This is a genomic window from Erwinia sp. AC075, from assembly GCF_979253995.1.
Map to the genome: position 1 here is coordinate 1,998,235 of NZ_CEEDEU010000001.1, position 57,671 is coordinate 2,055,905.

Below are 57,671 nucleotides of genomic sequence, written 5' to 3' on the forward strand. Positions count from 1 at the left end.
ATCGAAATGCAGGATCTGATTGAATCACTGTGGCAGAAGCACAACTTTACCGTGCTGCTGGTCACGCATGACGTTAGCGAAGCCGTGGCGATGGCCGATCGGGTACTGCTGATAGAAGAGGGAAATATCGGACTGGATCTGCAGGTTGATTTGCCGCGCCCGAGACGTAAAGGCTCAGTGCGCCTGGCCGAGCTGGAAGCGGAAGTGCTGGATCGGGTGATGAAACGCACGCCGGTCGAAAGCGAAAAACGCTACGCACAACGTTAAAAAAAGGGGCGAAATTCGCCCCTTAGCTTTCTCTTTAGCCTGCTCAGGCGCTCAGGGCTTTACTGATTTTCTCGTAAAGGTCACCTGAAAGTTTATCCAGCCCTTTCAACTGCTCCAGCGCGTTACGCATCAACCCCTGACGACCGGCATCGTAACGCTTAAGGCGAATCAATGGCTCGATCATCCGCGCGGCAACCTGTGGGTTACGCGTGTTCAGATCGGTGAGGATTTCCGTCAGGAACTGATAGCCGCTGCCGTTTGCCGCGTGGAACGCCGATGGGTTTGCCGAGGCAAAGGCGCCAATCAACGAACGGATTCGGTTTGGATTGCTCAGGGTAAATGAGCGGTGGTTTAACAACGCACGCACGCGGTTTAACACATCCGGTGCCGGACTGGTGGCCTGCAAGGCAAACCATTTATCCATCACCAGACCATCCTGATGCCAGCGCTCGTCAAACGCCACCAGCAGCGCTTCGCGACACGGCAACTGAGCCGCCACCGAGGCCGCCATCGCCGCCAGCGAGTCGGTCATGTTATTGGCGTGGCTAAACTGTGCGTTAACCAGCTTGTCAGCCAGCTCGACGTCGCCAAAGGCCAGATACCCCAGGCAGACATTTTTCAGCGAGCGTTTGCCAATTTCGGCATGTTCAATGCGGTATTCGTCGCTTTGATTGGCGTTATAAACCGCCAGCCACTCATCTGCCAACTCGGTTGCCAGCAGGCGCACCAGCGATTCACGCACGTCAGAAATTGCCTGCGGGTCGATAGTTTCAAACAGCTCGGCAATTTCATTTTCACTCGGCAGCGTCAGGATCAACGCCATCAGCGCAGGATCGCTGTTTTCTTCCAGCAGCACCGCGCGGAAAGCATCAGCCACATGCAGCGGAAGAGAGAGCGGTTGCCCCTGCTGCTGACGTGCCACGTTTAGTTTGATGTAGGTCGCCATCAGGCTTTGAGCGGCATCCCAACGGGCAAAGTCATTGCGCGCATGGCGCATCAGGAAGGTTAACTGCGCATCGCTCCAGTTGTAGTCCAGTTTCACCGGGGCAGAGAATTCACGCAGCAGTGAAGGAACCGGCTGGAAATAGACGTTATCAAAGACGAAGCTCTGGAACTCTTCGACCACATTCAGCACGTTGTGCACCGGATGGCCGTTATGCTGCAGTGGGATCACCTTGCCTTCGCCATCATACAGTTCGATATCCAGCGGGATATGCAGCGGCAGCTTCTCTTTTTGATCGGCGGTTGCTGGCGTTCTCTGCGTGACGTGCAGCGTGTACTGTTCCAGTTCCGGGTTGTAGTCATCCCGAATTGAGAGGATCGGCGTACCCGACTGGCTGTACCAGCGGCGGAACTGCGATAAATCGACGTTGGACGCATCTTCCATCGCCTGCACAAAATCGTCGCAGGTTGCGGCGCTGCCATCGTGACGTTCGAAGTAGACCTGCATGCCTTTCTGGAAGTTTTCTTCACCCAGTAAGGTATGCATCATACGGATCACTTCTGACCCCTTCTCATACACCGTCAGCGTATAGAAGTTGTTCATTTCGATCACCTGCTCAGGGCGGATCGGATGCGCCATTGGGCTGGCATCTTCGGCAAACTGCGCACCACGCATGATGCGGACATTATCAATACGGTTAACGGCACGGGATCCGAGGTCGGAACTGAACTCCTGATCGCGGAACACGGTCAGCCCTTCTTTCAGGCTGAGCTGGAACCAGTCGCGACAAGTCACACGGTTACCGGTCCAGTTATGGAAATATTCGTGACCGATAACCGCTTCAATGCCGAGGTAATCTTTATCGGTGGCGGTTTCCGCCCTGGCCAGCACATATTTCGAGTTAAAGACGTTAAGGCCTTTATTCTCCATCGCGCCCATGTTGAAGAAGTCCACCGCGACAATCATAAAGATGTCCAGGTCGTACTCCAGACCGAAGCGCTCTTCATCCCACTTCATGCTGTTTTTCAGTGAGGTCATTGCCCAGTCAGCGCGATCGAGGTTGCCACGATCGACAAAGATTTCCAGCGCCACATCGCGCCCGGAACGGGTTCTGAAGCTGTCACGTAGCACATCGAAGTCACCGGCGACCACGGCAAACAGGTAGCAAGGTTTTGGGAACGGATCTTCCCATTTCATCCAGTGGCGGCCATCTTCCATCTGTCCGGCATCAACACGGTTGCCGTTTGACAGTAAATAAGGATAGAGGGCCTTATCTGCCACAATGGTGGTGGTAAAGCGCGCCAGCACGTCAGGACGGTCAAGATACCAGGTAATGTGGCGGAAGCCTTCCGCTTCACACTGGGTACAAAGCGCTTCACCGGATTTATACAGGCCTTCCAGCGCGGTGTTTTTATCCGGGTGGATTTCGTTGAAGATTTTCAGCGTAAAGGTTTCTGGCAGTTGCTCAAGGATCAGCGCGCCGTCTTCCAGACGGTAGTGCGTCCAGGCCTGGTCGTTAATGTCCAGAGAAACCAGCGTCAGGTCTTCACCGTCCAGACGCAGTTCTGCGCCTGCTGCCCCCAACCGTTTTACCTGGCTGATAGCGGTGACCTGGGTGGTGCTGGCATCGAGAATAAAAGTCAGGTCGATATCCGTGATGGTGTAATCCGGAGCACGATAATCATGGCGATTTTTGGCTTGTGGCAGTTGCGTCATAAGTCCTTCTCACGTCGATAATTAGTTAACCTTTTCAAGTCTATTCCTGTTAGCCCGATGTTGCCACGTTGAATCGCGATGCCACGGGGTCTTTGGCTTAAAAAGCTACATTTCATTAACAAGCGCACAGATTGCCCTCGACCTTATCCGCGGTAATGTGTTGTGATCCGCTTCACTAAACGAGTATTCAAGTTATACTCCAGCGTCTTTTCCACTTATTGAACCAGGGATAACGCTCTTCGCCAGAGGATGCTGAAACGCACCATGACTCGACATGCTACCCCGATCCTGACCACCTTGTTGGACACGGATGCCTATAAGCTGCATATGCAGCAAGCGGTGTTCCATCGTTACCGGAACGTTTCCGTGGTGGCTGAGTTTCGCTGCCGTGGTGACGATCTGCTGGGCATTTATGCAGATGAAATTGTCCGGCAGATAGCGACCATGCAGTCGCTGGCGCTGACTGACGAAGAAGCTGACTACCTTGCCGGCCTGCCCTTCTTTAAGGCGGACTATCTGGCCTGGCTGCGCGAATACCGTTATGACCCGTCGACGGTGGTGGTCCGCAATCACCAGGGCAAGCTGGATATTCGCATCAGCGGCTCATGGCTGGACGTCATCATGTGGGAAGTGCCGCTGCTGGCGTTGATCAGTGAAGTGGTTCATCGCCACCGCTCGCCGCTGGTCACCCCGGAAATGGCAGTCACCCATCTGCAAAGCAAGCTGGCCGGGTTTAAAGCGTTGACCGCTGACCTGGATATGTCCCGCTTTAAGCTGATGGATTTCGGTACGCGTCGCCGCTTCTCCCGCGATGTGCAGCTGGCTATCGTCGGTACGCTGCAGCAGGAATTTCCATGGTTGGTCGGTTCCAGCAATTATGACGTGGCGCGCCAGTTGAATATCGCACCGGTGGGCACTCAGGCCCATGAATGGTTCCAGGCGCATCAGCAGATCAGCCCGGTTCTGGCAAACAGCCAGCGTGCGGCATTGCAGGCATGGCTGGAGGAGTATCCGGACCGTTTGGGCATTGCCCTGACCGATTGTATTACCATGGATGCTTTCCTGCGCGACTTCGGTGAGAACTTTGCTACCCGTTATCAGGGCCTGCGTCACGACTCCGGCGATCCGTTTGAGTGGGGCGAAAAAGCCATTGCTCATTACGAGCACCTCGGCATCGATCCTCGCAGCAAAACGCTGGTGTTTTCTGACAACCTGGATCTGGAAAAAGCCGTGGCGCTTTACCGCCAGTTTGGCCAGCGCGTGGATGTGATTTTTGGCATTGGTACCAAGCTGACCTGCGATATTCCTCAGGTCACGCCGCTGAATATCGTCATCAAGCTGGTTGAATGTAACGGCAAACCGGTCGCTAAACTCTCGGACAGCCCAGGCAAAACGATTTGCCAGGATAAAGCCTTTGTTCGCGCCTTACGCAAAGCCTTCGATCTGCCACTGGTGAAAAAAGCCAGTTAGTGCCGCAATAAAAAGAGAAGAGCTTCAGCCTCTTCTCTTTTCCTTCCTGCAATTTCTCTGATAAATCTCCCGCAGAACAACGAATTCTTCTTGTGTCTCGCCAGTCGGCAAGTAACATAGCACTACCCCAAATCCGGGGTATTTTTTTTAATCCTGATTAATAGTGAGAGACTTTTATGAGCGTTGTGCCTGTAGCGGATGTACTGCAAGGCCGGGTCGCGGTTGACAGTGAAGTCACCGTACGTGGCTGGGTACGTACACGAAGAGATTCAAAAGCTGGTATTTCCTTCATCGCCGTATATGACGGCTCCTGCTTTAATCCCGTCCAGGCTGTCGTCAATAATTCTCTGAATAATTATCAGGACGAAGTACTGCGACTGACCACCGGTTGTTCGGTGATCATTACCGGCAAAGTGGTGGAATCACCGGGCGAAGGCCAGAGCTTTGAAATCCAGGCCACTGCAGTAGAAGTGGTCGGCTGGGTGGATGATCCTGATACCTATCCTATGGCTGCTAAACGTCACAGCATCGAATACCTGCGTGAAGTGGCTCACCTGCGCCCGCGTACTAACCTGATCGGTGCCGTGGCGCGTGTTCGTCATACGCTGGCGCAAGCGCTGCATCGTTTCTTTGATGAGCAGGGCTTCTTCTGGGTTTCTACTCCGCTGATCACCGCGTCGGATACCGAAGGGGCGGGAGAAATGTTCCGCGTTTCCACGCTGGATATGGAAAACCTGCCGCGCACGCCAGAAGGCAAAGTGAACTTTGACGAAGATTTCTTCGGCAAAGAAGCCTTCCTGACGGTATCCGGCCAGCTGAATGGCGAGACCTACGCCAGCGCCATCTCCAAAATCTATACCTTTGGCCCAACCTTCCGTGCAGAAAACTCCAATACCAGCCGCCACCTGGCTGAATTCTGGATGCTGGAGCCGGAAATCGCCTTTGCTGACCTGGAAGACAACGCCGCACTGGCCGAAGCCATGCTGAAATACGTCTTCAAAGCGGTACTGGAAGAGCGTCGTGATGATATGGAGTTCTTTGCCGAGCGCGTAGACAAAGATGCCATCGCGCGCCTTGAGCGTTTTGTAACCACAGATTTTGCTCAGGTGGAATACACCGAAGCGGTAGAAATTCTGATCGCCTGTGGTGAGAAGTTTGAAAATGCCGTCTCCTGGGGTATCGATCTCTCCTCAGAACACGAGCGTTATCTGGCAGAAAAACACTTCAAAGCACCGGTAGTGGTTAAAAACTATCCGAAAGATATCAAAGCGTTCTATATGCGCCTGAACGACGACGGTAAAACCGTGGCGGCGATGGACGTTTTGGCCCCAGGTATCGGGGAAATCATCGGCGGTTCACAGCGTGAAGAGCGTCTGGATGTACTGGATGCACGTCTGGCTGAAATGGGTCTGAATAAAGAAGATTACTGGTGGTATCGTGACCTGCGCCGCTACGGCACCGTTCCTCATTCAGGTTTCGGATTAGGTTTCGAAAGATTAATCGCCTATGTCACCGGTGTGCAAAATGTAAGAGATGTTATCGCCTTCCCAAGGACGCCGCGTAACGCTACCTTCTGATTTTCAGCATTAAATATAAGAAATTCATATATATATTCAAGGTCAGCCTCGCTGGCCTTTTTTTATTTTTGTAAATTTAGATATAGTTCACAAAGTTCCGTGATTCTTACATTTTGTAATACATATTTTCCTCTTGTTACTAGAATAGGAGATTAGTAGCATTTTCGGGCTAGATAATCCGCTCAGCGAATGGAAAGATGCGTGCAGACACAGGAAGACACCAAACTCTCTTCGGGGTTCTGTAAAGAATTGTTGACGGCAGTGGCAGGTGTCCAAATAACTCCAATGAGGGTAATAAAAAATGATGAAGCGCAACATTCTGGCACTGGTTATCCCAGCCCTGTTAGCAGCTGGTGCAGCCAATGCAGCAGAAATCTATAACAAAGACGGCAACAAGCTGGACCTCTATGGTAAAGCTGTTGGTCTGCACTACTTCTCATCAGACGACGACAGCTACGGCGGTGATGGCGATAAGTCCTATGTCCGTTTTGGTTTCAAAGGTGAAACCCAGATCAACGACATGCTGACCGGTTACGGCCAGTGGGAATACAACATCCAGGCAAACAACTCTGAAGGTTCTGACGCGCAAGACGGCAACAAAACCCGTCTGGGCTTTGCTGGTCTGAAATTCGCTGAGTACGGTTCTGTAGATTACGGTCGTAACTACGGCATCGCTTATGACGCACTGGCCTGGACAGATATGCTGCCAGAATTCGGTGGCGACTTCGGCCAGTCTGATACCATGACCAGCCGTACCGGCGGCGTGGCGACTTACCGTAACACCAATTTCTTTGGTCTGGTTGATGGCTGGGACTTCGCAGCTCAGTACCAGGGCAAAAACGAACGTGATGACCTGCAGCGCTCTAACGGCGACGGCTACGGTGTGTCGACTTCTTACACCTCACCAATCGGTGTTGGCATCGTAGGTGCTTATAGCTCTCAGGACCGTGTTGACGGCCAGAACACTGACCTGGCTCTGGGTCGTGGTGACCGTGCAGAGTTCTGGGGCACTGCTCTGAAATATGATGCAAACAACGTTTACCTGGCCGCATCTTATGCTGAAGGCCGTAACGCTACCCGTATCTCTGGTAACATCATCGACGCCAATGGTGTGTCTAACGCTGTTGCTGGCTACGCTAACAAAACTCAGGACATCGAGTTAGTTGCACAGTACCAGTTCGACTTCGGTCTGCGTCCGTCCATTGCCTACGTTCAGACTAAAGGCAAAGATATCGAAGGCGTTGGCGATGTTGACCTGGTTAAATACTTCGAAGTGGGCGCGACTTACTACTTCAATAAAAACATGTCTACCTATGTTGACTACATCATCAACCAGATTGATGACGACAACAAACTGGGCATAGGTTCAGGCGATACCGTAGCATTGGGTCTGGTTTACCAGTTCTAATAAGCTGCACTGCCGGGGTGATTCGCGTCACCACCGCGCAACGTCAAAACGGGGCTTCGGCCCCGTTTTTGTTTCCTCCGCCCCGCTTTCTCCCTCTGATTAATTACCCTCACTCTGTTCCCTGTGATTTTTAACGCAAACGGTTGGCAATTTGTGCGCTGTGGCGTAACCTGAGTCCTCACTTCGCTTTAGATTAAGCTAACGGACTTCGACTATGTTTGAACGCATTGCAGCTGCACCCGCCGACCCTATTCTTGGTTTAGCCGATCTCTTCCGTGCCGACGATCGCCCAAATACGATCAATCTGGGCATTGGTGTCTATAAAGACGAAACCGGCAAAACACCGGTACTCACCAGCGTGAAGAAAGCTGAGCAGTATCTGTTAGAGAATGAAACCACCAAAAATTACCTCAGCATCGATGGACTGGCCGACTTCGGTAAGTGCACTCAGGAACTGTTGTTTGGGAAAGACAACGCCATTGTGAGCACCAAGCGTGCCCGCACAGCGCAGACCCCAGGTGGAACCGGTGCATTGCGCGTTGCGGCTGACTTTATTGCCACTCAGACCAGCGCGAAGCGCATCTGGGTAAGCAACCCAAGCTGGCCGAACCATAAAAATGTGTTTGAATCCGCGGGTCTTGAAGTCTGCGAGTACCAGTATTACGACGCGGCCAATCACTCCCTCGACTTTGACGGCATGGTTAACGCCCTGCGTGAGGTTGCAGCCGGTGACGTGGTGCTGTTCCATGGCTGCTGCCATAACCCGACCGGTATTGATCCGACGGCTGAACAGTGGGCACAACTTTCCGAGCTGTCACTGGCCGGTGGCTGGCTGCCGCTGTTCGACTTCGCCTATCAGGGCTTTGCCCGGGGTCTGGAAGAAGATGCTGAAGGCCTGCGTATTTTTGCGGCCAGCCATCAGGAACTGATCGTCGCCAGCTCTTACTCGAAAAACTTCGGTCTGTATAACGAACGCGTTGGCGCACTGACGCTGGTTGCCAGCGAAGCATCGGTAGCGGATACCGCATTCAGCCAGGTGAAAGCCACCATCCGTGCAAACTACTCTAACCCACCGGCGCACGGTGCGGCGGTAGTGGCCACCATCCTCGGTAACGCGGCTCTGCGTGCTATCTGGGAGCAGGAACTGGCAGACATGCGTCAACGCATCCACCGTATGCGTCAGCTGTTTGTGAACACCCTGCAGGAGAAAGGCGCTAAAGGGGATTTCAGCTTTATCATCAAGCAGAATGGCATGTTCTCATTCAGCGGTTTGACGAAAGACCAGGTGGTTCGCCTGCGCGAAGAGTTCGGCGTGTATGCGGTGAATTCAGGTCGCGTTAACGTGGCGGGCATGACGCCAGATAATATGGCTCCGCTGTGTGAAGCGATTGTCGCCGTGCTGTAAACCGGCGACTGAGCATAAAAAAAGCCTGCTTAATGCAGGCTTTTTTGTGTCTTTTTTCCCCGCGCGCGTTACTGCAGGAACGGGTTCGAAATTCTTTCACGGCCCAGTGTGGACATCGGCCCATGTCCCGGTAAAAAGGTCACGTCGTCACCCAGCGGTAAAAGCTTGGTCTTAATGGATGCGATCAGGTCCGCATGGCTGCCCTGAGGAAAATCAGAACGCCCTACGCCGCCGTTAAAGATCACGTCACCGGAGACCAGCAGGCGAGAAGCACGGTCAAAGAACACGATGTGACCGGGCGTATGGCCAGGGCATAACAGGATCTCGAGGGTGATGTTGCCGAGCTGCACGGTTTCCCCCTCTTCCAGCCAGCGATCTGGCGTCAGGGGCGCGCAATAGGGGAAGCCGAACATCTGGCTCTGAGCAGGTAAACCTTCCAGCCAGAAAGCATCCGCTTTATGTGGACCAACAACCGGCACGCCATAAAAAGCCGCCAGTTCGGCAGCGGCGCCAACATGATCAAGGTGTCCGTGGGTCAGCAGAATTTGCGTTACGGTAACGCCTTTTTCGGCCACATGCGCCTGAATGGTTTCGGCATCGCCGCCGGGGTCAACCACCGCTGCCTGCAGGGTTTCCGCGCACCAGATTAGCGAGCAATTCTGGGCGAATGCCGTCACCGGGATAATTTGATAGTCCATAACACTCCGTTACCGGCGAGCCATGGCCCTACCGGAATTTCATCTTACCAGTGCCGTGCCGGCCCGGTATCAATATGCACAAAGTTACTGCTTGGGTAGTATCCTACACCACCAGCGCCCATGGAAAGCGCCGCTTTGCGAACATTGCTCAATGCAATCCCGTCAATATGTAAATCCATCGCCTGACCCAGCGTGTGGTAACTGTGCTTTGCTACGCCTTTGGTGTGGGCCCGCAGGGAATTATTGGTCGCCAGCGAACGATACCCCGATATCAACGTCACCGGTTTGCGGGTATCGAGCAACGCCTGCAAACGATAAAGCTGATCGAACAGATGCGGATCGATGTTCTTGACCTTGTTGGCCCGATAATCACGGAAGAAATGATTCAAACGTGACAACTCATCCTTGTCGTAACTTTTCCCGTTAAAAAACTCAGTTTTGAGCGTTTCACCGGTATTCAGGTTATTCAATGTTAATACACGAGGACGCGAGGTGGAGAGCGAGGCGAAAGCCTGTCGGGGAAGCAATGCACAACCTAATGCAGCGCCTCCTAATGTCAGCCACTTACGGCGATGAGAGTCAAAATTATTCATTAATCTGTATTACCCGGCTAAATGTTCTGAAATGGTGCAAAATGGTCACCGTTTGGAACCATAACCGGGGAGAATAGCTGAGTCAACCGGGGAAATGTGACAGCTTCGGCAAATATCAACACCTGTCTGGAAGCCGAGGTGACCGGCCCAGTTTGCCCTGAGCCGGAACACCTGAAGAATCAACCATTAGAGCATTAATTGACCAGCAGCAGCCATACTCTGCACGCCAGAACGCGCCGTCTTATCATAATTGTAAATATCTGTACGATATTGCGCCTTACCATCATCCGCCACCCACGCCGTCAGGTAGTAAAGATTGACCGGAATGCGATGACGAATCGGCACGTAGCGGGTGTCACCTTCTTTCAGCGTGCTTGAAATGCGCGTGTCATTCCATCCCGCATCCTGTAACAGCAGGTTGGCCAAATCAGACGCTTTATTCACACGGACACAGCCAGAACTCAGCGCCCTGATGTCTTTCTGGAACAGGTTATGGTTCGGCGTATCGTGCAGATAGATGGCGTCTGAGCTAGGCATATTGAACTTATACCTTCCCAGCGAATTCGTCGCACCCGGCGCCTGACGTATGCGGTAAGGGAACGACGCCGCTGAAACCATCCGCCAGTCGATCATCGACGGATCGATGACTTCCGCATCATTGCTCCAGCCAGAGAGCAAGGTGTAGTTATGTTTATAGAGATAAGCCGGGTCCTGCTTCACTTTCGGCACAATATCCTGACGGACCAGCGTAGTCGGCACATTCCATGGCGGGTTAAGCACCACGTTATTCAGTGCGCTGCGCATCAGAGGCGTTTTGCGGTCTGGTCGGCCCACAATAACCCTCGACGCCAGGATCTGACTGCCGTTGAGATAATAGATCAGCGAGTAGTTCGGGATATTTACCATAATCCCGTTATGCATATCATCAGGCAACAGACGCAAACGCTGAATATTCAGCGCAAGCAGAGAAGCACGAAGCTGCGGCGAAACGTTCAGCCATTCACGGGTCCGTGGGCCAATCGCACCATCCGGCTCAAGCCCCTGCCAGCGTTGGAAGCGTTTTACTGCTTCGACCAGCTCAGCAGAATAGATATGTGTTGGGTCGGCGGGCACGGCATTTCCCTGCACCTGACCGGCCAGCTCAGGCGTGTTGGCAGCATTGGGATTTTCCGGCAGCGGCGTGGCGGAAGGACTGACGGTCGCCTGCTCATCAACCGGCTTAGGCGCTGGTGTCGAGGCTATCTCTTCATCCACGAAAGACGCCGGTACGCTGGTGGTCGGGACGGGTTCATCGGTCGGCTTCGGTCCTTCGGCGCTGGCGGTCATCATTCCGGTGCGCGCAAGAATTGCCCTCAGTGCAGGAACATCATCACTCAGTTGTCCCGGCTTCAGGGTCTGTTTCGCGGCCAGCTGCGGCCAGGGATGATTATCTGCCAGCAGGGTTTTCAGCGCCTGATGCATCAGAACATATTGCGGGTGCTGCGGCGCAAGCGAGGTGACAAAGGCATTGGTTCCACCGTGTTCAACCGCTCTCTGCCACTGATTAATCACCGACAGGGTGGGCACTTCCAGCTTATAGGGCACGTTGCTGTACAGCCAGGTTTCCCCTTTGGCGGGCACCGTGGAGACAAACTGCAGATAGCCCAGCATCGCATCGGACAGCACGACATCACGCGCCATTCCGGTTATCGAAGGATCGGTCAGCAGTTTAACCCACAGATTAAACTGCGGCTGCACGCCAGAAATGGCCACCTCAGCCAGTTGCTGTTGGAACTGCTGCACAGCCTGCCGATCCTGCCACAGTGGCTGCATGCCCTGGGTCGCATACAGCGAAGCCAGGGTCGTCAGATAAAACGGTTTATAACCAGCAGGAAGCGTGGCCAGCAGATGTCGCTGGGCCTGCGATGGGGTATAGGTTGCCGTTACAGGCGCGGATACAGGCGGAATACCTGCCAATGCGGGTTGCATCTGACCGGCAAGCACCAGGCAAGCACTAAACAGTGCCAACCTTGCAGAATTCGTTTTCATCAGCAACATCCCTTGCTCCCTGGTTAAGTGCCAAAACAGATGGCGATCACCTGTTTATTAGTCATTGTTATCAGTATAGAAAAAGAAAACGGCATTCGCTGTAAATACAGCCAATGCCGTTGGGTAGAATAAACCGCTGTCCGACTTTTTACTATATCTGCCGGTTGAGATTTTCTTATGAAGAAGCCTGTTGATCTTCCTCAGGTGTGGAGGAATTTGCGGCGGTTGGCTCGGCGGCAAAGCCGCGCAGGCCGACGACGTGAACGTGTTCAATGTTATTGACCACTTTACGCACCAGTTTATAGGTCGTGCCCTTCTCAGGGCTGATATTCTCTGGCGCGGCGATAATCAGCTGCATTTCCAGACGATCGCACAGCTCAAACAGCGTGGCGATCGACTTGGCATCCAGTCGCGCGGCTTCATCGAGGAACAGTAGGCGGCACGGTGAGATATCTTTTCCGCGCAGGCGACGAGACTCTTCTTCCCAGCTCTGCACGACCATCACCAGAATCGACATCCCGGTCCCGATCGCTTCACCGGTTGACAACGCACCACTTTCCGCACGCAACCAGCCATCAGATCCCCGGTTTACCTCAACCTCCATTTCCAGGTAGTTACGGTAATCCAGCAGCTCTTCACCAATGGTTTGCGGCGTACGCTGGCCCATATCAATCTGTGGATTCAGGCGCTGATACAGCTTAGCCAGCGCTTCTGAGAAGGTCAGGCGATTGCTGTTAAACAGATCCTGATGCGCTTCATGCTGTTCAGACAATACGTCCAGCAGCGTGGAATGCGCCTCGCGGACGTTAACGTTCAGACGGACGCTCTTCACCTGGCCGAAGCTCACAGCCTGCAGGCCCTGGTTCAGCTGGCGAATACGGTTTTGCTCACGCTGAATGGTCTTACGAATAATGTTAGACACGCTGCGGGAGCTGATAGCCAGCATCTGTTCGCGCGCGGTTAACTCTTCGGTCAGACGGCCAAGTTCAATCTCCATCTGCTCAATCGCTTCGACCGGATCGTCGGTACGGATGATGTCCTGACGAATGCGTTCACGCAGATGCTGATAAACAGCGATGAAGAACTGAATCTTACGCTCTGGCCGTTTTGGATCTTCGGACAGACGCAGCACGTCGCGCAGATGTTCGTTGTCGGCCACCGCCAGACGCAGCGCACCTAACGCCTTATCCGACATTGAACGCAGCTCATCACCGCCGAGGTAAGAGAGTTCACGACGATGGAGACGGCGCTCAACGCCATTGTCTTTCACCAGGCGTAACACCGCGACCCAACCCGCCTTGGCATGAACAACCTGCTCGCGGCCCTGATGGTAATCGCGCTCGACACGCTTCAGTTTTTTCTGCAGCGCGTCCATTTCGGCTTCGCAGAAGGTGATCTGCTTTTCCAGCTGATTGCGACGGGCGCGGTTATTGCTTAGCGCAGCGTAGAGTTCATCACGGCGCAGACGCGCGCGCTCTTCCGCGCTGGCATCTGCCTGCACACCGATATCCTGCATTTCCTGCTGAAGTTCTTTCAGCATGTCGCGCTTGGCATCGTAAGAACTTTTCAGTGACGCCAGCACCTGTGAATATTGGGTAAACTGCGCCTGATGACCGCGCAGCTGCTCGCGGGCACGGGTACGATCGGATTCGGCCTGCTCAAGACGCTTACGCAGCTTCTCATTCAGGTCGCTGTTACCGTCGAGCATGCCGGCGGAATCGACATAGCCAAAGTGGGCGCGACGCTGCACCACTTCGGTCATGGCAAAGGCTTGCTGGCGGGCATCGCGCTGAACCTGCTGCGCCTGCTGATAATCCAGCTTCAACTGTTCGTGCTGTTCCGGATCGCTCTGCAGCACTGAGATCAGCGGTTCCAGTTTCGCCAGTTGCGCACCATGCTGCTGCAGGAAACGCGCGGCTTCCTGTGCTTCATCCAGACGCTCAAGCAGTTCGTCATAACGATCCTGCAGGGTTTCATCCTGCAGCAGGCTGACGCGTGGCATCAGGCGGTTAAGCTGGGCGACGCCCTCTTTCGCCTGATCAAACTGCTGACGCTGCTGCTGGTTTTCCGTTTCATGCGCGGCCTGGCCACGTTCGAGTTCACCGCGACGCAGGTTCAGTAAACGCAGCTCGGCTTCCGGATCCGACTCAAAGGCGACGGCTAAATGGCTACCGATAAAACGGCTGAACGACTGGTGCAGACGCTGCGTTTTCTGCACGTCAAACGACAGCGTGGCATAGCGTTCTGCCAGCGTTTCGCGTTCGGCATGTAACAGATCCAGCTGATTTTCACGGGCAGCACGACCAAACAACGGCACTTTAGGGAAGCGCGAGTAACGCCACTGGCGATCGCCTGACTTCACCACTACCGCTTTTTGCAGCTCTTCAACGTTAAATACGCTGTCATCGAACGACTGCGGGTCCCCTTCGATCAGATAAAGGTCTTCCGGGCAGTCTTCCAGACCGTCCAGCAGATCCTGCACCAGTGACAGATCGGGCACCACAATACCGTGACGGGCCGGGCCATACAGCGCGGAGAAGTACGGCGCATCGTCGATGGTGACGTCGTCATAAATTTCTGACAGCAGCACGCCGCCAAAACGCTCGGCCAGATGGGTCATACGGCCATCTTCAGCGCCGCCAGGCTGGCTCAGACGCTCGACCTGTTTTTCAACTTCGCGTTTACGGGCCGAAACTTCGTCGCGTTCAACGGTGGTTTCGCGCTCGCGCTCCAGCAGCTGCTGCATGTACTCGGTCACCTGCTGACCGCTCTCCAGCTCCTGACCGGTTTGCTCGTTCAGCTGGCTAAGAATATCCTGCGCGGCATGCCACTGAGGAGCCTGTTTGGTCAGACGGGCAATGCGTTCACGCACCTGTTCAAGCTCCTGACGCATTTCCATGCGACGTTCGCCCGCTTCAGACACGCTTTCGGACAGCTGTTCAATACGGGCTTCAAGCTCGTACTGATAGCCTTCCAGATCCTGCGGCTCAAACTGTTGCCCGTGACGCTTACAGAACTCATTCAGTAACCGTTCTGCATCCTGCTGTTCACGCAGTCGCTGTTCCATCTCGGCCACGCGGGAACGTAAGGACTGCAACTGCTCGGCGTGATAACGCTGATTGCTGGCATCGCGAAGCAATTCGCGGCCGGTGTGATACGCGTCGGAACGACTGACCGGTCCGGCAATGCGGCCCACCAGCTCAAAAGCCTGCTCGAACTGACTGTGAGCAGCCTGCGCCACGCTCATTTTCTGTTCAAGCTGCAATAACTTGTCGGTCGCTTCCTGCTCTTTCGCACGGAAGGTTTCCTGCCACTCTTCGGCATTGTCGACGGTCAGTTCGGCAACCCGGCAGATTTCCTGCGCGCGCTGCAGCGCCTGCAACGCTTGCTGATACTGGATAGCGCGGGTTTGCTGCACGTCCAGCGCCTGCTGGTAATCGGCCAGCTGACTTTTCAGCTCATCGACTTCCAGTTCAGCGGCTTCGCTGCGGGCTTCATTCTCTTCCTGCACTTCACGGGCTTCAGCGACAACTTCATTCTGCTCTTCAAGACGGTAGGTCAGCTCATCGATATCGCCTTCATAGCGCTCGATTTTTTCCTGCTGACGCATTGCCGTCTGCACCAGGTTAAGGTGGTCGCTGGCGCTCTGGTAATCGGTTTCGAGATCGCTTTCTGCTCCGTTGTGCTCAGCCAGTTCGCGAGCCATTTCAACATGGCGATACTGCTCCGCTTTTAACTGCTTGCGGCTGGTGAACAGCTCATTACGGTTCAATAACGCGCCGTCAAGGTGGATGCGGCGTTCGTTAGCATGACGCATATAGTCCGCAGCAACATAGCTGGTTGCTTCGGAGATCAGGTGCTTAAACAGATCGCGGTCGGACTGGGTGACGCGAATCGCTTCCAGCGTCATGCGGTTCTCGCGCAGCGCGGCTTCCATATCCTGGAAGGCCTTACGCACGCCGCTGTTTTCCGGCAGCAGGTAATCACGCAGCGATCGGGTAATGGCGCTGGAGATACCGCCATACAGCGAGGCTTCGATCAGGCGATAGTATTTGCTGCGATCGGCGGCTGAGCGCAGACGACGCGCCACAATGCCCAGATCGAACATCAGCGAGTGGTAATCAGTGATCGAGTTAAACTGCTTAAACTGCACGCTTTCCATCGCTTCGAACTTGTCTTTCAGTTCGCTCAGCGGCAGAACGCGGGCCTGACGGGCATTGACCGTTTCCGTCAGGATTTCCGTCGGGTTGATCGACATCGGCAGGCCGTGAATGCTGAAAGGCTTGATATCGACTTTACGATCGCGACCGGCAACCTGCTGCAGACGCACACCGACAATCACGCGCTGATGCAGGGAATTCACCACGTCCAGCGCGGCGTAACAGACGCCAGGACGCAGCTTTCCGTGTAAACCTTTGTCACGCGAGCCGGAGGTGGCTCCCGCTTCGGTGGTGTTACGGAAGTGCAGCAGGGTCAGATCGGGGATCAGCGCCGTGATAAAGGCCGCCATGGTGGTAGACTTACCGGCGCCGTTACCGCCGGAAAGCGTGGTAACCAGCTCATCCAGGTCAAAGGTGCGGGCAAAAAAACCGTTCCAGTTAACCAGGGTCAGCGAGCGAAATTTTCCGCGTTCAATCATTTACTCGTTCTCCGCGTTGTCCGACGACGGGCTCTGCGCCTCATCATCCTCTTCGCTTTCATCATTCAGCGCCAGGCCACCTTCAATCGGCATCGCTTCGCCATCCCGGATCATTCTCAGCTGCGCTTCGCGGGCATCGTCGCCGCTCCGCACATCCGCACCAAAGCGGAATACCGACTCAATAATGCGGAATTTGCTGCTGTCATTACCCATAAACCACACCATGCCAAGGCGGCGCAGACGGTTAAGGGAAGCGCGCATTTTTTCCTGCAACTTTTGCCGATCGAGATCGGAACCGGTTGAGCGCTGGTTAACGAACTTCATCAGCTTGCTTTCATCAGCCAGCGACAGCAGCTCATCATAAAGCTCCTGCTGGGTGAAGATGCCTTCATTCGCCAGACGTTCCGGGCTCAGGTAGAGATAACACAGAATTTTGCCCACCATCATATCCAGCTCGGAAAGGACCGAACGCGGGATCAGCGTGGTGGAGCGGGGACGCAGATAGAAGAAGCCTTCCGGGGCACGGATCAACTCAACGTTGTAACGCGCGTAAAACTCTTCCAGATACTCCTGATAATCCATCAGGAAAGCATGTTGATCCAGCTCTTCAATGCCAATATGGCGACCGGAACGTAACTGGCTGTCCAGCGCCGGGAAAAGAGAATTGGCCAGCGCTTGTGCCAGTTTAACCGGCATCACTTGTTCAATATTTGTCGATGACATGCGCCTGCACCTTGGCTCCGTAATCATTAATGACCTGCCATTCTGCTGACAAGCCGGAGAAATCTCCTTCGGCCACGCCTAAGCGGACGGCCTGATCGACGACAATACGCGCCACGTCGAAGTGTCGTGCCCGGGGGTACTGCACCAGGTAATCACGCATCACTGTGCCCAGATTGAGCGGTTTCTGTTGGGCTTTATAGATGGCCAGCGCTTCTTCAATCATCGCGGCCAGCTGTTCACGAATTTCGTTAAACTCTTCGTATTCCAGCTCGGAAGGCAGTTCACCAGTCACTTCCTCACTGCGCAACGCCAGTTCTTCATCACGCATGTCATACAGGCGTTCAGCATTGGCATAGGTCAATGCCCAGGGATGATCGAAATAGGTTTGCACAGACTTGCGCAGGCGTTGAGCGAAGACGCGGTTTTTATCCATATCGATGGCGGTACGGATGAATTTGTGCACGTGGCGGTCATAGCCGATCCACAGGTCAATCGCCTGCTGTCCCCAGCTGATAATGCGGTCCAGCTTGTTTTGCAGGTCGTACACCAACTTATCGATAAAACCGAGGTCCGGGCTGCTCAGCGTGGCATCCTGAATGCGTAACAGATTGGCCTGCAGCTTATCGCCTGCCGCTTCCAGCGTGTCCTGCAATTCGCGCAGCGTGCCGGAGGTTTCATTCAGCAGCATTTCACAGCTGGAAATGGCCGCGCGCCAGTCTTTGTTCAACAGCTGGGCGATATCGTCTTTCACCGCCTGCTGCTGTTCATCCATGGTTCGCTGGGTAATATCGATGCTGTCGAAGATTTCTGCCACCGAGTATTTCAGCGGGGCGAAAACATTGCGATGCCAGTGGAATTCGTCACCGTCTTCATCGGCCGCATCGGCAGCGCGCTTCAGCTCGCCGGCAACAATCGACAGCTGCATCGACAGCCGCAGCGTTGAGAACTCACGCTGGCGGATGTAGTAATCCGTAATGCCGATGGCCAGCGGCGTCAGGCGATAGATGGCGTTGCCATCGGCCTGTTCACTGACAAATCGGTTAAGCAGGCGCTGACGCACCATATCGTTGATGGCGTTATTGGCTCGCACACCAACGGTTTCGCTGGTCTGTTCAAACCCTTCACTGACGTGACGGAAGGCATCGGTCAATTCGCCTTCGCTCATTTCGCCATCCATGCGCTCCCCGTTCAGGGTGGCAATCGCCAGCAAAAACGTCAGACGTTCGGTAGGCAACGTGACGGAAAAGTCATTTTTTCGCGCCCAGGCGACCAGTTCCGGTACAGTCTGGGAAAATTCACTCATGGTTCGTCCTGTTTATGGGTTTCCGCGCGGTCACGTGGATATAACGGCCCAAACTTAAAAATGGCTCCTGGCGGCAGAAGCGTAATTCCTGCTGCAGAACTTCCTCAAAACGTTCAGATTGCTTGTTCTTGTCACGCATATAGTCATGAAAAACGCGGATCCCGGTCTTGGTTTCCACTGTAAAGCCTGCTGCTTCTAACCAGCGATAAACCTGCTCAGGTTCTCGTGGGAAGTCAGGCGACAGCGTTTTTCGTTTGCGTTTCTTCAGGTCAGCCTGCATATAACCGAAGTTGCCCAGCACCAGCGTCTGCATTATCAGGCCATTGACGTTATAAAACATCAGCGACAGCACGCCGCCCGGGGCCAGCACATCATACAGTGCTTTTAAGATAGCTTCAGGCTCGGCGACCCATTCAAGCACCGCGTGAAACAATACCAGATCGGCCGGCTTATCCAAATGTTGACCGACCTGTTGCGCGCTAATTTGTTTGAATTGCATGTTCCGGCTCACACCTTTTTCTTCGGCATGAGCCTCTGCGCGTTGCAACATCTCAGCGGAGAGATCGCAGAGTAAGACCTGATGACCTCGGGCTGCCAGGCCACAGCTCATCTGCCCTTCTCCACCGCCGGCATCCAGCACGTTGAGTGGCCCTTCCGGCAGGCTGGCGAGGATCTCTTCCAGCGCCTGCCAGACAATCGCCTGGCGGATCCGCCCTTTGGTGGTACCGTAGATATTCTTCGAAAATTTTTCGGCTATATCATCAAAGTTGCGATCCTGCATTCGGGTTCCCGGCGGCTGAGTGGGTGAAACTGGCGGCTATTTTGACATACACTGACCAGGAATGAACCTTTCAGTCATCGCCAGGCCCTCGGGTGGTGTTTTTTCGGACAAAAGGAGTCCGTTTTCATGCTTTTTGCGTTAAAAAAACTCGTCGGTGGGCTGTTGCTGCCCTTGCCTTTGCTGATTGTGTTGATGGCAATTGCGCTTTTGTTGCTCTGGTTCAGCCGCTGGCAGAAAACCGGCAAAATTATCCTCTCTGCTGCCTGCCTGCTGTTAGCGCTGTTAAGCCTGCAACCGGTGGCGGACAGCCTGCTTGCGCCGACCGAAAACCGCTATCCCACCTGGCAGAATCAGCAAAAAGTCGGCTATGTGGTGGTACTGGGCGGTGGATACACCTGGAATCCAGACTGGGCGCCTGGCTCCAATATGATCAACAACAGTTTGCCGCGGCTGGTTGAAGGGATCCGCTTATGGCGGGAAAATCCGGGAGCCAAATTGATCTTTACCGGTGCGGCGGCGCAGAACAATCCGGTCAGCTCTGCCGAAGTCACGTCCCGCGTCGCCCAGTCATTAGGCGTGCCATTGAGTGCGATCGTGACGCTTGATAAACCGAGGGATACCCGACAGGAAGCGGCTGAAGTGGCTAAGGTGGTGGGAAAAACACCCTTCCTGCTGGTGACATCCGCCTCACACCTGCCGCGAGCGATGATCTTTTTCCAACAGCAGGGACTGGATCCTCTACCGGCGCCAGCCAATCAGCTGGCTATTGACTCACCGTTGAATGTCTGGGAACGCGCAATTCCGTCGCCATTGTGGCTGGGTCACAGCGATCGGGCGATTTATGAGTGGTTGGGAAGAGGCTGGCAACGGCTGACCTCCGGGGATGGGGCCTCAACTGAGCCAGGGGAGCAGTGAGTCCGCCGCGCGTTGAAAACGGCGTGCATCGAACTGGCCGGTATGAATCAGCCGGTCAGTCTCGTCCCACAGCGTGTACAGCCAGCGCCGGGCAACAAACCCTTCCGCCACCGGAGCCTGCTTCAGGTAATGGAACAGCAGCGATTCTGCCAGCCCCTCTTCGCACAGCCGGAACAACTCATATTCCCGTGGTGCCCACAGCATCATCCCGGGATTGATCATCGACAATAACTGGTCGCTCCACGCCTCTTTCAACATACTGCTCAGTGACAGATTGCCGTGAACCAGCACGCAAGGATCGTTGAAATCCGCCAGCAGATTGCCGAGGTTTTCCCGGCTGCGGTAGAGCACGCGCCGGTGTTCCATCGACAGCGCGTCAGGCCGCATAAACCCGAGCGTGGACCAGATCACCTCAACGCGCTGGGCATACCAGGAAACCCAGTTATTTTCCTGCGTGCTGTCGACGCTGCCGACCAGACCGTGGCTGTCGAGCCGATGCCATGCCAATAAGGCGGCAACAATCTGATCCTGCAACTGCAGCCAGCGGACCGGCGTGCGCGTTGGCGCTTCAACCGACACGCCGCCCATGCGCTCGATCAGCAAGACATCATGCTGTGGCGGTTGCTGGCTGACGATCAGGCCGTAGACCGTCGGCAAACGGATGGTGCTGTCCTTGGCCAGCATCGAAAGCTTATAGGCTTCCTGTGCCGCAATGCCTTTGACATTGAAGTATTTTGCCACCATTGGCAGCGAGTGGCCTTGCTGGTCATAGAGCGAATACAGGCTGGACCAGGGTTGTTCACTGATACATTCCAGGCGGCTGAGGGTTTCGCCCAATACCAGAGAAAGCTCCGAGCGGAGTTGTTCCATTTCCTCCTCCTTTAAAAAAAGTGGAGAAGGGGCCAGCGAAGGCCCCAACAGGATTACTGCATAGCCGCGCGCACGCGAGCCAAATCTTCCGGTGTATCGACACCAACGCTTGGGATCGCTTTGGCGACGGCAACGTGGATTTTTTCGCCATACCAGAGCACGCGTAGCTGCTCAAGCAGCTCAATGTGCTCCAGCGGACTCGGCTCCCAGCTCACATAGCGGCGAATAAAGCCCGCACGGTAGCCGTAGATGCCAATGTGACGCAGGAAGGTATCGCCGATTTCTTCGCGGGAGGCGGCAAAACGCTCACGATCCCAGGGAATGGTAGCCCGGGAAAAATAGAGCGCGTAACCTTTCGCATCCATCACGACTTTGACCGCATTCGGATTGAAGGCTTCCTCTGCGGTCTCAATCGGCACGGCTAACGTCGCCATGCCGGCTTCGCTTTTGGCCAGGTTTTCTGCCACCTGACGGATGATAACCGGTGGGATCATCGGCTCATCGCCCTGCACGTTCACGATGATGGTGTCATCGGCAAACTGATAGCGATCGATCACTTCAGCTAACCGTTCCGTGCCGGAGTGGTGATCGGCGCGGGTCATACACACCTCACCGCCGGCCGCTTCAACAGCACGCGCCACCTGTTCATTATCGGTAGCGACAATGACCCGATCGGCACCTGATTCCAGCGCTCGCTCCATCACATGCACTACCATCGGTTTACCCTGGATATCGACCAGCGGTTTACCCGGCAGGCGCGTTGAAGCAAAACGCGCCGGGATAATAGCGACAAAACTCATGGGTGGATCTCTTCCATGGTGAGTGAACGCGCTTCTGTCTCCAGCAGGACTGGAATGCCGTCGCGCACAGGATAAGCGAGGCCATCAGGTTTGCAGATAAGCTCCTGCTGGTCTTTGATGTAATACAGTTTGCCGTGGCAAACAGGACAAGCAACGATTTCGAGTAAACGGTGATCCATGGTTTCTCCCTGGTGATCCCGGTCAGACAGGTCCTTAGAATATCATAGCTGGCGCGGCATCGGTTACTTCCCCGCGTGCAGGATGTTACAGCGCCCACCCTTTTTGCCAGGCAACTGCCAGCGTTTCGGGCAGCTTATCTAGCACCACCGCCTCGGCCCCTTGCCAGCGCGCAAAGCGTGAGATGGCCTGATGCAGATCGTTGATCGTGCCCTGACTGATTTTGACGCCCTGCTCCAGCCACAGCTGTTTGATCTGCAATACTTTTTCCTTACGCTGCATTTTCGCATCCAGCCGCCCTTTCAGTTCTCCCCGGTGCAGAATTGGCAGAACAAAATAGCCATATTGCCGCTTCGCTTCTGGCGTATAACATTCCAGTCGGTAATCGAAGTTAAACAACTCCAGCGCCCGTTTGCGGTCCCAGACCACCGGATCAAAAGGAGACAGCAAGGTGGTGTAGGTTGCCCGGGTTCCCTGTTCGAGAAGGGGCAACAAAGCGGCATCCAGGTAACAGGCGCCCAGCGATTCCACTTCCACCGGTATCACGTCTCCCTGCGCCAGCCAGTCAGCCAAAACCGCCTTTACTGGCGCGCGCTTCAGACGGTAATAATCGGGTAGCCAGGCGGCACGAAACAGCCCCAAACTTCTGGCACTGTTACGCAACATCTGGCGGACCGCCTCTGACTCTTCAATCCCATGCAGCTGGTCATCCCAGTCCGGCATCACGCGCTGCCGCAGATCGTAGACGCGCTGAAAATTGCGTCGCTCGATCACCATCAGATCGCCGGCCGTGAACAGATTTTCAAGATGGCGTTTATGCGGTTTCCACGACCACCAGCCAGGCTTCTGACCGGGAGGTGCGGCAAAATCGGCCGATCTGACCGGCCCATTTTGTTCAATATGCGTTAACAGATCGCCGACTTCCTGCTGCCAGTTCTCCATCCACTCGCTGTTATATTTCCATCCCATATGCTGAGGATTCAGCATGCGATGGCGCAGCAGGCGATAGTCTTCGATTGGGATAAAGCAGGCTTCATGCGCCCAGTATTCATAGAGGTTACCGCGGCTTAGCGCCTCACCGAGCCAGCTTTCGGGATAGTCGCCTAGACGGCTGAATAGCACCAGATAAGGGCTGCGGGCAACGACGTGGATGGTATCAATCTGCAGTAATGACATCTGGCGGATGGCGCTGAGGATATCTTCAGCCCTGGCTTTACGTCCCGGTGGGCGAAGCAGCCCCTGAGCGGCGAGGTGTAACTGGCGGGCCTGAGAAAGCGAAAGTTGGAGAGCGGACATGATGCACCTTCGTGACAAAGATGCAGTGAGTTTAGTTCTTTTCCGGAGATTCCGGCACGGAGATTGTGCGCTTATTCAGCTTGTTAGCGTTTGGCGGTCAGTGCGCAAAGCCTGTCCAGTAAGGCACCGGAAGCCGCCTGTGGCAGCTCGGCATCCACCGGCAGGTACCACCAGTTGTCTTCAGCGAAAGACCGGACTTTCACCGCGTCTTTTTCCGTCATCAACAGCGTTTCGCCTGGCGCAAGCAATGCTGCTAACTGGGCCGGTTGATAAGACTGATGATCGGCAAAAGGCACTTCCTTAACTGGCATAACACCCTGCTGATGAAGAGTGGCAAAAAAGCGAGGAGGATGACCAATGCCGGCCATCGCCACCACGTTTGTCAGCATCATGGCCGGGCAGGTTTCACCACTGCGGATGTTAACGGCATCACCGGGGTTCAGCTGCATCGCCAGCTCGCCAGCCTGCGCCTCACCGCCATTGGTAACGATCGCATCAACGGTTCTCAAACGGGAAGCACGCTCACGCATCGGGCCGGCGGGAAGCCACCAGCCATTGCCAAAACGACGCTTGCCGTCGATGACCACAATCTCGAAGTCTCTCGCTAAGGCGTAATGTTGCAGGCCATCGTCGGTAATGATGATGTCGATGTTCGCCTGCTCAGTGAGCGCCTGAACGGCCTCTTTTCTGACAGGCGAGACCGCTACCGCAGCCCCTGTGCGCTGATAAATAAGCACAGGCTCATCACCCGCTTGCACGGTTGTGGTGCGGTTATCCAGCACCAGCGGATAGCGATCGGCCTTACCGCCGTAGCCTCTTGAAACGACGCCGACACGCAGACCACGCTGCTGCAAAGCCTGTACCAGCCAGATGACAACCGGCGTTTTGCCGTTGCCTCCGGCTGTCAGGTTGCCCACCACCACCACCGGAACGGTAGCGCGCCACGCTTTGCGCAGGCCCCAGACATAGCTGAGGCGGATCAGGTTGCTAATCAGGCCATACAGCCAGCTTAACGGAACCAGCGGCAGATAAAGCGCGGAGCGTCCGCTCCAGATGCGTTCAATCATTGACCAAACTGCATCTTATGGAGCTGGGCATACACGCCACGATGTTCCAACAGATCGGCATGGCTTCCGCGCTCAACAATGTAGCCGTCTTCCACCACCACAATCTCATCGGCCTTTTCAATAGTGGAAAGACGGTGAGCGATAACCAGTGAAGTACGGTTTTTCTGCAGTTCATCCAGCGCAGACTGAATGGCGCGTTCAGATTCGGTATCCAGTGCCGACGTCGCTTCATCCAGGATCAGGATTGGGCTGTCACGCAGCAATGCGCGGGCAATGGCAATACGCTGGCGCTGTCCACCGGAAAGCAGCACGCCGTTTTCACCGATGATAGTATCAAGCCCTTTATCCATCTTGTTGATGAAGTCCATGGCATGAGCCATGGTGGCGGCCTTCTCAATATCTTCGCGGCTGTACTTCTCGGTACGGGCATAGGCAATGTTATTTGCCACCGTATCGTTAAACAGATGCACATTCTGTGAAACCAGCGCGACCTGATTACGCAGTGAGCTAAGGGTGTACTCACGCAAATCGTGGCCATCCATCAGGATTTCGCCCTGCTGAATATCGTAGAAACGTGTCATCAGGCTGGCAATGGTGGATTTACCCGATCCTGAACGCCCAACCAGGGCAACAGTTTTCCCCGCGGGGATCGCCAGGTTGATATTGTGCAGCGCAGGCGTTTCACGTCCCGGATAGGTGAAGGTGACGTTGCGGAATTCAACGTCACCTTTAGCGCGTTCAATTACACGCTTACCGGTGTCCTCTTCCTGCTCGGTATCAAGGATTGAGAACAGCGTCTGGCAGGCAGCCATTCCCCGCTGGAACTGCGCATTGACGTTAGTCAGCGACTTCAGCGGACGCATCAGGGCAATCATCGAAGAGAAGACTACGGTGATTGTACCGGCGGTCAAAGTTGCCATCACGCTTGGGAAGCTTGCCGCGTACAGTACGAAAGCCAGCGCCAGAGAAGCAATCAGCTGAATAATTGGATCGGAGATAGAAGAGGCAGAAACCAGTTTCATCCCCTGCTGGCGCATATGGTTACTGACGCGTGCGAAGCGTTGGCTTTCCACTTCCTGGCCGCCAAAAATCAGCACTTCTTTATGCCCTTTCAGCATCTGCTCAGCACTGGTGGTCACATGCCCCATAGTGTTCTGCATGGTTTTGCTGATGTTTCTGAAGCGTTTTGAAACGGTACGAATAGCAAAAGAAACGATAGGTGCCAGTAAAATCAGGATCAGCGACAGCTGCCAGCTGTAGTAGAACATCATGATGAACAGGCCAATAATCGAGGCCCCTTCACGCACGACGGTGACCAGCGCACTGGAAGATGAGGAAGCAACCTGCTCGGAGTCGTAGGTGATGCGCGAGAGCAGCGTCCCGGTGGACTGCTGATCGAAGAAGGCTACCGGCATTCCCATCATGTGGCTGAACAGGCGACGGCGCATACTCATCACAACGTTGCCGGAGACCCAGGAGATGCAGTAACTCGAGATATAACTGGTGACGCCGCGGATTAACATTAAGCCAATCACCGCCAGAGGCATCCAAATCAGGACGGAAGAGTCAGCCTTACCAAAACCGTCATCCAGTAATGGTTTCAGCAGTGACAGCATTAATGTATCTCCCGCTGCGTTCAGTACCAGTGCTACCGCAGCCACAATCAATCCGGGTTTAAACGGTTTGATCATCGGCCAGAGGCGACGGAATGTCTGCCAGGTGGAGAGATCTTTTTCCTGATGCATTATTTAACCAGCTTTTATTGAAAATAGCCGCTCATTCTACCTGGAATAACGTGGTACGCCAAACCACTGATGATACCAACGGCTCATTATTTGCGCTCTCAGACTGCTAAGGTGCCAGTTTTTATCAAAAAAATGCACGCTAAGCTGCCCCTCAAGCGCCGTGTCATGCCAGATGTAGTGATAGTTTTGGTAGCGTTTAATTACTTTTTCCGCCGGCAATTTCCATGCGCTGTAGCGCGCCGCAGAGGCCAGAGCGACCTTTCCGCCCACGGCTCTGAGAAAAGGAGGTACTGAGGACGTACTGCTACCGTGGTGAGGCACCTGTAAAATATCGGCACCAATTGACGCCCGATGATATCGAACTAAATCATACTCAGCCTGCGCCTCGATATCCCCCGTTAACAGCACGCGCCATTTTCCATCACTTACCCTGATTACGCAGGATTGATTATTTCCGGCCTCAGTTTGTCCTGTCGGTGGCCAAATTGCCTGAAAAGACAGGTTTTGCCAGCCCCAGCTCACGCCCTGCTCACACGGTAAATGTCCGGGTGTTCCCAGCCCGCTGTGTATTACCGCTTCAGGAAAAGCCGTTTGCAGACTTCCCAGTCCACCGATGTGGTCCAGATGACCGTGGCTCAACACAATGTGTTTAACCTTAAGCCCCTGCCATCCTAACCAGGGAATGATCTGGGATTTGGCTGCATCGCCACCCGGCCAGCTATTGCCAGTATCGTAGACTAACGCCTCGCCGTTGGCTGAAATCACTACGGCAAGACCATGCCCGATATCCAACATATCCAGCCGCCACTTGGGTTCCTCGTTATTCAGTCGCCAGCAGGCTAATGCCAAACCTAAGCTCAGAACCGTCATCGGTGAGGAGCGCCACCAGCAGAAACGACAGGCAATCACCGTCAGCCAAATCGCTGCACTTATCGGCAGCGCCTGTCTGTTCATATCGAGCCAACCCGACGGCAACAAAGCCAGAGGAACGAAGACCGCTTCCAGCGAGCGATCGGCAAACCACCAGAAAGCCTGACTAAGTGGCGCTAAAGGTAGAAATGCTAAAGCCGCAAGGATCAGCGGCACGGAGATGAAGGTGACAACCGGCACTGCCCAGATATTCGCCAGCAAGGCGCTGATACTGATACCGTGAAAAATCAGCAGTTGTATCGGCATCATAATAAAAAATATGCCCAGTTGAAGGTGGAGTAACTGCAAAGGTAACCAGCGTTTCTTGCCGGCGTATTTCGATGGTAATGGGAACCAGTGAAACCAGAACAACAACCCCGCTACGGCCACCGCCGACAGCCATAAGCTGTCAGAGAGCAGACTCAAGGGGTCAAAGAAAATAATGGTCGCGATGCAGATGCCCCAGACCTGCCAGTTACTGCAGCGGACACCTGATAGCCGTAAAGCCCCCCACAAACTGACCGCTAATACGGCTCTGAGTGATGGTGGGTTGGCACCCGCAAGCCAGCAATAGACTGCTGCGACAAGCAGCCCACACATCAAGGGGAAACGATAGCCAATCCACGCTGCGCTGAAAGCCAACTGTAAGCCCCTGGCAAATAACCAGCCTACACTGGCCGCCAGACTGATATGCATACCTGAAATGGCCATCAGATGTGCCGTTCCCGTCTCTCTTAGCAGCTGTGTCATCTGCTGGCTGACGTCTCCCCGTTCGCCAAACGCCAGCGCAGAGAGAATCGCCTGCCAGGGAAACTCAGCATAGTAACTGCGGCTGCGTTGGATAATTCGTTCACGCCAGCTGCAGGTGCTATCGATTGGCGTCAGCAACATTATTCTTCCGCTTAGCGGCGTACTGTTGGCCAGTGCAAATCGTTGTGCATCAAAACCCCCTTCATTCAATCGGGCATGAACTGGCCGCAGTTTCAGCGTCATTTGCCAACGCTGACCGCTACAAAATGACTGGTCAATCTCCTTGCTGCTGACCAGGGTAGACACCGGTGGAAAAATTCTTCGCCCATCAACGCTGACAATCCGCATTTTTAGCCGCTCAGAATTAACCAGTACGGCTTCTATCTGCGTCGTGGCCGTTATCGTCCTTGCGGACAACAATTCAATTTGTTCGGACATCGTTCTTGCCGACATAACCAGCCACAGAAAGAGCAATACGCATAACGCGATATCTTTCAGCCAACGTTGGCGCTGCATCAGCAAGTACAGGGAGGGAAGGATCAGCCACAGGTCATAACGGGCGGCAGGCAGTCGTGGAAGGAACGTCAGAGGTAACATCGCGATAAGGACCCACATAGCAAGGCGGCTGAGGCTGTAAGGCATGACGGTTCTCCATTATTCCGTCAGCAGACTTTATCCTCCGCGAAGAGAGGATGCAGCCGCAGTGACGCTCCGCTGAAATGCGGCGCGCAATCTTTCGGTGGGTCTTGCAGGGTCCTGATTTTTATTGCGGCACTGCACGCAACGCTGTGCCAAATTTCAGGCAAAAAAAAACGACACCGAAGTGTCGTTTTATCGCGTAGTGCTAAGCGTTAGCCGTAGATATTTGCACGGTCGCGCAACTCTTTACCTGGCTTGAAGTGTGGAACGTATTTACCTTCCAACTCCACTTTGTCACCCGTTTTCGGGTTACGGCCGGTACGAGGCGCGCGGTAATGCAAAGAAAAACTGCCGAAACCCCGGATTTCAATGCGTTCGCCCTGCGCCAAAGTGGTCGCCATGTGCTCAAGCATCTCTTTTACCGCATCCTCAACGACTTTCGCCGGAATATGAGAGTGCTGGCCAGCAAGTCTTTCAATAAGTTCTGACTTGGTCATAAATCCTCCGGTAAATTCCTGTTGGAAAAGCTCTGACAGTAACGGCTATTTCAGGGCGACTTACGCCGCCCTGTTGCAAAAGCAATTACTCGCCTTTAGCTGCTTTGAAAGCTTCAGCCATAGCGTTAGAGAAGTTGCCTTCTTCCTGTTTGGTGTTAACAGTCGCAATGGCTTCTTTCTCGTCAGCCTGGTCTTTCGCACGAACAGACAGGCTAACAACGCGGTTTTTACGGTCAACACCGGTGAATTTGGCTTCAACATCGTCGCCAACATTCAGAACCAGAGTTGCGTCTTCTACGCGGTCAACTGAAGCTTCAGAAGCGCGCAGGTAACCTTCAACGCCGTCTGCCAGTTCAACTGTAGCACCTTTAGCATCAACAGCAGTCACTTTACCGTTAACAATTGCACCTTTCTTATTCAGAGAGATGTAGTTGTTGAACGGATCTTCTGCCAGCTGCTTAACGCCCAGGGAGATGCGCTCGCGCTCTGCGTCAACTTGCAGTACAACAGCAGCGATTTCGTCGCCTTTCTTGTATTCACGAACTGCTTCTTCTCCGGTAGCGTTCCAGGAGATGTCAGACAGGTGAACCAGGCCGTCGATGCCGCCGTCCAGGCCGATGAAGATCCCGAAGTCAGTGATTGACTTGATTTTACCTTCAACACGGTCGCCCTTGTTGTGGGTTTCTGCAAACTGCTGCCATGGGTTGTTTTTACACTGCTTCAGACCCAGGGAGATACGACGACGTTCTTCGTCGATATCCAGAACCATAACTTCAACAACATCGCCAACGTTAACAACTTTGGACGGATGAATGTTTTTGTTGGTCCAATCCATTTCTGAAACGTGTACCAGGCCTTCAACGCCTTCTTCGATTTCAACGAAGCAGCCATAGTCGGTCAGGTTAGTTACACGGCCAGTCAGACGAGTCCCTTCTGGGTAACGCTTAGCGATAGCGACCCAAGGATCTTCGCCCAGCTGTTTCAGACCCAGAGACACACGGGTACGCTCGCGGTCGAACTTCAGCACTTTAACAGTGATTTCGTCGCCCACGTTGACAATTTCGCTTGGATGCTTAACGCGTTTCCATGCCATGTCAGTGATGTGCAACAGGCCATCAACGCCGCCCAGATCAACGAATGCACCGTAGTCAGTCAGGTTCTTAACGATACCTTTAACTTCCATGCCTTCCTGCAGGTTTTCCAGCAGCTGATCGCGCTCTGCGCTGTTTTCGGATTCGATAACCGCACGACGTGAAACAACCACGTTGTTACGTTTCTGATCCAGCTTGATTACTTTGAATTCAAGCTCTTTGCCTTCCAGGTGCAGAGTATCACGCACTGGACGCACATCAACCAGGGAACCTGGCAGGAACGCACGAATGCCGTTCAGCTCAACAGTGAAGCCGCCCTTGACCTTGCCGTTGATAACACCGGTAACGGTTTCAGCTTCTTCGTATGCTTTTTCCAGCGTGATCCAGGCTTCGTGACGCTTAGCTTTCTCACGGGACAGCAGAGTTTCACCGAAGCCGTCTTCTACAGCGTCCAGAGCTACGTCAACTTCGTCGCCAACCTGGATTTCCAGTTCGCCGGCTGCGTTCTTAAACTGTTCTACAGGAATTGCAGATTCAGATTTCAGGCCCGCATCAACCAGGACGATGTCTTTGTCGATAGAGACAACAACACCACGAACGATGGAACCCGGACGGGTTTCGATTTCTTTCAGGGACTCTTCAAAGAGTTGAGCAAAAGATTCAGTCATATTGATAATCTTATGGATTCTTCAATTTAACGTCCACCTGACATCCTGACGGGTGGGGTTGTTTCACATGCCCCATGACGTCCATATCACAGGGTTAGGGGATTCTTACGGGCAGTTTGGCCCGTGATTCACTGCGGCAAGGACAACTTTTCACGCGCATAATTGAGTGCAGTTTCAATAACTTGCTCAATCGACATGCTGGTTGAATCCAGCACCAGCGCATCGTCTGCCGGTATCAGTGGTGCAATGGCGCGATTACGATCGCGGTCATCACGTTCTTTTATCTCGGATAAAAGGCGCTCAAAGTTAACACTAAAGCCTTTATCCTGCAACTGTAGCATACGACGGTGCGCACGCTCTTCCGAGCTGGCATCCAGGAAGATTTTCACCGGTGCATCAGGGAAAACCACGGTGCCCATATCGCGACCATCAGCAATCAAACCTGGCAAATCCCTGAATCCGCGCTGACGACGCAGCAATGCTTCACGCACGCGAGGGAATGCAGCCACTTTTGACGCGGTGTTGCTGACATCCTGAGTGCGGATTTCGCCAGAAACATCTTCCCCTTCCAGGATCACTTCCATCTCACCGTTGGTCGAGACAAAACGCACGTCGAGATGGGCTGCAATCGGCACCAGTGCTTCTTCAGAAGTAATATCCACCTGATGATGCAAAGCAGCCAGTGCCAGGACGCGGTAGATTGCGCCCGAATCCAGCAGATGCCATTGCAAGGCTTCAGCCATCGCTTTACACAGGGTCCCTTTACCAGCACCGCTTGGGCCATCAATCGTGATCACCGGGGCTATAGCCGTCATCTCATTCTCCTGTCGGTGGAATGCCTGTTAGCTGCCCAGGCAAATATCGACGGGCATTATACGCAGCTTACGCAAGGATCGTTACCCCTAAGCCTGGTCGAGATTAAATTATTTGTCAGATTAATGCTGATGATGAGGGGAACAACCTTGCAGGACGTGAGTTGGCTCGCAATCCGCTGCACCTGAATGCAGCGGATTTGCAGAATTATGCCAACTGACTGATACGCGCCAACTGCTCAAAATAGTCGGGGAAGGTTTTCGCGGTACAGCCTGGATCAAGAATAGTGACCGGCGTTGAGGATAACGCCACCAGCGAGAAACACATCGCCATACGGTGATCATTATACGTGCCAATCTCGGCAAACTTCAGCGTTTGTGGTGGCGTCACGCGAATGTAATCGTGGCCCTCTTCCACTTCAGCGCCGACTTTACGCAATTCTGTTGCCATTGCAGCCAGACGATCGGTTTCCTTAACGCGCCAGTTGTAGATGTTACGCATCACCGTGGTGCCTTTGGCAAACAGCGCCGCAGTTGCGATTGTCATCGCCGCATCAGGAATGTGGTTCATATCCAGATCGATAGCGTTAAGATCGCCACGGGTACAGGAAATATAGTCATCTCCCCACTCAATCACCGCGCCCATTTGCTCCAGCACATCGGCAAAGCGGATATCGCCCTGCATGCTGTTACGGCCAATACCGGTCACCTTAACGGTTCCGCCTTTAATGGCCGCAGCGGCCAGGAAATAGGAAGCCGAAGAAGCATCACCTTCTACCAGGTATTCGCCAGGTGAAACATACTGCTGATTTCCGGCAATGTGGAATTCACGGTAGTTATCATTCTTCACTTCTACGCCGAACGTACGCATCAGGTTCAGAGTGATGTCGATATAAGGCTTAGAAACCAGATCGCCTTTGATCACAATTTTAGTGTCGTTCGGTGCCAGCGGTGCCGTCATTAACAGAGCGGTAAGAAACTGGCTTGAAACGCTACCATCCACCGACACTTCGCCACCGCTAAAGCCGCCTTTCAGGTGCAGCGGCGGATAATCTGTTTGCTCCAGGTAGCTGACTTCAGCCCCACCCTGACGCAACGCATCCACCAGGTGCCCAATCGGACGCTCTTTCATCCGTGGCTCACCGGTTAAGACAATGTCATTACTTCCCAGGCAGAGTGCTGCAGCCAGCGGGCGCATTGCGGTGCCGGCGTTACCTAAAAAGAGTTCTACCGGGCCTTCCGCATGCAGTGGACCACCCTGACCAGTGACTTCACAGACAGTACGATCGTCGGAAAGCGAATAACTGACGTTCAGCGCTTTCAATGCCGTCAGCATATGGCGCACATCATCACTGTCCAGCAAGTTGGTCAGACGAGTGGTGCCTTTAGCCAGCGCCGCCAGCAACAATGCGCGGTTTGATACGCTTTTGGAGCCAGGTAAGTTTACGGTGCCATCGACCAGCGCGACAGGTTGTAGGGTCAGGGATTCCAACATGCGAAACATATTCTCCAAATTAAAAACAATAAAACCCCGCAGCCTTGCGGGGTTCCAACTGGCTACGAGCAATCAGGCTGACTTAGCCGTGACGACGCTCGAAATCGATCATGAAATCAGTCAGTGCTTTCACACCTTCTAACGGCATCGCATTGTAAATTGAGGCACGCATGCCGCCAACTACGCGGTGGCCTTTTAGCGCATGCAGGCCAGCTGCGACAGATTTATCGAGGAACAGGTTATCCAGCGAAGAGTCGGCCAGCAGGAAAGGCACGTTCATGCGAGAACGGTTGGCGGTCGCCACTTCGTTACGGTAGAAACCACTGTTATCAATGGTGCTGTACAACAGGTCGGCTTTAGCCTGATTGCGCTTATCGAGTTCGGCCACGCCGCCCTGCTCTTTCAGCCATTTGAATACCAGGCCAGAAAGGTACCAGGCAAAGGTTGGTGGCGTATTGAACATCGATTCGTTTTCGCTGAGCACCTTGTAATCCAGAATCGAAGGCAGCTCTTTCTTGGCTTTGCCTAACAGGTCTTCACGAACGATGACCAGGGTTAAGCCAGCCGGTCCAATGTTCTTCTGCGCGCCAGCATAGATAACGCCGTAACGATTGATATCCAGTGGGGACGAAAGGATGGTTGAGGAGAGATCGGCCACCACCACTTTATCACCAAAATCTGGCTCTTCATTAATAGCAACGCCATCAATGGTTTCATTCGGGCAGTAGTGAACGTAAGCAGCGTCATCAGACAATGCCCAACTGCTCATCGGAGTGATTGCCCGCAGGCCATCTACCTTGGTTTGCGCGTCGATGACGTTAGGTGTGCAGTATTTCAGCGCTTCTTTGATTGCGCTGTGTGCCCAATAGCCACCATCAACATAATCGGCAGTAGTCTTATTGCCTAACAGGTTCATTGGGATCGCCGCAAACTGTGCACGCGCCCCACCGTGACAGAACAAGACTTTGTAGTTTGAAGGGATCTTTAACAGGTCACGAAAATCTTTCTCAGCCTCTTCGGCAACCTGAATAAATTCTTTACTGCGATGGCTAATTTCCATCACGGACGTCCCTAATCCCTGCCAGTTACGCAGTTCTTGTTCGGCACGACGCAGAACTTCCGCCGGCAGCATCGCTGGGCCGGAGCTAAAATTGAAAACCTGACTCATTTCCCCTCACCACTTTCAGATCAATCGATTGCTATTCTGCTATCGGTTTTATCATTGCCCATCCGCCGCTGCAATGATTAATCGGGTCAGCCGACCAGTTCCGGAATGATGCCGGCCGGTGGCTACAGTAATTTCCCCCCTCGCGTAGCGGATCGGACAGAAACCCCGTATCATTGCGCACTTTCGGCACAACCCAAAACGAGTGGGCACTATGACGCAAACGTATATTCCAGGCAAAGACGCCGCGCTGGAAGATTCCATCGCACGCTTTCAGCAAAAATTGCAGGATCTGGGCTTCAATATTGAAGAAGCTTCCTGGCTGAACCCGGTTCCCCACGTCTGGTCCGTTCATATCAGAGACCGCGACTGCCCGCTGTGTTTTACCAACGGTAAAGGCGCCAGCAAGAAAGCTGCCCTGGCCTCCGCGCTGGGCGAATACTTCGAACGTCTGTCGACTAACTACTTTTTCGCCGACTTCTGGTTGGGCAACAAGGTGGCCAACGGTGACTTCGTTCATTACCCAAATGAAAAATGGTTCCCGCTCCCAGAAGACGACAGCCTGCCAGCCGGTATTCTGGACGAACGTCTGACCGCCTTTTATGATCCAGAGCAGGAAGTCAGCGCCAGCGATCTGATTGATCTGCAGTCAGGCAATAGCGATCGTGGCATTTGCGCCCTGCCATTTACGCGCCAATCCGATCAGCAGACGGTTTATATCCCGATGAACATCATCGGTAACCTGTATGTCTCCAACGGCATGTCTGCCGGCAACACGCCGAATGAAGCGCGTGTACAGGGCCTGTCTGAAGTGTTCGAACGCTACATCAAAAATCGTATTATTGCCGAATCCATCAGCCTGCCGTTGATCCCACAAGCCGTGCTGGATCGTTATCCGGGCGTGGTGGAGTCGATCAATAAGCTGGAAGCCGAAGGGTTCCCGATTTTCTCTTACGATGCTTCGCTCGGTGGCAAGTACCCGGTTATCTGCGTGGTCCTTTTCAACCCAGAAAATGGCACCTGTTTCGCTTCCTTTGGCGCGCATCCTGACTTTGGCGTGGCGCTGGAACGTACCGTTACCGAACTGCTGCAGGGCCGTAGCCTGAAAGATTTGGATGTGTTCACGCCGCCAACCTTCGATGATGAAGAAGTCGCTGAACATGCCAACCTCGAGACGCACTTCATTGATTCAAGCGGCCTGATCTCCTGGGACATGTTCAAAGACGATGCCGATTATCCGTTTGTTGACTGGCGTTTCGACGGGTCAACGGAAGAAGAGTTCGCGACGCTGATGGCAATCTTCAAAGCTGAAGATCAGGAAGTCTACATCGCTGATTACCAGCATCTGGACGTCTACGCTTGTCGTATCATCGTCCCGGGGATGTCTGATATTTATCCTGCGGAAGATCTGCTGTTGGCCAACAACAGCATGGGCGCGTATCTGCGCGAAACGCTGCTGTCGTTGCCAGAAACTCAGTGGGAAAAAGAGGACTATCTGTCACTGATTGAGCGTCTGGATGAAGATGGTCACGATGACTTCACCCGTGTGCGCGAGTTGCTTGGCCTGGCAACGGGTAAAGACAATGGTTGGTACACGCTGCGTATTGGTGAGCTGAAAGCGATGCTGGCGCTGGCCGGTGGCGATCTGGATCAGGCGCTGATCTGGACGGAATGGACCATGGAGTTCAACAACTCTATCTTCACTCCAGCGCGCGCTAACTACTATCGTTGCCTGCAAACGCTGCTGCTGTTGAGCCAGGAAGAAGGACGCGATCCGGTGCAGTATCATACTGCATTTGTGCGGATGTACGGACTGGATGCGGTTGAAGCCGCTTCGGCTGCAATCAGTGGCGAAGCCCCTTTCTATGGTCTGCAGTCAGTTGATGAAGACCTGATGGCCTTCCCGGCTCATCAGTCCTTGCTTGCCGCTTACGAGAAGCTGCAACAGGCAAAACGCCTGAACTGGAAATAAGACTTCAGGGCAATCGGGACCGGTCTCGATTGCCCTTTCCACACTCTCTTAATCTTCTAATGTTATTTTAAAGTAACGTCTAATTGTCATAAAACGAATACTTTAACCTTCCAGCTACATTTCATTGAATAACCTCGTTTAAACAAAGCGCAATTCGTGCTTAATTCAACTTTTTTTTAGAAAATTAAAAAGTATTTAATTCATACTTTTCAATTAATTAAATCATTAACCCTACTTAAAAAAGGCCATTAAGCGCAGGTACTCCAGGCCAACATGATCCACATCAATTTCTAACCTATACTCCTTTGTTAGTATTTCGTCGTTGACTAATTTAGGGAGTAGTTAGTGTGAAAGCTGGCAACCCGTTCGACTTACTCTTACCGTCTGAAATGGCCAAAGTGGCCGAAGAAGCCGGCGTTTATAAAGCGACAAAAAAACCCTTCACCACATTTTTTCTGGCGATCACCGCCGGTGTCTTCATCTCCATCGCGTTTGTCTTCTATATCACTGCCACTACGGGTTCTGGTACGTCCCCCTGGGGCATGAGCAAACTGGTGGGGGGTCTGTGCTTCTCTCTCGGTCTGATGCTGGTCGTCGTCTGTGGGGCTGACCTGTTCACCTCAACCGTACTGACCATCGTCGCGAAAGCCAGCGGACGCATCAGTTGGTTACAGCTGGCCCGCAACTGGATCATCGTGTACGTCGGCAACTTCTTCGGTGCGATGTTCTTCGTGGCTCTGATTTGGTTCGCTGGACAGGCAATGGCGGCCAACGGTGCCTGGGGGCTCAATGTCCTGCAAACCGCTGACCATAAAATGCACCATACTTTCCTTGAAGCGGTCTGCCTGGGGATCCTGGCGAATCTGATGGTCTGTATGGCGGTATGGATGAGCTATTCCGGCCGGACCCTGACAGACAAAATGTTAGCGATGCTGCTTCCGGTCGCGATGTTCGTGGCCAGCGGCTTTGAGCACAGCATTGCCAATATGTTTCTTGTCCCACTGGCCATCGTTATCCGGGACTTCTCTGGCCCCGAATTTTGGCAGGCAACAGGGACAACCGCTGCCCAGTTCTCACACCTGACCGTCAGCGACTTTATTACCGATAATCTGATCCCGGTGACGATAGGCAACATTATCGGCGGCGGTTTCCTGGTTGGATTGACTTATTGGGTGATTTATCTGCGCGACAGCGGTCATGACTGATTGCGCCACAAACTGATTTAGCGCCTGTTGCTGACGGCTGGCAGCAGGAACACCAGAACTCCACGTAATTAAGGTAGGTATCAAATGAGCGAGCACAACGAAAAACAGGTCGCGGCCTGGGAAAGCTTTGCACAAGGCGAATGGCAGAACAGCATTGACGTGCGTGACTTCATTCAGAAAAACTATACCCCGTATGAAGGTGATGAATCCTTCCTGAGCGGTGCCACCGCAGCCACCACGTCCCTGTGGGACAAGGTGATGGAAGGCATCAAACAGGAAAACCGTACCCATGCGCCAGTAGATTTTGATACCGACCTGGCTTCGACCATCACCTCTCATGATGCGGGCTACATCAATAAAAAACTGGAAACCATCGTGGGTTTGCAGACTGAAGCGCCATTAAAACGCGGCCTGATCCCTTACGGCGGCATCAAAATGGTGGAAGGCTCCTGTAAAGTTTACGGTCGTGAACTGGATCCAGGCCTGAAAAAAATCTTCAGCGAATACCGTAAAACCCATAACCAGGGCGTGTTCGACGTCTACACACCGGACATCCTGCGCTGCCGTAAATCTGGCGTGCTGACCGGTTTGCCAGATGCGTATGGTCGCGGTCGCATCATCGGTGACTACCGTCGTGTTGCCCTGTACGGCATCGACATGCTGATGAAAGACAAATTTGCGCAGTTCACCTCGCTGCAGGCAGATATGGAAAATGGCGTAAACCTTGAAGCCACTATTCGTCTGCGTGAAGAGATTGCCGATCAGCATCATGCGCTGCAGCAGATCAAAGAGATGGCAGCAAAATACGGTTGTGACATTTCTGGCCCGGCGAAAACGGCGCAGGAAGCGGTTCAGTGGACTTACTTCGGTTATCTGGCCGCAGTGAAATCTCAGAACGGTGCAGCAATGTCGTTCGGCCGTGTTTCTACCTTCCTGGATATCTATATCGAACGGGATCTGCAGGCAGGTAAAATTACTGAGACCGACGCTCAGGAACTGATTGACCACTTGGTGATGAAACTGCGTATGGTTCGCTTCCTGCGTACGCCGGAATACGATGAACTGTTCTCGGGTGACCCAATCTGGGCAACAGAATCCCTGGCGGGTATGGGCGTTGATGGCCGTACGCTGGTGAGCAAAAGCAGCTTCCGTTTCCTGAATACCCTTTACACTATGGGGCCTTCACCGGAACCGAACATGACCATTCTGTGGTCTGAAAAGCTGCCGCTGAACTTTAAGAAATTTGCGGCGAAAGTCTCGATCGATACCTCTTCTGTCCAGTATGAAAACGACGATTTGATGCGTCCTGACTTCAACAACGATGACTATGCCATCGCCTGTTGTGTAAGCCCGATGATTGTCGGCAAACAAATGCAGTTCTTCGGTGCGCGTGCCAACCTTGCTAAAACCATGCTGTATGCCATCAACGGCGGCGTGGATGAAAAAATGAAAATGCAGGTGGGCCCGAAAGAAGCGCCAATGATGGACGACGTGCTGGAATACAATAAAGTGATGGATCGTATGGATCACTTTATGGACTGGCTGGCCAAACAGTATGTGACTGCGCTGAACGTCATTCACTATATGCATGACAAATACAGCTATGAAGCCTCACTGATGGCGCTGCATGACCGTGATGTTTATCGCACTATGGCGTGTGGTATCGCTGGTCTGTCCGTTGCGGCTGACTCCCTGTCGGCTATCAAATACGCGAAAGTCTCCACCATTCGTGATGAAGATGGTCTGGCTGTTGACTTCAAAATTGAAGGCGAATATCCACAGTTTGGTAACAACGACTCCCGTGTAGATGACATTGCCTGCGACCTGGTTGAACGTTTCATGAAGAAAATTCAGAAACTGCAAACTTACCGTAACGCCGTTCCTACTCAGTCTGTCCTCACCATCACCTCTAACGTGGTGTATGGTAAGAAAACCGGTAACACACCTGATGGCCGTCGCGCTGGCGCACCATTTGGACCAGGTGCTAACCCAATGCACGGTCGCGATCAGAAAGGTGCAGTCGCTTCACTGACATCGGTCGCTAAACTGCCGTTTGCCTACGCGAAAGACGGGATCTCTTACACCTTCTCCATCGTGCCGAATGCGTTAGGCAAAGATGATGATGTGCGTAAAGCGAACCTGGCTGGTCTGATGGATGGTTACTTCCACCATGAAGCCAATATCGAAGGCGGTCAGCACCTCAACGTCAACGTGATGAACCGCGAGATGCTGTTAGAAGCGATGGAAGATCCGGAAAAATATCCGCAGCTGACCATTCGCGTTTCGGGTTATGCCGTTCGCTTTAACTCATTAACTAAAGAGCAGCAGCAGGATGTGATCACCCGTACCTTCACTAAGAGTATGTAATTAGCGAAGCAGTAAGGCTCCACTTCGGTGGAGCCTTTTCAAAAGCCTTGTTTGCCAGCAGCCTGACCGTCCAACCAGACCGCTGGCAAAACAGACTTAACGCAGCTAAAGACTGCGTACCTGCTAAAGGCAGGTCTACCGTGGAGAACTCATCGCAATGTCAGTCACCGGCCGTATCCACTCATTCGAATCTTGCGGGACTGTAGACGGTCCCGGCATCCGCTTTATCACCTTCTTCCAGGGCTGCCTGATGCGCTGCCTCTACTGCCACAACCGTGATACCTGGGATACCCATGGCGGTAAAGAGATTACCGTTGAGGAATTGATGAAGGACGTGGTGTCTTATCGTCACTTTATGAATGCGTCCGGCGGCGGCGTGACGGCTTCAGGCGGAGAAGCAATTTTACAGGCGGAGTTTGTGCGGGACTGGTTCCGAGCCTGCCACGCTGAAGGCATCAATACCTGCCTCGATACCAACGGTTTTGTCCGTCGCTATGACCCGGTCATTGATGAACTGCTGGAAGTAACCGATCTGGTGATGCTGGATCTGAAGCAGATCAATGATGATGTTCACCAGGTCCTGGTGGGGGTTTCTAACCACCGCACGCTGGATTTCGCCCGCTACCTGGCTAAGAAGAAAATCCGCACCTGGATCCGTTATGTTGTGGTGCCTGGTTATTCTGATGATGATGATTCCGCACACCGTCTGGGTGAATTCACCCGTGATATGGGCAACGTGGAAAAAATCGAGCTGCTGCCTTATCACGAATTAGGCAAGCATAAATGGGTCGCGATGGGTGAGGAGTACAAACTGGACGGCGTGCATCCACCGAAGGCGGAAACGATGGACCGGGTTAAATCCATTCTTGAAGGTTACGGTCACAAGGTGATGTACTGATCCTCTCAAACAGCACAAACAAAAATGGCGCCCAATGGCGCCATTTTTATTGCGTACGCAGTATCAGGCTTGCGCGAATGGCGTGGCTTGCTTATCAGATTTACGCAGCAGCATCACCAAATAGACAAAGGCCACAGCGGCAATCATCATAAACAGCACAGGGTCAGAATAGTTCTGCATCAGCATTGAGGTCATCGCCGGGCCAAGCAGACTGCCAACGGTATAGCTCAGTAACAGAGCCTGATTCATTGCGACCAGCTCATGATGAACGACCGTTTCACAGGCCCAGGACATGGCAACCGGATACAACGTAAAGCCGGCACAACCCAACACAAACAGCGCAGGTGCCATTGCCGCATTACCCAACATTGCAAAGGCGCCGAGGATAACCACAAACACCTGTACGCGCAGCACCAGCAGGCGGCCATAGCGATCGGCCAGGCGACCCACAGGCCATTGCCCGACAATTCCGGCGCTGACCATCAAAGCCATCCAGTATCCCACCGTGGCATCATTCATTCCCTGATGGGAGAGATACAGCGGCATCAGACCATATAACGAACCAAGAAGGATGCCGGAGATGATGCAGCCGTTGATACCCAAACGCGCGCTACGACGGCGCAGCATTGGCCACATACGTCCTGGTGCGGCTTCCGTGTCGTCCCCTTTGGCCGTCACTTTGGTGAAGACCAGCGGCAGGATAGCCGCCACGATTATACCGGTTACCCACGGCAGAACATGCAGCAGTTCTGTGGAAACCTTGCTCACCAACAGCTGACCGGCAACGGTACCGATATAGTAGACAATCATATAGGCAGCCAGCAGCTGACCACGATTACGTAGCGTTCCACTGCACAGCAAGGCGCTTTCAACGATAACCCAAATCAGTGCGCAGCCAATTCCGGCAACAAAACGCCACATAGCCCAAACCCAGAAACCGCTTTCCAGCCCTAACGCGGCGGTAGCCAGCGCAAAGAGCACTGAAGCGATGTAATAGCTGCGGTTAAAGCCCAGTCGTTTGATTGCCCAACCTGCAACCAGAGTGCCTGCCAGATTACCGGTGTAGTAAGAAGAACTGACCACCCCAACCTGCCACGTTGGCAGGAAATCGTGCGTGAGCCAAAGCGGCACCAGCGTATTCAGCACGGCGATCGAAATCGTCAGCAGCAGAAGGCCGCAAAGCAGCACAATAACAGGGCGAGACCAGGTGGACATAGTGGCGGAACTACCAAAAGAAGAGATGATTTTGCGCGCATAATGCCACTGCCGGAATAAAAGTCAATCTGGCAAAAAAAGGCTGAAGCCCAAAGGGATTAGCGATGATTTAAATTACTTATCATGCCAGAGAAGGCAGAAACAGACTGATTTAAGGGGCGCGATTAACCGATTGAAATTAGGACGCTTTTATTTACATCCGAGTCTCATAATCAGATAATTTTCCTGTCCCATTGATTACTTTGATTAAAAAATATTGCCGTAGCGATGCAGACGATTTTTGCTATACGCCGGGCCTTAAACAAAAAAAAGCCTGCGGGCGTAACCAGCAGGCTTTTTAGCAGGAGCAAGTCAGAAATTAACCGACGAACTCAAGACCTTTCATATACGGCTTCAGAACCTCAGGCACCGCGATGCGACCGTCAGCCTGCTGGTAGTTTTCCAGCACCGCCACCAGCGTACGACCCACTGCCAGACCAGACCCGTTAAGGGTATGAACGAGGCGGGTTTTCTTCTCGGTTTTCGGTCTGCAACGAGCCTGCATGCGACGCGCCTGGAAATCGCCCATATTCGAACAGGAAGAGATTTCGCGGTAGGTGTCCTGCGCTGGCAGCCACACCTCCAGATCGTAAGTTTTGCATGAGCCAAAGCCCATATCACCGGTGCAAAGCAACACTTTACGGTATGGCAGTTCCAGCAGCTGAAGCACCTTCTCCGCGTGTCCGACCAGTTCTTCCAGCGCATCCATGGAATCTTCCGGACGGGTAATGTGCACCATTTCAACTTTATCGAACTGGTGCATACGGATCAGGCCACGGGTATCACGACCATAGGCACCGGCTTCTGAACGGAAGCAAGGTGTATGCGCGGTGAACTTCAGCGGCAGAGACTCTTCTTCCAGAATTTCATCGCGAACCATATTGGTCAGCGGTACTTCTGAAGTCGGGATAAGCGCATAATCGCTGCTGGACGCTTCTTCTTCCAGCGGACGAGTGTGGAACAGGTCTTCACCGAACTTAGGCAGCTGGCCGGTGCCGTGCAAAGACGCATGGTTCACCAGGTAAGGAACGTAAGTTTCCAGATAGCCGTGCTGCTCGGTGTGCAGATCCAGCATAAACTGGCTCAGCGCACGGTGCATCAGCGCAATTTGACCCTGCATCACCACAAAGCGTGAACCTGTCAGTTTGGCGCCCATGGCGAAATCCAGACCGGAAGCCATTTCACCCAGTTCGACGTGATCGCGAACGGCGAAATCAAATTCACGCGGGGTTCCCCAGCGGCTGACTTCGAGGTTTTCACTGTCGTCTTTACCCAGTGGTACTTCATCAACCGGGATATTCGGGATAGCAGAAGCCATTTCACGAATGGCGTTCAGCAGTTCGTCCAGTTCCGCTTTGGCCGCATCCAGGCTTTCGCCCAGCGCGTTCACTTCCTGACGTAATGGCTCGATGTCTTCCCCACGCGCCTTGGCCTGCCCGATAGATTTGGATCGGGAGTTACGTTCTGCCTGCAGTGTTTCGGTTTCGACCTGCAGAACTTTACGGCGCTCTTCCTGCGAACGCAGCGTGTCAACGTCAAGCTTATAGCCCCGGCGTGCCAGTTTTTCAGCGACTGCGTCTGGCTCATTACGCAGCAGATTGGGATCGAGCATGCTTGTCCTGTGATTATTCGAGTGAGTAAATGAGGGGCGCATCCGGCGTGCGGATGCGTTGAATTCCTTGCTAACCTTACCGCAACGTCAGTGTCAACGGTAGCGTTTTGTCGGGCTATTTTGATCCTGCTCAGCCAGCCAGGCTAGCTTTTCACCGATCTTCCCTTCAAGACCTCTGGAAGTCGGTCGGTAGTACCGCGTTTGTGCCATTTCAGAGGGGAAGTAGTCCTCACCAGCCGCATAGGCGTTCGGCTCGTCGTGGGCATATCGGTATTCCGCACCCAGCCCCATTTCTTTCATCAGCTTGGTCGGCGCGTTTCGCAGATGTTCAGGCACATCGAAATCTGGATTATCTTTTGCGTCGCGCATCGCGGCTTTAAACGCGGTATAAACCGCGTTGCTCTTCGGTGCACAAGCCAGATATACGATAGCCTGGGCAATCGCGCGTTCCCCTTCCGCTGGCCCAACACGAGTGAAACAGTCCCAGGCGGAAATAGCGACCTGCATTCCCCGGGGATCGGCATTCCCCACATCCTCCGAGGCGATTGCCAGCAAGCGACGGGCAACGTACAGCGGATCGCCACCCGCGGTAATAATACGGGCATACCAGTAGAGGGCGGCATCAGGTGCTGAGCCACGTACCGATTTGTGCAGTGCCGAAATCAGATCGTAAAAGCGATCGCCTTTATTATCGAACCTGGCGCTGCGTTCGCCTGACACTTCGTTCAGCAGTTGAGCCGTCAGCTCCCGCTTGCCTTTGCTGTTGACCTCGGCCATATCGGCCATCATCTCCAACGTGTTTAGCGCACGGCGAGCATCGCCGTTAACCAGTTCGGCAATCATCCTGCGCGTACCCTCAGGCAGAACGATATTCTCTTTGCCATAACCGCGATCGCTGTCTTTCATGGCCTGATCGAGCACGATTTCGATGTCTTCACTGGTTAGCGATTTCAGCAGATAGACGCGGGCACGGGAAAGCAGTGCTGAATTGAGCTCAAACGACGGGTTTTCCGTTGTGGCACCGATAAAGGTGATGGTGCCATCTTCAATATGTGGCAGAAACGCATCCTGCTGACTTTTGTTAAAACGGTGAACTTCATCGACAAACAGGATGGTGCGACGCCCGGCATCGCGGTTTTGCCTCGCGCGCTCGATGGCTTCGCGGATCTCTTTTACGCCCGACGTCACTGCGGAGATGCGTTCCACATCAGCCTGGCCGTAACGGCCGATAATTTCGGCCAGCGTGGTTTTTCCTGTCCCTGGCGGCCCCCACAGGATCATCGAATGCAGATGCCCAGCCTCGATGGCGCGTGGCAGAGGCTTACCGGCAGCCAGCAGGTGCTGCTGCCCAATATATTCTGCCAGCGTTGCTGGCCGCATACGGGCGGCCAGAGGCTGAAATTCATTGTGGGAGAAATCCAGAGACAGAGTATTCACGCTAACCTCACTGACGCTGATCGTCCAGCGTCACGCCTTTTGGCGGTGTGAACTGGAACTTACTGGCTTCAACAGCCCCATTTTGCTGGCTCTTCAGTGCATAGCTGCTGCGCTGTCCATCCTGCTCCACGGCGCTGAACTGGTTTATTGTGCCGTTAGTGGAAACATTGATGGTGAACTGCTTCAGGTTGCCATCGGTAGATTTAGGGGTCAGGTCGAAGTTGTCGCCCTGCTGCTTAATGTTGTACTGCTTCCAGTCGCTGCCCTGATTACGCGCGATCAGCATAAACGGCGTGTTACTGGTGGCATCTTTCAGCCAGGTTGCACTGACCTGCTCAACAAACGGGTTATAGAACCACAGCGTTTTACCATCAGAAATCAGCACGCTTTCGTCCGGTGCGGTCATATGCCAGTTGAACAGGTTCGGGCGTTTAACCCACAGCTCACCTTCCCCATCCTGAACGGACTGTCCGCTACCGTCAGTGACTTTCTGCGTGAAGCTGGCGTGGAAGCTCTTCACTTTGTCCAGACGCTGCTGCAGGTCTGAAGACGCATCGGCCAGTACACTTGCAGAGGCAAAGGCGGTCAGCAGACAGCAGGAGATCAATAATTTTTTCATTAGGGCATCCTTATTAAAACTTTTTATCCCGATAAGCGGGGAAGCCTGGGAGGATAACTGTAGCCAGGCACTAGCGAAATCAACAGGGGATCCCCTGAATGAAACTGGCAATACTGTCTGATATGGGGATAAGCCCCGGAAACTCAACGGGCCGGGTCTCCCCGGCCCGTATTTTAAGGCAAAACTGACCTGACAGCCGACTTACATCTCATGTGGCGGAGGGGAAAGCACTTCACGGTTACCGTTATGGCCCGGTGAAGAGACAATCCCCTGTGCTTCCATCTGTTCGATAATACGCGCCGCACGGTTGTAGCCGATGCGGAATTGACGCTGCACACCAGAAATAGACGCACGACGTTTCTCCACCACAAAGCCAACGGCCTGATCGAACAGCGGATCCAGCTCTTCATCACCATCCAGCGTCAGACCACCTTCGCTCTCTTCGCCAGCGGTGATGCTCTCGATGTATTGCGGACGACCGCGCGCCTTCCAGTCCTGCACAACGGCGTGAACTTCCTCATCGCGCACGAAGGCACCATGAACACGCACAGGCATCGAGGAGTTTGGTGGCATATAAAGCATGTCACCCATTCCCAGCAGCGATTCAGCGCCTGCCTGATCGAGAATTGTACGGGAGTCGATCTTGCTTGAAACGGTGAACGCAATACGCGTTGGAATGTTAGCCTTGATCAGACCGGTAATCACATCGACCGACGGACGCTGTGTCGCCAGAACCAGGTGGATCCCTGCGGCACGCGCTTTCTGTGCCAGGCGGGCAATCAGCTCTTCAACTTTCTTGCCCACCGCCATCATCAGGTCGGCGAACTCATCGACCAGCACCACGATATACGGCAGTTTTTCCAGCACCGGCGGCGTGGCATCCATGCTGTCGCCCGGTTTCCAGAATGGATCCGGAATTGGACGCCCCATCGCTTCAGCCTGAGCCACCTTCTCGTTGTAGCCTGCCAGATTACGCACACCCAGCGCCGACATCAGCTTATAACGACGCTCCATCTCACCGACACTCCAGCGCAGCGCATTGGCGGCGTCTTTCATGTCGGTAACGACTTCGGTCAGCAGATGAGGAATGCCTTCATAGACCGACAGTTCCAGCATTTTCGGGTCGATCATGATAAAGCGCACGTCTTCCGGCGAGGCTTTATAAAGCATGCTGATAATCATGGCGTTAACGCCGACCGACTTACCAGAACCGGTGGTACCGGCCACCAGCAGGTGAGGCATCTTGGCCAAATCCGCGATCACCGGCTGCCCCGAAATATCTTTGCCCAATACCACGGCAAGCGGTGAGGGGTTATCGCGGAATTTAGCGCACTCCAACACTTCACGCATATAGACCGTCTGGCGATGCTTATTAGGCAGCTCCAGACCAACATACGGCTTGCCAGGGATCACTTCCACCACGCGAACAGCAACGGCTGAAAGCGAGCGGGCAAGGTCACGAGACAGGTTAGAAATACGGGCTGCTTTCACGCCCGGTGCTAAATCCAGTTCGAAACGCGTAATGACCGGACCTGGTGAGATGCCAACCACTTCGGCTTTCACGCGGTAATCAGCCAGACGGGCCTCAACCAGTCGGGCCATTTGCTCCAGGGCAAACATATCGACTGGTTCAGCTTCAATCGGCGGTTCGGTCAACAAATCCAGCGAAGGCAACGGGGTGGTTGGGCGTTCCAGACGTTGCTCATGACGCACGAGGAACGGGTGGAACAAGCTATCTTCAGCCGGTTTCGCCGGTTCTGGCTCAGGCGCTGCTTCCTGAGGAGCCTGCCATGATGGGGCAACCGGTGCCTGTGGCTGCCGTGCTACCGGTTGAGCCGGAGGAGCCTGCCATGATGGGGCAACCGGAGCCTGTGGCTGCTGTGCTACCGGTTGAGCCGGAGGCGTCTGCCATGACGGAGTAACCGGAGCCGGTGGCTGCTGCGCGACCGGCTGAGCCGGAGGCGTCTGCCATGATGGCGTGACGGGTTGCTGTGCTGGCGCATGTTCAGGCGTAGAACTGTGCTGTTGCCACTGCTCTGCGGCCTTATCGGTCTCTGCTGGCAAGGTAAACAGCGGCTCGCTTGGGCCGTCATCCACCAAATCATCCATTGGAGAGAAATCGAACGCTCCAGCGGTATCCAGTTTGAAGGACGGAGCCTGCTGCTGCTCCTCCTCGCCATACCGTTGCTGCTGTTGTTCAGCAAACTGACGAGCCAATGCAGCCTGTTGCAGAGCGGCTTCATCATCTTCAGCGAACTCTTCGCCATAGCGCGTCTGCTGCTGAGCCATAAAGGCCTCGCGCAGATGGGCCTCTTCCAGCTCCATCGCATCTTCATCCGCAGCGGGCAGAGTGGCGGAGGTGGATCCCATCAGTTCCTGCTCTTCTTTCGCCTTCTCTTCAGCCATACGCTGAGAAGGCAATTTGATGCCATAAGAAGCCAGTTCACGACGCGTTGGCAATTTAACCGGGTTAGGACGCGGCAATGCCGGGCCGATGCCTTGCTTAACCTGAGGGTTAACCGGCGCCTCACTGGTCGCACTGAATCCCGGCATAAACGGCGCGGACGCTGCCGCGACTTTAGCCGCAGCCACGACACCCTGAGTGCCAGCAGCCATATCGGTTGGCTGAGTGGACTGCGGAGCAGAGAAGTCGAATGGCGAAGAACTGTCTCGCCAGTTCCCCATCCGTGGCCCTTCATCTTCGTCATCCACCTGCACTGAAGGTGCAGGTGTGGTCTCAGCCGGCATTTCAAAGCGGTAAAGTTCAGGCGTTTGTGCTACTGGCGCAGCCGCAACAGGCTGGGCAGTCACGGGAGTCGCCGCCTGAGCGGGAGCATAAGCAGGCTCAGCGGGAACATGCGCAGGCTGAACGCTGGCGACCGGAGAAACCGGGGCAGCAGGAGCCTCTTCAGCTTGCGGAGCCGCAGCCAATGGTGCAGCAGTTGCAGCCACAGCCGATTTGCTCAGAAGCGGATCGTTGTCCTCTGCTTCATGCTCATCGTCCTGCAGTATTTTCTTCGGCGCAGACAGCAGCACATCATCTTCTTCGCTGCGGGCGCTTTGCTTCAGAACAGGTGCGGCCGGAGCCGCTTCGCCCTGCTCGTCTTCATACTCATCATCATGCCAGCGCTCATCGTTACGCGAACGATTACTGGCAAAAGTCAGCACGCCCATCACGACACCACCGATTTTCTCAGCGATAGTGAGCCATGACCAGCCGGTATAGAGCGTTAATCCCGCAGCCCAGATGCACAGCAGCGTCAAGGTGCCACCGGCGCTGCTGAACCATGGCGCCATGGCATTACTCAGCAGGCTGCCAATCACGCCACCCGAAGCGAAGTACCAAATATCATCGGCATTCAGCGCCGCAAGGCCGCATGAAGTGATCACCAGAGCCAGCACGCCAATCAGGCGCAGGGCGACTGCGAAGTAATCAATGAATTCCTGAGAGTGGCGCTGACGGAAAGTGATCCAGCAAAGGCCTAAAATGACCGGAGGAATGGCATAGGCCATCACACCAAAAATGAAGAACAGGGTATCCGCAAGCCAGGCGCCAATGCCGCCGCCCACATTGTGGATAGGTTCATGCCAGGCGGTCTGGGACCAGCTGGGATCGGAAGGATTGAAGCTCACCAACGCTGCCATCAGATAAACGGCAAAAAGAGCCACAACAATCAACAACGCTTCGAGCAGACGACGCCCACTGCTAAGCGGTTGTAAGGATACTTCTTTATCTTCTGTGTATTCCTGGCTCAAGAGTACTCTCCAGGGGCCTGTAAACTATGGAGGCAACAGCGCCGGGCGAGCCCGACGCTGAACCTGTATGAATTCACAGGAGTGTACCGAAAACTATCAGGTTTTGCACCTGCCCTGTGTTACCGCGTTTTAATGACTAAGCGGTTACTTTGTTTCACTTCTTCCATGACGACATAGGTCCGCGTATCGTTCACGCCCGGCAGACGTAGCAGGGTCTCGCCCAGTAATTTACGGTAAGCCGACATATCAGGAACACGGGTTTTCAGCAGATAGTCAAAATCGCCTGAAACAAGATGACACTCTTGAGTTTCCTCAAGTTTTTGTACGGCGGCGTTAAATTGCTCAAACACATCCGGTGCACCACGATTCAGAGTAATCTCAACGAATACCAGCAGTGACGCGTCCAGATAGTGTGGATTCAGCTGCGCGGTATAACCCAGGATGAATCCCTGGCGCTCGAGGCGACGGACACGTTCAAGGCAGGGTGTAGGAGATAAACCCACACTCTTGGAAAGATCGACGTTAGAAATTCGACCATTCTTTTGCAGTTCGTTAAGGATGTTGCGGTCGATCCTGTCGAGATCTTTACCAGGTCGTTTTTTATTGTCTACCATTATTATTGTCTCTCTTAATGCCTTCCCTTTACTTGCCATACCCTGGCGCATTCGATGTGCAGGGTTGTTCTAAGTGAAGTCAGGAGCCTGCTGCGCTTCTTGCAAAACGCCCATCCGTATGACGCATGTTGTCTGTCCACACCATGCGTCATGACCAATGACAGACTGAGTTTATTCGGCTAGCGTGCCAAAACATGGAATGAAAATCTGTTTTGCCAACCTAAATCCCCTCTGCTTCCTACACTGTTTTCGCAAAAGCGCAGCCGATTGTCAAAGCAAAACAACTAAAACCAGTACAACATGCCAGAAGTATCGCTGCGTGACTGTTTTTAAATGGATATTTTCAGGGCATTGCACTGTCAGGTGTCAGCGTTTGCCCCAAAATAGCGCACAACTCTTCCGCAAGGTGAAAGGGTCCATTGGTCAAACCTTTCGCAGTCATCGTTAACAAAATTGCAGAATGCTTTTGTTGCCGCGTTAAATTCCCTACAATCGAAAAATGTTTGCCAGACAAATAATGAGGGTCTCATGAGCACGGCCAAACACAGTAAATTACTTATCCTGGGCTCAGGCCCGGCTGGTTATACCGCTGCCGTTTACGCAGCGCGCGCCAATTTGAATCCGGTTTTAATCACCGGCCTGGAAAAAGGCGGTCAGTTGACCACCACCACCGAAGTTGAAAACTGGCCGGGTGACCCGAACGATCTGACCGGTCCGGCGTTGATGGAACGTATGCAGGAGCATGCGGAGAAATTCAACACCGAGATCATTTTCGACCACATTCATACGGTCGATCTGCAGACGCGCCCGTTCAGATTAACCGGCGACAGCGCGGAATATACTGCTGATGCATTGATCATCGCTACCGGTGCTTCTGCCCGCTATCTGGGCCTGCCGTCTGAAGAAGCGTTCAAAGGACGCGGCGTTTCAGCCTGTGCAACCTGCGATGGTTTCTTCTACCGTAACCAGAAAGTTGCGGTGATCGGCGGGGGGAATACCGCCGTTGAAGAAGCGCTTTATCTGGCTAACATCGCCGCAGAAGTGCATTTGATTCACCGCCGCGACAGCTTCCGCGCGGAAAAAATCCTTATCGACCGTCTGATGGAAAAAGTGCGCAACGGCAATATCGTGCTGCATACTAACCAGACGCTGGATGAAGTGATCGGCGATCAAATGGGTGTCAGCTCGCTGCGCCTGCGCTCTGCGCTGGACGATCAGCAGACCGAAGAGCTGAATGTAGCCGGTCTGTTTGTCGCCATCGGGCATAGCCCGAACACCGGCATCTTCAAAGATCAGCTTGAGCTGGAAAATGGGTACATCAAAGTCCAGTCGGGTCTGCAGGGCAATGCGACTCAGACCAGCATTCCAGGCGTGTTCGCCGCGGGTGATGTGATGGATCATATCTACCGTCAGGCGATCACTTCAGCCGGTACCGGTTGTATGGCGGCGTTAGATGCAGAACGCTTCCTCGATGGATTAGTTAAAAACTCTCAGTGAGTTGTTAACACTCTGCATCAATCTTGCCAAAGGCGACCTCAACTGGTCGCCTTTTTGCATTCCGCATTGTAACATTGCCAGCCAATCCCCCTGTTTTTAGCAGGGATGTTTTCTCCTCTTTCGTCTAACGCTCAGCTGGAAAAGCATGAACAAAACACGGCAGCAACAGTTACTCCGTTGGTTAAAAAGCCAGACCGGGCTGGGTAAGCGCTGGTTACGGCTCTCTCTGATGCTTGGCATGTTAAGCGCCCTGCTGATTGTCTGTCAGGCGTGGCTGCTGGCCTCACTGCTGCAGGCGTTGATTGTTGATCACACGCCACGAGAAGCCTTAGTCACCCCGTTCGTGCTGCTGTTCGGCTGTTTCGTTCTGCGCGGTGTGTTAGCCTGGTTACGCGAAAAAGTGGGATTCGAATGCGGCAGAGCTATCCGAACCACGCTCCGACGTACGGTCCTCAATCAGCTCAGCGCATTGGGGCCGGCCTGGATTCAGGGTAAACCTGCGGGCAGTTGGGCCACGCTGCTGCTGGAACAAATCGAAGATATGCAGGATTACTATTCCCGCTATCTGCCGCAAATGCTGCTGTCCGTTTTTATCCCCTGCTTTATTCTGATTGCCCTGTTCCCTGTAAACTGGGCCGCTGCGCTCATTTTGCTGTGTACCGCGCCGCTGATACCGCTGTTTATGGCGCTGGTCGGTATGGGTGCGGCGGATGCCAATCGCCGTAACTTTCAAGCGCTGGCCAGGCTCAGTGGCCACTTCCTCGATCGTCTACGTGGGCTTGAAACCTTACGCCTGTTCCATCGTGCAGAAGCGGAAACCGAGAGCATTCGCCAGTCTTCGGAAGATTTCCGTCAACGAACCATGGAAGTCCTGCGCCTGGCTTTCCTCTCCTCCGCCGTGCTTGAGTTCTTCGCTTCACTGTCGATCGCCGTTGTGGCGGTCTATTTCGGCTTCTCTTACCTCGGCGAACTCAATTTTGGCCATTATGGCTCCGGCGTTACGCTGTTTGCCGGATTCCTTGCGTTGATCCTCGCGCCGGAGTTCTTCCAGCCACTCCGCGATCTCGGCGCGTTTTATCATGCCAAAGCGCAAGCCGTCGGCGGCGCTGATGCACTGGAAACCTTCCTGAATCAGAGCGAAACCCTGACCTCCTCACAAGGCGAAAAGGTGATTGATACGCAGGATGGCCTGACTTTCGAGGCACAGGAACTGCAGATCCTTTCCCCGGATGGCAAGGTACTGGCTGGACCGTTGAATTTCACCTTGCTTCCTGGCATGCGCGTGGCGCTGGTCGGGCAAAGCGGTGCGGGTAAGACCTCGCTGCTTAACGTGCTGCTGGGTTTTCTGCCCTACCAGGGCTCGCTGCGGGTCAATGGGACTGAACTGCGGGAAATCTCGCCTGAGTTCTGGCAAAAGCAACTTGCCTGGGTTGGACAGAACCCTCACCTCCCTGCTGCAACGTTGCGGCAGAATATTGTGCTGGCCGGCCGGGTTGACCCGATCAAGCTTGACAACGTTTGCCAGCAGGCCGGCGTAAAAGAGTTCCTTACACAGCTGCCGAATGGACTGGAAAGTGAAATCGGTGAGCAGGCCTCTTCCCTGTCAGTCGGTCAGGCGCAACGTGTTGCAGTGGCCAGGGCGCTGTATAAGTCCTGCCATTTCCTGTTACTTGATGAGCCCGGTTCTAGCCTCGACAGTCGCAGTGAACAGCGGGTTAATGAAGCCTTGCTGGCCGCCTCCTTCAGTCAGACCACCTTAATGATCACCCACCAGTTGGATCAACTGGGGCGCTGGGATGAAATCTGGCTGATGCGCAACGGCAAAATCCTGCAGCAAGGTGACCACGCTGAACTTATGCGCTCGCCCGGTGCTTTTGCCGAACTGGCTGCCAGACGTCAGGAGACCGTAGAATGAAAACGTTAATGCCGTTTCTGGCCCTTTATCGCCGTCATATCTGGCGCCTGTCCTTGGGAATTGTGCTGGCCATTATTACCCTGCTGGCCAGCATCGGTCTGTTAACGCTTTCCGGCTGGTTTCTGGCCGCTTCCTCAGTGGCCGGCTTTGCCGGCTTATACAGCTTCAACTACATGCTGCCAGCGGCTGGCGTCAGGGGTGCAGCTATCACCCGCACTGCAGCACGCTATTTCGAGCGACTGGTCAGCCACGATGGCACATTCAGAGTCCTTCAGCATCTGCGGGTGTTTACCTTTAGCAAACTGCTACCGCTCTCCCCTGCGGGATTAAGTGGCTATCGTAAAGGCGACTTGCTGAACAGACTGGTTGCTGATGTTGATACGCTTGACCATCTTTATCTGCGCGTCATCTCGCCATTGTTTGGCGCTTTAGTGGTGATTCTTACTGTAACCGTTGGCTTGAGCTGGCTGGACTGGCATCTGGCGGTGATATTGGGCGGCCTGATGTTACTGACGCTGCTACTGCTTCCTCCGCTGTTTTATCGCGCTGGCCGGCCGGCAGGTATCGCTCTGACCGCATTACGCGGTCAATACCGCAGTCAGCTGACCGACTGGCTACAGGCTCAGGCAGAGCTGGCACTTTACGGAGCGGCTAAACTCTTCCGCCAGAATCTTGACGAGACTGAAGCACGCTGGATGGCTGCGCAGCAACGTCAGGCCAGCCTGATGGGACTCTCTCAGGGGGTACTGACGTTGATTACCGGCTTTACCGTGGTGCTGATTTTATGGCTAAGCGCGGGCGGCATCGGTCATCTGAAGGAGCCTGGCGCCTTTATTGCCCTGTTTGTGTTTTGTGCTCTGGCGGCCTTTGAAGCGCTGGCGCCGGTTGGGGGCGCGTTTCTGCACCTGGGTCAGGTGATGGCGTCAGCGACGAGGGTTTCTGAAGTAATTAACCAGCAACCTGCGGTGCATTTTGCCCACACTCCCCTTCCAGCACGCGAAGGCGTTTCCCTGAGTATCAAGGATCTGAGCTTCAGCTATGGCGATCATCATCCTGCGCTGGACTGCCTCTCACTGGACGTTGCCCAAGGGGAACATGTCGCGCTGTTGGGCAGAACGGGCTGCGGGAAATCGACACTCCTCCAGCTTCTTACTCGCGCCTGGGATCCACAGCATGGCAGCCTGCTCCTCAACGGGCAGCCACTGCAGCAGTGGGATGAAGCTTCTCTGCGTGCGACCACCAGCGTGGTCACACAACGTGTTCACCTTTTCAGTAACACGCTGCGGGAAAATTTGCTGCTGGCCTCAGCGCAAAGCAGCGACGCCCAACTGGTTGAAGTCCTTAATCAGGTGGGCCTTGGCGGGTTGCTGGAGGATGATTTGGGGCTGAATGCCTGGCTGGGAGAAGGTGGACGTCAGCTCTCCGGTGGCGAGTTAAGAAGGCTGGGTCTTGCGCGTGCACTACTGCATAACGGTGATTTATTGCTGCTGGATGAACCGACCGAAGGCCTTGATGCTGAAACAGAGCAGCAAATTCTGGCGTTACTTCACGAGGTCGCCAAAGACAAAACGATGATTATGGTGACTCACCGCCTGCAAGGCCTGCAGCAGTTCGACAAAATTTGCATTATGGACAGCGGCAGGATCATTGAGCAGGGAAATCATGTCGAATTAATCTCAAAACGCGGTCGCTACTGGTATTTCCACCAGCGGTTTGCGCTATAGTCATAGCCTCTCGTGCCGCAGAGGCTGTTAACATGCGCCTGATCCAACTCTCAAGGGAGTCACTCAACTTTCCGCCGCCGGAAATGGCGCTGCGTGAACCTAATGGCCTGTTGGCGATGGGGGGCGATCTCAGCCCTGCCCGCCTGCTGAGCGCCTATCACCGTGGCATTTTCCCCTGGTTCTCACCGGGGGATCCAATTCTGTGGTGGTCGCCCGATCCGCGCGCGGTGCTTTATCCAGAAAGCTTCCACCTCAGCCGCAGCATGAAGCGCTTTCATCAGCAGTCACCTTACCGCGTGACGCTTAATCAGAGCTTTTATGATGTTATCGAAGGCTGTGCCAGCAATCGTGAAGAAGGGACATGGATAACCAATGAAGTTCGCCGCGCCTGGCTGAAGCTGTTTGAGGCAGGACATGCGCAGTCGATTGAGGTCTGGCATGAGAATGAACTGGTCGGCGGGATATACGGTCTGGCGCTGGGACAGATTTTTTGTGGCGAATCGATGTTCAGCCGGCGAGAAAATGCCTCAAAAACCGCATTGTTGGTATTCAGCCGCTATTTTCAGCAGCAAGGCGGAAAAGTGATCGACTGCCAGGTGCTGAACCCGCATACCGCTTCGCTTGGCGCTGAGGAGATAGGCCGTGCGGATTACCTGCATCAGGTCAACTCGCTGGCAGATCAGCCGCTTTCAGCGAACTGTTGGCAGCCGCAGACCCTTTTTTAGTGGGATTAAACGATGTTTTCCACGCAAGAGTGGATAACAGTGATATAATATGCGCGTTTGGTATGTCGTCCGCCCATCGCCTCCTGTCACTGGCGAGCCGGGATTGGCCTGGCTGGGAATATTAACGCACTTTGTCTTTCGGTTTGCATTGCGCACAGGAGCGAATGCGAGACCCATTTTTAGCCCGCATTTCCCCCACGCTGACGTCGTACACTGCACATTTTTAATCGTGAGCTCCTCTGCGCGAAACGCGTAACAGAGGGGTTGATGCTGGTGAAATCACCAACAATTCTTTACATAATACTTGAAATTCGGCATTATCTTGCCGGTTCAAAACTAAGGTTGTAACACCTAGAGGATTCGATGGCCAAAGAAGACAATATTGAAATGCAGGGTACCGTATTGGATACGTTACCTAACACCATGTTCCGCGTTGAGTTAGAAAATGGACACGTGGTTACCGCTCACATCTCCGGTAAAATGCGTAAAAACTATATCCGCATCCTGACGGGCGACAAAGTCACTGTTGAGCTGACCCCGTACGACCTGAGCAAAGGCCGCATTGTCTTCCGTAGTCGCTAATTAGCATTCAGCCGTGCTGCCGCCCGTAGCCGCAGCACCCATAAAAAAAGGCCGGATATCATATCCGGCCTTTTTTCTATCTATCGAACAGCTTAGTGTTCTGACCCAACCGTTTTACGCTTCTCAGCGCTAACAAAGTCATAGGTCAGCTGGTTTTTCTCTTTATCGAGAGCCACCGACACGGAGCCGCCATCCACCAGCGAACCAAACAGCAGTTCGTTTGCCAGCGGTTTCTTCAGGCATTCCTGCACGGTACGCGCCATTGGACGTGCGCCCATTGCTTTATCGTACCCTTTCGCTGCCAGCCAGTCCCGGGCATCATCGCTGACTTCCAGCGACACGCCTTTCGCATCCAGCTGCGCCTGCAGTTCGACAATAAACTTGTCGACAACCTGATGGATAACCTCGGTATCGAGGTGTTTGAACCAAATAATATTGTCCAGACGGTTACGGAATTCTGGCGTAAAGATCTTTTTGATCTCTTCCATCGCATCGGTGCTGTTATCCTGGTGGATCAGACCGATCGACTTACGTTCAGTTTCCCGCACGCCGGCGTTCGTGGTCATCACCACCACCACGTTACGGAAATCGGCTTTACGGCCGTTGTTATCGGTCAGCATACCGTTGTCCATTACCTGCAACAGCAGGTTAAAGACATCCGGGTGTGCCTTCTCGATTTCATCAAGCAGTACTACCGCGTGTGGATGCTTAATCACCGCATCCGTCAGCAGGCCGCCCTGATCGAAACCAACATAGCCTGGAGGCGCACCAATCAAACGGCTAACGGTGTGACGCTCCATGTATTCCGACATATCGAAACGCAGCAGCTCAATGCCCAGCGCTTTCGCCAGCTGAACGGTCACCTCAGTTTTACCGACGCCCGTAGGACCAGCAAACAGGAAGGAACCGACAGGTTTACGATCCTGACCCAATCCGGCGCGACTCATTTTGATCGCTTCGGTTAAGGCCTCAATCGCATCATCCTGGCCAAATACCAGCATTTTCAGACGATCGCTCAGGGTTTTCAGCGTGTCACGGTCGGTGGCA

General features: G+C 53.9%; 41 protein-coding genes and 1 pseudogene (2 of these 42 only partly in view). 15 read left to right on the forward strand and 27 right to left on the reverse strand.

Translation table 11 applies throughout. From position 1 onward, the window contains the following. Nucleotides 1-267 carry the 3' portion of an aliphatic sulfonates ABC transporter ATP-binding protein gene (ssuB, locus tag AC0IXH_RS09415; protein WP_013201549.1) on the forward strand. Its footprint begins 522 nt before the window's first position, so the window shows 267 of its 789 coding nt (coding positions 523-789); the start codon falls outside the window, past its left edge; its stop codon occupies nucleotides 265-267. A 43-nt stretch (nucleotides 268-310) separates the two neighbouring features. On the opposite strand, the gene pepN is transcribed toward ssuB, so the two are convergent. After that, nucleotides 311-2,926, reverse strand: a complete 2,616-nt coding sequence (gene pepN / locus AC0IXH_RS09420) for an aminopeptidase N (RefSeq protein WP_471720355.1) — start codon at nucleotides 2,924-2,926, stop codon at nucleotides 311-313. A gap of 264 nt (nucleotides 2,927-3,190) precedes the next feature. On the opposite strand from pepN, the gene pncB reads away from it, so the two are divergent. From pncB to AC0IXH_RS09440, 4 genes are all read left to right on the forward strand, one after another. Further along, nucleotides 3,191-4,396: a nicotinate phosphoribosyltransferase gene (gene pncB, locus AC0IXH_RS09425; RefSeq protein WP_013201547.1), complete on the forward strand. Its 1,206-nt coding sequence runs from the start codon at nucleotides 3,191-3,193 to the stop codon at nucleotides 4,394-4,396. A gap of 176 nt (nucleotides 4,397-4,572) precedes the next feature. After that, entirely contained in the window at nucleotides 4,573-5,973 is a 1,401-nt protein-coding gene (gene asnS, locus AC0IXH_RS09430) for an asparagine--tRNA ligase (RefSeq protein ID WP_346566049.1), read from the forward strand. Nucleotides 5,974-6,274: 301 nt separating this feature from the next. Beyond that, nucleotides 6,275-7,381 (forward strand): porin OmpF, encoded by a 1,107-nt coding sequence (ompF, locus tag AC0IXH_RS09435; protein ID WP_346566047.1) that lies wholly within the window; start codon nucleotides 6,275-6,277, stop codon nucleotides 7,379-7,381. A 214-nt stretch (nucleotides 7,382-7,595) separates the two neighbouring features. Beyond that, nucleotides 7,596-8,786 carry an amino acid aminotransferase gene (locus AC0IXH_RS09440; RefSeq protein ID WP_013201544.1) on the forward strand — a complete coding sequence of 397 codons (1,191 nt, stop codon included), beginning with the start codon at nucleotides 7,596-7,598 and terminating at the stop codon, nucleotides 8,784-8,786. A gap of 68 nt (nucleotides 8,787-8,854) precedes the next feature. Here the strand turns inward: AC0IXH_RS09440 and AC0IXH_RS09445 are convergent, their stop codons facing one another. The 7 genes and pseudogenes from AC0IXH_RS09445 to cmoM form a co-directional block, all read right to left on the reverse strand. After that, on the reverse strand, nucleotides 8,855-9,484 hold the full coding sequence (locus AC0IXH_RS09445) for an MBL fold metallo-hydrolase (RefSeq protein WP_346598279.1): 630 nt from the start codon (nucleotides 9,482-9,484) through the stop codon (nucleotides 8,855-8,857). 44 nt (nucleotides 9,485-9,528) lie between these two features. Then, nucleotides 9,529-10,077, reverse strand: a complete 549-nt coding sequence (locus AC0IXH_RS09450; protein WP_013201542.1) for a peptidoglycan L,D-endopeptidase MepK — start codon at nucleotides 10,075-10,077, stop codon at nucleotides 9,529-9,531. A gap of 186 nt (nucleotides 10,078-10,263) precedes the next feature. Beyond that, a pseudogene (gene ldtD / locus AC0IXH_RS09455) lies at nucleotides 10,264-11,970 on the reverse strand (L,D-transpeptidase); the annotation flags it as partial. A 310-nt stretch (nucleotides 11,971-12,280) separates the two neighbouring features. After that, on the reverse strand, nucleotides 12,281-16,744 hold the full coding sequence (gene mukB / locus AC0IXH_RS09460) for a chromosome partition protein MukB (RefSeq protein WP_013201540.1): 4,464 nt from the start codon (nucleotides 16,742-16,744) through the stop codon (nucleotides 12,281-12,283). Next, the gene (gene mukE, locus AC0IXH_RS09465) at nucleotides 16,745-17,467 is read right to left on the reverse strand and encodes a chromosome partition protein MukE (RefSeq protein ID WP_041691956.1); all 723 of its coding nucleotides are present in this window, start codon (nucleotides 17,465-17,467) and stop codon (nucleotides 16,745-16,747) included. Continuing rightward, nucleotides 17,448-18,770 carry a chromosome partition protein MukF gene (mukF, locus tag AC0IXH_RS09470; protein WP_471720356.1) on the reverse strand — a complete coding sequence of 441 codons (1,323 nt, stop codon included), beginning with the start codon at nucleotides 18,768-18,770 and terminating at the stop codon, nucleotides 17,448-17,450. Before mukF ends, mukE begins: the two co-directional genes overlap by 20 nt. Further along, nucleotides 18,763-19,551, reverse strand: coding sequence for a tRNA uridine 5-oxyacetic acid(34) methyltransferase CmoM (gene cmoM / locus AC0IXH_RS09475; protein WP_471720357.1), 789 nt, complete (start codon nucleotides 19,549-19,551; stop codon nucleotides 18,763-18,765). The genes mukF and cmoM overlap by 8 nt, the downstream gene beginning before the upstream one ends. Before the next feature lie 126 nt (nucleotides 19,552-19,677). On the opposite strand from cmoM, the gene elyC reads away from it, so the two are divergent. Continuing rightward, the gene (gene elyC / locus AC0IXH_RS09480) at nucleotides 19,678-20,466 is read left to right on the forward strand and encodes an envelope biogenesis factor ElyC (RefSeq protein WP_346566041.1); all 789 of its coding nucleotides are present in this window, start codon (nucleotides 19,678-19,680) and stop codon (nucleotides 20,464-20,466) included. Here elyC and AC0IXH_RS09485 read toward each other — a convergent pair. The 12 genes from AC0IXH_RS09485 to serC form a co-directional block, all read right to left on the reverse strand. Beyond that, on the reverse strand, nucleotides 20,443-21,336 hold the full coding sequence (locus AC0IXH_RS09485; RefSeq protein ID WP_013201535.1) for a YcbJ family phosphotransferase: 894 nt from the start codon (nucleotides 21,334-21,336) through the stop codon (nucleotides 20,443-20,445). The genes elyC and AC0IXH_RS09485 overlap by 24 nt on opposite strands. 53 nt (nucleotides 21,337-21,389) lie before the next feature. Continuing rightward, a complete protein-coding gene (gene kdsB / locus AC0IXH_RS09490; protein ID WP_013201534.1) occupies nucleotides 21,390-22,136 on the reverse strand; it encodes a 3-deoxy-manno-octulosonate cytidylyltransferase in 747 nt (248 codons plus the stop codon). Further along, nucleotides 22,133-22,315, reverse strand: a complete 183-nt coding sequence (locus AC0IXH_RS09495) for a Trm112 family protein (RefSeq protein WP_013201533.1) — start codon at nucleotides 22,313-22,315, stop codon at nucleotides 22,133-22,135. The genes kdsB and AC0IXH_RS09495 overlap by 4 nt, the downstream gene beginning before the upstream one ends. An 85-nt stretch (nucleotides 22,316-22,400) precedes the next feature. Further along, nucleotides 22,401-23,609, reverse strand: coding sequence for a winged helix-turn-helix domain-containing protein (locus AC0IXH_RS09500; RefSeq protein WP_471720358.1), 1,209 nt, complete (start codon nucleotides 23,607-23,609; stop codon nucleotides 22,401-22,403). 83 nt (nucleotides 23,610-23,692) lie between these two features. Beyond that, nucleotides 23,693-24,676 carry a tetraacyldisaccharide 4'-kinase gene (gene lpxK, locus AC0IXH_RS09505; RefSeq protein WP_013201531.1) on the reverse strand — a complete coding sequence of 328 codons (984 nt, stop codon included), beginning with the start codon at nucleotides 24,674-24,676 and terminating at the stop codon, nucleotides 23,693-23,695. After that, entirely contained in the window at nucleotides 24,673-26,421 is a 1,749-nt protein-coding gene (msbA, locus tag AC0IXH_RS09510; RefSeq protein WP_013201530.1) for a lipid A ABC transporter ATP-binding protein/permease MsbA, read from the reverse strand. Before msbA ends, lpxK begins: the two co-directional genes overlap by 4 nt. 36 nt (nucleotides 26,422-26,457) lie before the next feature. Continuing rightward, nucleotides 26,458-28,722, reverse strand: coding sequence for a ComEC family protein (locus AC0IXH_RS09515; protein WP_346566033.1), 2,265 nt, complete (start codon nucleotides 28,720-28,722; stop codon nucleotides 26,458-26,460). Nucleotides 28,723-28,931: 209 nt separating this feature from the next. Beyond that, nucleotides 28,932-29,216 (reverse strand): integration host factor subunit beta, encoded by a 285-nt coding sequence (gene ihfB / locus AC0IXH_RS09520; RefSeq protein ID WP_013201528.1) that lies wholly within the window; start codon nucleotides 29,214-29,216, stop codon nucleotides 28,932-28,934. Nucleotides 29,217-29,301: 85 nt separating this feature from the next. Next, nucleotides 29,302-30,975 (reverse strand): 30S ribosomal protein S1, encoded by a 1,674-nt coding sequence (gene rpsA, locus AC0IXH_RS09525; protein ID WP_013201527.1) that lies wholly within the window; start codon nucleotides 30,973-30,975, stop codon nucleotides 29,302-29,304. 128 nt (nucleotides 30,976-31,103) lie between these two features. Next, nucleotides 31,104-31,790: a (d)CMP kinase gene (cmk, locus tag AC0IXH_RS09530; RefSeq protein ID WP_013201526.1), complete on the reverse strand. Its 687-nt coding sequence runs from the start codon at nucleotides 31,788-31,790 to the stop codon at nucleotides 31,104-31,106. A gap of 205 nt (nucleotides 31,791-31,995) precedes the next feature. Beyond that, complete coding sequence (gene aroA, locus AC0IXH_RS09535; RefSeq protein ID WP_151038745.1) at nucleotides 31,996-33,279, reverse strand: 3-phosphoshikimate 1-carboxyvinyltransferase; 1,284 nt, start codon at nucleotides 33,277-33,279, stop codon at nucleotides 31,996-31,998. Between the two features lie 85 nt (nucleotides 33,280-33,364). Continuing rightward, nucleotides 33,365-34,450 carry a 3-phosphoserine/phosphohydroxythreonine transaminase gene (serC, locus tag AC0IXH_RS09540; RefSeq protein ID WP_471720359.1) on the reverse strand — a complete coding sequence of 362 codons (1,086 nt, stop codon included), beginning with the start codon at nucleotides 34,448-34,450 and terminating at the stop codon, nucleotides 33,365-33,367. A 211-nt stretch (nucleotides 34,451-34,661) separates the two neighbouring features. Here serC and ycaO point away from each other — a divergent pair, with 211 nt between their 5' ends. From ycaO to pflA, 4 genes are all read left to right on the forward strand, one after another. Further along, nucleotides 34,662-36,419 carry a 30S ribosomal protein S12 methylthiotransferase accessory factor YcaO gene (gene ycaO, locus AC0IXH_RS09545; protein WP_013201523.1) on the forward strand — a complete coding sequence of 586 codons (1,758 nt, stop codon included), beginning with the start codon at nucleotides 34,662-34,664 and terminating at the stop codon, nucleotides 36,417-36,419. Between the two features lie 347 nt (nucleotides 36,420-36,766). Then, nucleotides 36,767-37,624, forward strand: a complete 858-nt coding sequence (focA, locus tag AC0IXH_RS09550) for a formate transporter FocA (protein WP_013201522.1) — start codon at nucleotides 36,767-36,769, stop codon at nucleotides 37,622-37,624. 84 nt (nucleotides 37,625-37,708) lie between these two features. Continuing rightward, nucleotides 37,709-39,991 carry a formate C-acetyltransferase gene (gene pflB / locus AC0IXH_RS09555; RefSeq protein ID WP_134823818.1) on the forward strand — a complete coding sequence of 761 codons (2,283 nt, stop codon included), beginning with the start codon at nucleotides 37,709-37,711 and terminating at the stop codon, nucleotides 39,989-39,991. 157 nt (nucleotides 39,992-40,148) lie between these two features. Then, the gene (gene pflA / locus AC0IXH_RS09560) at nucleotides 40,149-40,889 is read left to right on the forward strand and encodes a pyruvate formate lyase 1-activating protein (protein WP_013201520.1); all 741 of its coding nucleotides are present in this window, start codon (nucleotides 40,149-40,151) and stop codon (nucleotides 40,887-40,889) included. 63 nt (nucleotides 40,890-40,952) lie between these two features. Here the strand turns inward: pflA and AC0IXH_RS09565 are convergent, their stop codons facing one another. From AC0IXH_RS09565 to lrp, 6 genes are all read right to left on the reverse strand, one after another. Further along, nucleotides 40,953-42,104, reverse strand: a complete 1,152-nt coding sequence (locus AC0IXH_RS09565) for an MFS transporter (protein ID WP_471720360.1) — start codon at nucleotides 42,102-42,104, stop codon at nucleotides 40,953-40,955. A gap of 358 nt (nucleotides 42,105-42,462) precedes the next feature. After that, on the reverse strand, nucleotides 42,463-43,755 hold the full coding sequence (gene serS, locus AC0IXH_RS09570; RefSeq protein ID WP_013201518.1) for a serine--tRNA ligase: 1,293 nt from the start codon (nucleotides 43,753-43,755) through the stop codon (nucleotides 42,463-42,465). A 93-nt stretch (nucleotides 43,756-43,848) separates the two neighbouring features. Beyond that, on the reverse strand, nucleotides 43,849-45,192 hold the full coding sequence (locus tag AC0IXH_RS09575; RefSeq protein WP_053145798.1) for a replication-associated recombination protein A: 1,344 nt from the start codon (nucleotides 45,190-45,192) through the stop codon (nucleotides 43,849-43,851). A 7-nt stretch (nucleotides 45,193-45,199) separates the two neighbouring features. Continuing rightward, nucleotides 45,200-45,811: an outer membrane lipoprotein periplasmic chaperone LolA gene (lolA, locus tag AC0IXH_RS09580; RefSeq protein ID WP_013201516.1), complete on the reverse strand. Its 612-nt coding sequence runs from the start codon at nucleotides 45,809-45,811 to the stop codon at nucleotides 45,200-45,202. Between the two features lie 201 nt (nucleotides 45,812-46,012). Next, entirely contained in the window at nucleotides 46,013-49,567 is a 3,555-nt protein-coding gene (locus AC0IXH_RS09585) for a DNA translocase FtsK 4TM domain-containing protein (RefSeq protein ID WP_471720361.1), read from the reverse strand. A 119-nt stretch (nucleotides 49,568-49,686) separates the two neighbouring features. Further along, complete coding sequence (gene lrp, locus AC0IXH_RS09590) at nucleotides 49,687-50,181, reverse strand: leucine-responsive transcriptional regulator Lrp (protein WP_013201514.1); 495 nt, start codon at nucleotides 50,179-50,181, stop codon at nucleotides 49,687-49,689. Between the two features lie 528 nt (nucleotides 50,182-50,709). Between lrp and trxB the strand changes: the two genes are divergently transcribed. The 5 genes from trxB to infA all read left to right on the forward strand — a co-directional run bounded on the left by trxB (nucleotide 50,710) and on the right by infA (nucleotide 56,624). Beyond that, nucleotides 50,710-51,678 carry a thioredoxin-disulfide reductase gene (gene trxB, locus AC0IXH_RS09595; protein WP_013201513.1) on the forward strand — a complete coding sequence of 323 codons (969 nt, stop codon included), beginning with the start codon at nucleotides 50,710-50,712 and terminating at the stop codon, nucleotides 51,676-51,678. A gap of 145 nt (nucleotides 51,679-51,823) precedes the next feature. Next, nucleotides 51,824-53,593: a heme ABC transporter permease/ATP-binding protein CydD gene (gene cydD / locus AC0IXH_RS09600; RefSeq protein ID WP_346566027.1), complete on the forward strand. Its 1,770-nt coding sequence runs from the start codon at nucleotides 51,824-51,826 to the stop codon at nucleotides 53,591-53,593. Next, nucleotides 53,590-55,317 (forward strand): heme ABC transporter ATP-binding protein/permease CydC, encoded by a 1,728-nt coding sequence (gene cydC / locus AC0IXH_RS09605; protein ID WP_471720362.1) that lies wholly within the window; start codon nucleotides 53,590-53,592, stop codon nucleotides 55,315-55,317. The genes cydD and cydC overlap by 4 nt, the downstream gene beginning before the upstream one ends. Before the next feature lie 32 nt (nucleotides 55,318-55,349). Next, a complete protein-coding gene (gene aat / locus AC0IXH_RS09610) occupies nucleotides 55,350-56,042 on the forward strand; it encodes a leucyl/phenylalanyl-tRNA--protein transferase (RefSeq protein WP_013201510.1) in 693 nt (230 codons plus the stop codon). 363 nt (nucleotides 56,043-56,405) lie between these two features. After that, nucleotides 56,406-56,624 (forward strand): translation initiation factor IF-1, encoded by a 219-nt coding sequence (infA, locus tag AC0IXH_RS09615; RefSeq protein ID WP_002211347.1) that lies wholly within the window; start codon nucleotides 56,406-56,408, stop codon nucleotides 56,622-56,624. 92 nt (nucleotides 56,625-56,716) lie between these two features. Here the strand turns inward: infA and clpA are convergent, their stop codons facing one another. Then, nucleotides 56,717-57,671, reverse strand: partial view of an ATP-dependent Clp protease ATP-binding subunit ClpA gene (clpA, locus tag AC0IXH_RS09620; RefSeq protein WP_013201509.1) — the final stretch only. Its footprint extends 1,322 nt past the window's final position; 955 of the gene's 2,277 nt are visible here — the last part of the coding sequence; its start codon lies beyond the right edge, outside the window — the gene reads right to left on this strand; its stop codon occupies nucleotides 56,717-56,719.

Coding starts and splice junctions, on each gene's coding strand:
- AC0IXH_RS09495 (WP_013201533.1), bottom strand. CDS start 22,315: ATGGATCACCGTTTACTCGAAATCGTTGCTTGTCCTGTTTGCCACGGC.
- ompF (WP_346566047.1), top strand. CDS start 6,275: ATGATGAAGCGCAACATTCTGGCACTGGTTATCCCAGCCCTGTTAGCA.
- mukF (WP_471720356.1), bottom strand. CDS start 18,770: ATGAGTGAATTTTCCCAGACTGTACCGGAACTGGTCGCCTGGGCGCGA.
- pepN (WP_471720355.1), bottom strand. CDS start 2,926: ATGACGCAACTGCCACAAGCCAAAAATCGCCATGATTATCGTGCTCCG.
- AC0IXH_RS09565 (WP_471720360.1), bottom strand. CDS start 42,104: ATGTCCACCTGGTCTCGCCCTGTTATTGTGCTGCTTTGCGGCCTTCTG.
- rpsA (WP_013201527.1), bottom strand. CDS start 30,975: ATGACTGAATCTTTTGCTCAACTCTTTGAAGAGTCCCTGAAAGAAATC.
- msbA (WP_013201530.1), bottom strand. CDS start 26,421: ATGCATCAGGAAAAAGATCTCTCCACCTGGCAGACATTCCGTCGCCTC.
- pflB (WP_134823818.1), top strand. CDS start 37,709: ATGAGCGAGCACAACGAAAAACAGGTCGCGGCCTGGGAAAGCTTTGCA.
- asnS (WP_346566049.1), top strand. CDS start 4,573: ATGAGCGTTGTGCCTGTAGCGGATGTACTGCAAGGCCGGGTCGCGGTT.
- pncB (WP_013201547.1), top strand. CDS start 3,191: ATGACTCGACATGCTACCCCGATCCTGACCACCTTGTTGGACACGGAT.
- infA (WP_002211347.1), top strand. CDS start 56,406: ATGGCCAAAGAAGACAATATTGAAATGCAGGGTACCGTATTGGATACG.
- AC0IXH_RS09440 (WP_013201544.1), top strand. CDS start 7,596: ATGTTTGAACGCATTGCAGCTGCACCCGCCGACCCTATTCTTGGTTTA.
- ihfB (WP_013201528.1), bottom strand. CDS start 29,216: ATGACCAAGTCAGAACTTATTGAAAGACTTGCTGGCCAGCACTCTCAT.
- serC (WP_471720359.1), bottom strand. CDS start 34,450: ATGAGTCAGGTTTTCAATTTTAGCTCCGGCCCAGCGATGCTGCCGGCG.
- pflA (WP_013201520.1), top strand. CDS start 40,149: ATGTCAGTCACCGGCCGTATCCACTCATTCGAATCTTGCGGGACTGTA.
- AC0IXH_RS09485 (WP_013201535.1), bottom strand. CDS start 21,336: ATGGAACAACTCCGCTCGGAGCTTTCTCTGGTATTGGGCGAAACCCTC.
- kdsB (WP_013201534.1), bottom strand. CDS start 22,136: ATGAGTTTTGTCGCTATTATCCCGGCGCGTTTTGCTTCAACGCGCCTG.
- AC0IXH_RS09450 (WP_013201542.1), bottom strand. CDS start 10,077: ATGAATAATTTTGACTCTCATCGCCGTAAGTGGCTGACATTAGGAGGC.
- AC0IXH_RS09500 (WP_471720358.1), bottom strand. CDS start 23,609: ATGTCCGCTCTCCAACTTTCGCTTTCTCAGGCCCGCCAGTTACACCTC.
- mukE (WP_041691956.1), bottom strand. CDS start 17,467: ATGTCATCGACAAATATTGAACAAGTGATGCCGGTTAAACTGGCACAA.
- lrp (WP_013201514.1), bottom strand. CDS start 50,181: ATGGTAGACAATAAAAAACGACCTGGTAAAGATCTCGACAGGATCGAC.
- mukB (WP_013201540.1), bottom strand. CDS start 16,744: ATGATTGAACGCGGAAAATTTCGCTCGCTGACCCTGGTTAACTGGAAC.
- AC0IXH_RS09515 (WP_346566033.1), bottom strand. CDS start 28,722: ATGCCTTACAGCCTCAGCCGCCTTGCTATGTGGGTCCTTATCGCGATG.
- cydC (WP_471720362.1), top strand. CDS start 53,590: ATGAAAACGTTAATGCCGTTTCTGGCCCTTTATCGCCGTCATATCTGG.
- cydD (WP_346566027.1), top strand. CDS start 51,824: ATGAACAAAACACGGCAGCAACAGTTACTCCGTTGGTTAAAAAGCCAG.
- aat (WP_013201510.1), top strand. CDS start 55,350: ATGCGCCTGATCCAACTCTCAAGGGAGTCACTCAACTTTCCGCCGCCG.
- elyC (WP_346566041.1), top strand. CDS start 19,678: ATGCTTTTTGCGTTAAAAAAACTCGTCGGTGGGCTGTTGCTGCCCTTG.
- AC0IXH_RS09445 (WP_346598279.1), bottom strand. CDS start 9,484: ATGGACTATCAAATTATCCCGGTGACGGCATTCGCCCAGAATTGCTCG.
- ycaO (WP_013201523.1), top strand. CDS start 34,662: ATGACGCAAACGTATATTCCAGGCAAAGACGCCGCGCTGGAAGATTCC.
- cmoM (WP_471720357.1), bottom strand. CDS start 19,551: ATGCAGGATCGCAACTTTGATGATATAGCCGAAAAATTTTCGAAGAAT.
- lolA (WP_013201516.1), bottom strand. CDS start 45,811: ATGAAAAAATTATTGATCTCCTGCTGTCTGCTGACCGCCTTTGCCTCT.
- lpxK (WP_013201531.1), bottom strand. CDS start 24,676: ATGATTGAACGCATCTGGAGCGGACGCTCCGCGCTTTATCTGCCGCTG.
- cmk (WP_013201526.1), bottom strand. CDS start 31,790: ATGACGGCTATAGCCCCGGTGATCACGATTGATGGCCCAAGCGGTGCT.
- serS (WP_013201518.1), bottom strand. CDS start 43,755: ATGCTCGATCCCAATCTGCTGCGTAATGAGCCAGACGCAGTCGCTGAA.
- trxB (WP_013201513.1), top strand. CDS start 50,710: ATGAGCACGGCCAAACACAGTAAATTACTTATCCTGGGCTCAGGCCCG.